Origin of the sequence: Nocardia sp. CY41 (assembly GCF_009829325.1) — a bacterium.
In the GTDB taxonomy this organism is placed as follows: Bacteria; Actinomycetota; Actinomycetes; order Mycobacteriales; family Mycobacteriaceae; genus Nocardia.
Genome location: NZ_VUOS01000009.1, coordinates 282,468 through 333,142, shown reverse-complemented (window position 1 = coordinate 333,142; position 50,675 = coordinate 282,468). Strand labels below are relative to the sequence as shown.

Sequence of the window (50,675 nt, the reverse complement as noted above, 5' to 3'; positions counted from 1 at the left end):
AACCGATCCCGGTGAACAGCACGAACAAGATCCCTTGCAACACCAGCCGGTCGTCCATCCGCGCCGGCCCCGGCGTGCCTGGTGCCCGGACCGGCAGTAGCGGTTCGATCACTGTCCACAACTCGTCGTCCACGATCCACGGGGCCGCCACGACGAAACATACTGCACCGCAACGAGAATCACCGCCACTCAACAGAACCTGCTAGGGGCTCTAAGCGGGATGGCCGCAGCCGGGGCGATCAGGGGTTCGGGACGTCAGCTCAGGCTCAAGCCGCTGCAGACGCACGTGCTGGCGCTGCTGACCCCCGGTCCGGTCGGGCAGCAGCGGCTCGGCGAGGAGACCGGGGTCGACCCGAGCGTCCTTGTCGCCGCCCTGAACGAGCTGGAGGACCGCGGCCTGGCGGAACGTCGGCGGGACCCGGAGGACCGACGTCGGCACATCGTGGAGCTGACCGGCGCGGGTCGATCGGTCGCCGGCGACATCGACGATGCCATGCGGCGCATCGACGGCGAGGTGTTCGCCAACCTGTCCGCAGACGAGATCACCACGCTGTACGGACTGCTCTCCCGGGTGCGTCCAGCATCGGGCGGAGTCGCCGGCGGGCGCGACGAGGTCTAGACGCGGTCTAGATGATCATCGCCGACTTCGATGACCGCACATCGGGGTTCCAGTAGTAACGACTTGATCCGCTATTGGGATCGAGACGTGCTGACCTGGGGAAGTGTGTGGTTTAACGGGTGGCGTCGCGGTTGGAGACCAGCCTGGCGACGGCCAGGTAGGGGTTCCGGTCTGGCAGGGGCCGGTATTCAGGTAGTCGGTATTCGAGTTGACCTCGACCCGGTAGCGGTCAGCGCCTGTGGTCTCCCGGCGCGTAGCGGCTCCAGGTGCCTCCGGCCTGCTCGCGATGCCGGTGCGCGGTGGTGTAGTGAACGCCCAATGCGTCGGCGACGACCGGCGCCGGGGCCTGCAGGACGAACTGGCGCAGTGCGGAGACGCGCCCCGGTGATGGTGGGGACGCCGTTCGTGGCGGCCTTCTGGCCGAGGGTCTCGGGGCGCAGTGGTTGGCCAGCGCGGCGGCCGGGAAAACAGCCAGCCTGACGATTCTGCTGAGTGGCTGGCCGTAGAGCAGCAGCAGGGTGAACGCGACTCGCAGCCGGAGGTCGATCTGGTTGTCGGTGAGGAGTTCCGCAGGATCTGCAGGCACTGGTGCTGGGTGAGTGGCTGCCCGGGCCGCGCTGGTGAGGCCGGGATGTCCAGTCGCGACATGCGGCCGGAGACTTCGCCCAGTCGAAGAACGGTTTGCAGCTGGCGCGCTGGTGGACCAGGTGAGTCGCATGCCAGCGGTCGAGGGTGGTCTGGTCGCAGCGACGCAACAACAGGCCGGATTCGGCGAGCCAGGACAGGAACTCCGTGGCCCGCATGATCTGGCGCCGGGCATTGCGGCGGCTGACGGGTGTCAGTGGTCCGGGTTCGGCCCTGGCTCCGGGCCCGGGCCCGGAGCCAGGGCCGAACCCTTCCAGGTGGCGAACTCTTTCACAATGCGCTGATGGTGGTGGTTGCCGATCCGGGCGAGGTGGTCGGCAGCCAGCGTTCGAAGAACAGGAGTTGCTTGTCGACAGGCGGTAGCAGCCCGCAGCTCATCAGCAGTTCGCGCAGGTGCGCGGCCGCTCGCCAAGGTTCGAGCTCGTTGAACGTATTGTGTGTCAACGGGATCGAGCCGTCGGCGAGGCCGCGAAGGAATCGCGGGACGTAGGGGTTGTAGAGGCAGGTCAGCCGGGTGAGGGGGTTCTGCTTCGCGGTCAGGGCCTCGAATAATGGCGTCAGCTCCGCCCAAACCTGCCCGGTTCCGTCATCGAGCAGATCACTGAGTCGGTGGACGAGGGCGCAGTGGCTGCAGAGCTTGCCGCGGTGCAGTTTTCCCTCGGTGCCGCAGCGGACGCAGGCAACCGAGAGCCGGAACCCGGCGCATCCGGTGCAGTTCGGGGTCCGGTCGGACGTAAGTCCTGGAAGGACTTGGTTTTCACCGCACCCCGGGCAGCAGAGATCGCCGGCGCCGCCGGTCTCCTGGCCGGCATCTGGTTCGCCCCGCTGGGCGTCGCCGCCGCGATCGGTCTGGTGCTGTACTTCGTGGGCGCAGTCGGAGCGCATCTGCGCGGCGGCGACGCCGCCCACGTCGCACCGGCGGCGGTGATCCTGATCGTCTCCGCGGTGCTGATCGGCCTGCGCATCGCGACCGCGTGAAAGCCGAGGCCTGCCCCCAGTGGATGGTCCTCACCTCGGTGCCCAGTCGACCCGAATCGGCCACTTTCCGCGGCTCGGGCCCTGGTGTCACCTCATGCCCCGGGTGTCAGCTCATGCGGTGATGCTTCCGCCGAAGGAGGTGAAAGCCCGGCCCTTCGACCGGCATGTGAAGCTGCCATGGAAGCCGACCTCGCATCTGGCTCCCGCGTGTTCGATGTAGGGGCCCCACTGGCCCGCGCCGGTCGCCACGGAATCGAGTCCGGGGTTGCCGCCGGGCAGGGTGTAGGGCGTGCCCGCGTCGAAGGTGGGGTGGGCCGGAAGCCAGGGCTGATCGATGACGATCTCGTTCACCGGAAACGAAAACGGCAGGAAGCTGTACTGCAGGCTCATCGGGGAGCCGAAGTCGCAGCCGACGCTGCCGTCACCGGCAATCGCGCAGTGGAAGCCACCCGCGTGGAAGTACACGGTTCCCGGCGCGGCCTGCGCGGCGGCGGTCACCAGAATCGGCGCCATCGCCGCCGCAGCCACGACTCCGACAACCCTACCCACGATGCGTTTCACGCAGAACTCCTCGATGAAGGTGATAACAGTGAACGAGAACTGACGACCCTATCGCCGTTCACCACGATCTCGTTTCGGCCCTGAACCAAGATCTGGGGCCCGATGTGCCTGTGAGGATTGCGCAGGGATCGAGATCGGACAGGGACCCTGAGCCCGGAGGGGTAACGGGCGAGTTCCGTCTCGGGCAGCAGCACGGCTTCTCATACGGGCTCCCGGGCGAGCGGCAGGGCATCGTCTTGTTGGCATGCGACGGGTTCGAGCAGACAAGCCCACCCCGCCGCGGCGTCCCTGGTCCTTCGACCGGGGTAGGCCCTTGATTTCCCATCGGCCACCGGCAGGTCAGGACATCAATCCGGCGTGCGGGCACTACTGGCTCGGCACCTGTGATGGATGCGCGAGGTGTACCTCGTGCGAGGACTGCCGCTCCAGTGCGGCACAAACAGGATTGACCGTGTGGTCGGTCGAGGCGATGAACTCCACCGGCGAGCAGCCGACCCTCGGCACAGCCGCGGTGGGATTCGCCCGGATCAGGCGGTGAGACCAGGGGGCGGGCAGTTGCGGTCGGCCCGGTAGGCGGGTGGGCACGGACGGCACTACACGTACCGCACGCACGCAGCTCCCGCCCGTACCCGCGTTTCGCGCGTGCACACCATCGGGCCGGTCACTGAAGAGCGATGGCCCTGAGAAGTATGGTCTCATTCGGCCGCTCGCGGTGGACGCCCTTCCAGGCGAACGAATCCTGGGCGGTGGGAAGCGATGTCGAGCCGACCGCCGGGATTCGCGATGAGAGCGTTCCCTCGCCATCCCACAGCAGACGATACCGCTGCTCGCGGTCACCGTCCCGGACGACGGCATCGATGTTGCCCATCGCCAGGTGCGGTGATGACGGCTCGCCGCCAGAAGTATCAACCTCGCCTGGACAGCGGAGTGGTACGTGCGGGAGGAGACGCTGCGGGCGGCGAATCTGGCGATCATCGGCTACCACCAGCGTCTACCGCTGACCAGTGCTTCGGTACCGGATCAATGGGCGCTTGCTGCTTCCACCGGTACAGGCTGCCTTCGGTACTCCCAGATCTCGGGCCACGTCGGCAACGCGCCGACCTTCAGGATCAGAGCGACTGCGCGCCTCCGGAATTGCGGTGAATACATCATCAGCACGGGCGGAGATCCTTCCATCCAAACGGGTAGGAATCTCACAACCCGGCGGAAAGAACCTCAGGACAGCCCAGGGGCCGTCGGTGGCGTGATCACCGTCAGGTGATCGACGCGATCCTGTGGAAACTGCGGACCGGCGCGACGTGGCGTGACCTGCCGGAGCGTTACGGGCCGTGGAAGACCGCCCACGAGCGGCTGCGAATGTGGACCGCGGACGGCATCTGGCAGCGGATCCTGGACGAGGTGATCGTCAAGGACGACTCCATCGGTGAGGTCGAATGGATCCTCAGTGTGGACTCCACCATCGTCCGGGCCCACCAGCATGCCGCCGGTGCCCGGAAGAAAGGGGGGCGCCATCTGCAGGTCCGGCGTCCAGGTCGCGGTCGAGGGCGAAGCGCTCGGCCGGTCCGCGGCGGGCCGAGCACCAAAATCCACCTTGCCTCGACGGGCGCGGCCTGTCGATACGGGTACTGCTCACCGGCGGGCAGGCTGGTGACAATCCGCAGATGCTGCCGCTGCTGGATGGCATCAGCGTGGCCCGCACCGGGCCGGGCCGCCCACGCGTGCGGCCCGGGGCGGTGGTTGCCGACAGGGCGTACTCGCACCCCTCGACCCAGCAGGCGCTGCGACGGCGTCGGGTCCGGTTCGTCATCCCCGAACGTGACGACCAGATCGCCCGCCGCGCTGTGAAGGGCTCACGCGGTGGGCGGCCACCGGTGTTCGACGCCGAGGCATACAAGCAACGCAACGTGGGCGAGCCATGCTTCAACCGACTCATGCAGTTCCGGGACCTGGCCACCCGCTACGCTTAACGCGCCGCCTACTACCAGGCCGAACTCACCATCGCCGCGATCATCCTCTGGCTCCGGTGACTTACGGGACAGAACCTAGCCTGTACCCGAGCTGGACACCAGATTGCCAACCGAGAGCGGGGAGCAACCTCCTCTCTATCACTCTGCCCTTGGCATCGACACGGCGAATACTCCAAAGCCACTTGGGCTCGTGCCGTGAAGGAGCCTGATGCAGCGTCGTGATTGGGCGTTCATGCCTACTGTTGGCCGGTCCAGTTGTTGCCGCAGTGAAGGCACCTCTGCTGGGCAAGACGGGCGGCAAGACGTGGTTCATCACGACAGCCCCCCTCCGTCGTACGACAGCAGGCATGGCAGGCGCGGCCGTCGGTACTTGGTGTCAGATCGGTTGTAGATCCGCCGCTGGGTTGCGAGTTCGCTACGGAAAGGTGTCCGTTCGAGAAGAACTACCTGCGCCACGGCGACCGGATCCGGCCCGCGCTCGCCGAGCTGGACAACGTCTGGGAGCACGCCACGCTCGGTCTGGGCGGCGACACCGGCGACGAGCGGGTGCGCGCCCGGCAGGCCGCCGCGATCACCGCGGTGGGGCGGTTGATGTACCGGTCGACGCTGGCGCGCACGGAGACGCGCGGGATGAGCAAACGCGCCGACCACCCCGATCAGGATCCGAAGCAGCATCACCACATCCTGTCCGGTGGGCTGGACGAAGTGTGGACGGCGACGGCCGCGGCCTCCGGCGCCCTGGCGGTGGCGTGATGATCGAGATCCTGCGTGCGGGCGACTGCATCGCCTGCGACAAATGCGTGGACGTGTGCCCCACGAACGTCTTCGACCGCACCGACAGCGGGATCCCGGTCATCGCACGGCAATCCGATTGCCAGACCTGCTTCATGTGCGAGGCCTACTGCCCTACGGACGCGCTGTACGTCGATCCGGAGGCGACGCCGCTGGCCGATCACGAGACGGTCCGCGACGAGCACATCGGCCGTTACCGCAAGGAACTCGGCTGGGGCCGCGGCCGCAAGCCCGGCAGCCTCGTCGCGGTGGGACCACGCCTGCCGCACGGCGCTCCGCCGCCGCGGCTGTCCGAACTCTGAACCAACGAAAGCGAATCATGCGCATTATCCGGCTGATCGTGCCCGCCGTCGTCTCGGCCCTGCTGCTGGTGCTCACCGGCTGTGGGGGCGAGGACGCGGGCTCGGCGACCCGCGCCGAGATCAAGACTCTCCGTATCGGCACCATCGGCACCGGCAACGTGCTCACCGGTCCGGTCGGTTTCGCCCATCAGCGCGGCGCCCTGCTGCCCGCGTTGAAGCCGTTGGGCGTGGACAACATCGAGGTCTACAGCTTCCCCAACGGGCCCGACCTGAATCAGGCGCTGGTCGGGGGCCGCCTCGACGTCGCCACCTACGGTGACACGCCCGCCCTGGTCGCGCGCGGCAGCGGGTTGCAGACGCGGCTGCTGGCCATCGCGGCGGTGAATTACAACGCCGGTGTGGTGGCCAAGGATCCGTCGATCCGGACGCTGAAGGATCTGGCGGGCAAGAAGATCGGCGTGCAGTCCGGTTCCTACATCGACCGTTACCTGCAGGGTGCGTTGAAGGCCGAGGGAATCCAGGCGCAGCTGGTGCATCTGCTGGCCACCGACGCGGAGGCGCCGCTCAACGGCGGTGATGTCGCGGCGGTCGCGCTGCCGGATGTGAACCCCTCGTCGTTCTTCCACGCGTTCCTGGCGAAGGGTTTCCACCAGGTCGACTCGGTTCAGGACAACCATCCCGATCTGGCGGGTACCAGCTCCTCGGTCAGCAGTCAGGACTTCCTCGACAGCCATCCGCGGTTCGGCGCCGCGTGGCAGTCGGTGATCGGTGAGGCCAACCGGTTTGCGAAGCAGCATTGGGACGACTACGTGAACTACGAGGTCGCTCAGTCGAAGTCACCGGAGGCGGTCGTGCGCGCCACCGCCCGGCAGAGCTACATCCCCGACGAGATCTTCGCGCCGTCGGGCATCCAGCTGCTGACCGGGACCAAGCAGTTCCTCGTGGAGCAGAAGAAGATCCGGGAGGATTTCGGTCTGGAGGAGTGGTTCTACCGGCCGGACCGGACCCAGCAGGGCTGAACGGGTGGACGCGTGGTCAGCCGGGCCGGGCGGTGCCGATCCGATCGAGGTGGGCGAGTACGCGGTCGCGCAGGTCCAGCGCGGGACAGTGCCATTCGCGGCAGACCTCGGCGGCCAGGCGGGTGAACGTATCGGCCATGGCACGCACCGCCGCGAGGATCTCGGCGGCGTCGTAATGCGGGAAGAAGGCCGGGGGGTCGTCGCGGAAGCGGGGATCGAGCCACTCGTGGAGATAATGGCCGTCGTGCCAGTGGTCGATGCGGCCGCCTGCGCGGGCCGTGGTGTGCCATTCGGCCATCGTCAGCAGCAGTTCGCGCAGCTCGCCGACGCGCAGCATCGCGTGCCACAGGTCGCCACGTGCGACATAGATCGGGATCTGGGTGGTCTCGAACCAGAACTCCCGCTGTGCCGCGTCGATCTCGGCGGCGCTGGGACGGGCTGGGGTGTGGCTTCCGGTCGCTGGTGGCAGTGCGGTGGTGCTGCCGTCCTTGTCCAGCAGCACCCGGTAGCCGCGCTGGTACAGCTGGTCGAGGCCGTCGGCGATCAGGCGGTCGAGGCGGCCGGGACCGGCGAGGGTGAAGTCGACTTTGCGGCCCTCGGCCAGGACCACCAGACAGGTGGGCCAGTGCGGTGCGTCGTTGTCGAGATGAATGTTCACCAGGACCGGGCCGATGGCGCGCAACCAGTCGTCGGCGCCGACGAGGGCGTCGGTGCCGGGGCCGATGAGCTCGATGTCCACATCGGAGAACGCATCCACCCTGGTTCCGCGCGCTCGTGAACCGGTCTGGATCACCGCCGAGATCCCCGGCTGCGCCGCGGCGAAGGCGACGATCCGCTCGATGACGAGACCGGGGTCCTCCATGTGTCCCCTCCGATCGAAAGCGGTGGCCCGAGTGACCGCCATCCTCGCCGCCGCGCCGCCGGGAGCGCCACTTGTTTTCCGTCGGCCGCACCGGAGAGCGGGTGGGCGACGGCAGGTCCATGGCTGCTGCCGGCGATAGCGTCGGCGGCGAACGGCTCGATCGGTGTGGCGTCTGGACAGCACGATGAGAGGAAGGGCATGGCGGATATCGCCGAGTGGGCGCGGCAGCAGGCGTGGGGCGTACGGCTGGAGTGGGGTTCGGCCGGTGCAATCGCGCTCGGGCCCGGTAGTGCGTGTGTAGTGGTGGTCGACGTCCTGTCGTTTACGACGTCGGTGTCGGTCGCTGTCGAAGCGGGGACGCGGGTGCTGCCGTATCCGTGGCGCGACGGCGGCGCCGCGGAATTCGCCGCACGGCAGGGCGCTGCGCTGGCGGTGGGGCGGCGAGCGGTGTCCGAGCAACAGCCGTGGTCGCTGTCTCCGGCGGCGTTACGCCGTGCACCGGTCGCCGAGCGGCTCGTGCTGCCCTCACCCAACGGGTCGGCCATCTCCGCCGCCGTCGGCGGCGTGCCGGTCATCGCCGCGTGTCTGCGCAACGCGAGCGCGGTCGCTGGCTGGATCGCCGGGCGAGGATGGGGCAGCGCGCGGCAGCCGGTCGCCGTGATCGCCGCCGGGGAGCAATGGCCCGGTCGCGCCGACCTGCGGCCCGCGGTGGAGGATTGGCTGGGCGCAGGGGCGGTCGCCGCGGCGCTGGCGCGTCTGGGAGCCGGACCGCTGTCGCCGGAAGCTCATGCCGCCGCCGTGGCGCACGAGGGAATCGCCGACGTCGCGGCGCTGATCCGGGACTGCTCCTCGGGCCGGGAACTCGCCGAAGGTGGGTTCGCGCAGGATGTCGCGGTGGCCACCGAAATCGAGCGCAGCCAGGTGGTGCCGGTGCTGACCGACGGAGCATTCGCCGACGCAGGCCGCTGAACCGCAGCGGTGACCATCGAGTGGGTGCTAGCGGTGCGGTCCGACCAGCGCGATCGCGGATTCGACCGCCATGTCGACGATCCCCGCGATGTCGTCGCCGTCTTCCACGGTGGTGGCGATGAGTTCCCGGAAACCGCCGAAGAGGATCGTCGCCACCTGCCGCGACGGCGGCCGCAGTCCGGCGGCGGCGAATTCCGGTGTGTCGGCCAGTTTCTGGATCAACGTCACGAACGCCTCGCCGACCTCGCGCTGCAACTGCCGGGTGTCCTCGCCGAGAGCGGGGACGACGCGGATCCAGCTGAGAGTCAAGGACGGTTCTTCGCGCGCGACCCGTATCCACGCTTCGATGGCCTGACGCACCTGGCTACGCCAGGGCATGTGCGGGTCGACCGCGGCATCGATCCGCTGGATCATCTCCTTGTGGTGCTCGCTCAGCAGGGCGATGAAGCAGTCCTGTTTGCTGGTGAAGTGCTCGTAGAACGTGCGCCGCGAGGTGCGGGCGTGGCGTACCACGTCGGCGACGGTGGTGTCCTGGTAGCCGCGTTCGCGCACCGCCATGGCCATGGCGTCGAGCAGGCGGCGGCGGAACCCCGAATCCGAGCCGTTGTCGGCGGAGGTGCGGGATGCGGGCGCGGCGCGGGTCACGAGAATCAGGTTAGTTACTCCCATCGGTTCCTCGTGCCCGGCCCGAACCCGTGGCCGGGCGCCTGTCGTGTCCCGATGCCACGGTGTGGTGAGCGTCGGACGGCGCGCCGCCCCGGGTGAAGCGGATTGTGCCGTCGTCGATGCGGCCGTAGCGGAGGGTGAGCACGTCGTGGGCGTAGCTCATGCCCAGCCGCCACGGAGCCCGCGAGCCCGCTTTGGGGAATCGGTCGATGTCGCGCAGCACGTACCCGGCCTGGAAGTCGAGCAGCGGTGCGGGCGTCACGGTGGAGTCCGGCCACGGAGTGATCTGCCGGTAGCCGCCCGCGTCCATGTGCCGCAACAGCCGGCAGACGAATTCGCTGACCAGGTCGGCCTTCAGAGTCCAGGAGGCGTTGGTGTAGCCGATGGTGAAGGCGAAGTTCGGGACTCCGCTGAGCATCATCCCCTTGTAGGCCATGGTGTGGGGCAGCGCGACCTGCTGCCCGTCCACCGTGAGCCGGATGCCGCCGAGCGCGAGCAGGCGCAGGCCGGTGGCGGTCACCACCACATCGGCCTCGAGGTCGCGCCCGGAGGCCAGGCGCAGCCCCGTCGGGGTGAACCGTTCGATGCGATCGGTGACCACCGAGGCGCGGCCGCCGCGGATCGCGCGGAACAGGTCTGCGTCCGGCACCAGGCACAGCCGCTGATCCCACGGTTGGTATACGGGCTTGAAATGGGTGTCGACGTCGTAGCCCGGCGGTAGTTGCTTGACGGTCAGGTTGCGGATGAATTTTCGCATCAATGCTGGACGTCGCCGACTCAGCTGATAGATCACCGTGCTGACCAGGACGTTCTTCCACCGGACCACGGTGTAGGCCCGTTTCGGTCCCAGTAGTGCGCGCAGCCGGTCGGCCAGGGCGTCTCGTGCGGGCACCGGCAGGATGTAGCTGGGGGAGCGTTGCAGCATCGTCACGTGCGCGGCGTGGTCGGTCAGCGCGGGCACCAGGGTCACCGCGGTGGCGCCGCTGCCGATCACGACCACCCGTTTGCCCGTGTAGTCGAGATCCTCGGGCCAGTGCTGCGGGTGCACCACTTGTCCGCGGAAGTCGCCGATTCCGGCGAACTGCGGGGTGTAGCCCTCGTCGTAGTGGTAGTAGCCGCTGCACACGAGCAGGAAGTCGCAGGTGAGTTCACGCGTGCCGCCGTCGTGTTCGGCCAGCACGGTCCAGTGCGACTCGGCGCTGGACCAGGACGCTTCGATCACCCGATGCCCGTACCGGATGTTCCGGTCGATCCCGGCGTCGGCGGCGGTCCGGCGGATGTAGCGCAGGATCGCCGGCCCGTCGGCGATGGCTTCCGCTTGCGTCCACGGGCGGAATCGGTACCCGAGGGTGTGCATGTCGGAGTCCGAGCGCACGCCGGGGTAGCGGAACAGGTCCCAGGTACCGCCGAGGGTGTCGCGCGCCTCGAGGATCGCGTAGGTGCGGTGCGGGAAGGCCGCCCGCAGGTGGTGGGCCGCGCCGATGCCGGAGAGGCCGGCGCCGACGATCAGGACGTCGAGGTGTTCGCTCATGCCCGTGCCCCTTTCGCGTCGCGGGCGCGCAGGCGGCGCTCCAGCAGCGCGACCACGCCGTAGTAGTGGGTAGGCGTCACCCGCGCCAAGGCATCGAACAAGTAGGCGTCGGGACCGACGAGGATCCGGGACTTGCCGTGTTCGACTCCGCGGCAGATGATTCGGGCTGCCTTCTCCGGTGTGGTCAGCGCCAGTGTCTCGAACTCCGCGGCCATCTGCTCGTGTGTCCGGCCCCGGCCCTCGGGGTCCTTGCGGACGCGGGCGTTGCGCGCGATGTTGGTTTTGATGCCGCCGGGGTGGACGTTCACCGCGGACACGCCGGTGCCGCGCAGCTCTTGGCGCAGGGCGTCGGTGAATCCGCGCACCGCGAATTTGGCTGCGCAGTAGGCGCTTTGATTGGGCATGCCCAGCAGCCCGAACACGCTCGAGGTGTTGACGATCACGCCGTGATCCTGCTCGACCAGGATGGGCAGGAAGGCGCGTGTGCCGTTGACGACCCCGTCGAAGTCGATCCGTCGCAGCCATTCGTCGTCGTCGGCGACGGCGTCGAGCACCGAGGAGGACATCGCGACACCGGCGTTGTTGAACACCGCCGCCAGTGGCGCGGTCAGCCAGTCGCGGACCTCGTCGGCGAAAGCGAACTGGTCGGCGGCGTCGCGCACGTCCAGGACGCGGGTGAGCACCGGGCCGGTCAGTGCGGCCGCGGTCTCCTTCAGCCCGACCGCATCGATATCGGCGATCGCGACGGGAGAGCCGGTGCCCGACAACAATCGGGCCAAACTGCGGCCGATGCCGGAGGCCGCGCCGGTGATGATGACCGGGCGGCCGGACAGCGGTCTACGGGTGCGAGGCATCGGTGCTCCTGCTTTCGCGCGTGCGGAGGGGATCGGCGAACCGTTCGCTCATGCTGTCGCCTCGACGGCACGGTCGAGTGTTCGCTCGGGACGCGGCGTGCGCCGGTGCACCACGGCGCGGCCCTTCCCGGCCGGGACGAGTGCGACACCGCGGAAGTGTGTGCGCTCGTCGCGGGCGTCGGTCGGCTCCAGCGTGAAGTCCCGCAGCAGTGTGCGCAGGACGACGTTCATCTCCATCGTGGCGAACGCGGCGCCGATGCAGCGGCGGCTGCCACCGCCGAACGGGATCCAGCTGAACGTGCCCGGACGGACGCCGACGAACCGGTCGGGGTCGAAGGCGCGGGCGTTCGGGAAGAGGTCCTCGTTGTCGTGCATCAACCGGATGTTGACCACGATCTTCTGGCCCTTGGGCAAGGTCCATCGGCCCAATTGCAGCGTGTCGGCCCGGACCTGGCGCAACGTCATGTCGATGACCGGCCGTACGCGCTGCACCTCCAGCAGCGTCGCCTCGCGCAGCTGTGACCCCCCGGCATCGGCTTCGGCGACCAAGCGGCGCAGGACCTCCGGGTGCCTGCGCAGCCGCTCGATCGTCCACGACAGCGTCGTCGCCGTCGTCTCGTGCCCGGCGGTGAGCAGGGTCAGCAGTTCGTCGGCGATCTCGCCGCGCGACATGGCCGTGCCGTCGTCGTAGCGCGCCTGCAGCATCATCGCCAGCACGTCGTCGCGCTCGTCCACCCCTTCGCGGGTGGCACGGTCGATGAGCCGGCCGACGATCTCGTCGTAGCGGCGGCGGTAGGCCGCGAAGCGAGCCCAGGGACCGAATCTGCCCAGCGCTCGCCGGGGAACCGGGACCGCGGCGAGGGCCGAGGCGATCAGGACGAGTTTGGGCAGCAGTCGGCGCAATTCCTCGAATTCCGCGCCCTCGGCGCCGAAGACCGCGCGCAGGATCACATTCAGCGTGATCCGCATCATGGAGTCCATGGTCGCGAACTCGCGGCCCGACGGCCAGTCGGCCATCTCGCGGACCGCCTCCTCTTCGACGAGCGATTCGTAGACGGCCAGCCTACGGCCGTGGAACGGCGGGGTGAGCAGTTTGCGCTGCTTGCGGTGCTCGGCGCCGGTCAGCGCGAACAGCGATCCCGGTCCGAGGAACTGACCGAGGTTGACGTCGATGTTGTCGACGAGATCGGTGCTCGTGGTGAACAGGGCTTTGATCTCGGCCGGGTCGGCGAGCACGACGCAGTCTCCGAATCGGGGCAGCTGGATGCGGAAGGCCGATCCGTAACGGTCGTGCATGCTCCGCCAGGTCCGGGTGCGGCCGGTCAGTATCCGCAGGTTCTGCACGATCGGCGGGCTGGATGGCCCGTCGGGAAGTCGCACAGCGGGCATGCGCCCACCTCCTCATGTGGTACTCCGATGTACCACTCGTACGGTACGCCCATGTACCAGGTGTGACAAGGGTTACATCGGACAATCGGGCGCACCGGCCGCAGTCGGCCGGGTCCTCACGCGACATCCCACAGTTCGGCGCTGTGGACGGCGAGCAGGGCGCCGATGCGCCGGAGCGCTTCGGGGGCAGGCAACGAGGCGATGCGGCGTCCGTCGCGCAGACGCAGCGCCACCTCGCCGGCGGCGGCCTCCTCGGCGCCGAGGATCGCCTGATACGGCACGAAGCGGTGGTCGCGGATGCGTGCACCGAGGCTGCCGCGATCCGGCGGCGACACCACCACGCGCAGCCCGAGGTCACGGCAGCGGCGCTCGAGGTGCGCGGCGGCCGGCTGCTGGGCCTCGGTCACCGGCAGCACCACCATCTGGGTCGGCGCCAGCCAGGCCGGGAAGCGGCCGCCGTGGCATTCGATCAGGTGGGCCACGGCCCGCTCGACGCTACCGATGATGCTGCGGTGCACCATGACCGGCCGGTGCACCGCGCCGTCGGCGCCGGTATAGCGCAAGTCGAACTGCTCGGGTTGATGGAAATCGACCTGCACGGTGGACAAGGTGCACTCTCGCCCCGCGCTGTCGCGGACCTGCACGTCGATCTTCGGCCCATAGAACGCCGCCTCGCCCTCCGCCGCGTCGTAGCTCAGGCCGCGATCGTCCAGAGCGGCGGTGAGCAGGCCGATCGACCGCTTCCACAAGAGCGGTGCGGCAACGTATTTGCCGCCCGGACCGGGCAGCGACAACCGGTAGCGGGCGGCACGGATGTCGAGTGCGGCGTAGGCGTCGGCGATCATCGCCAGCGCGCCGGCGACCTCGGCGGCTACTTGATCGAGGGCGCAGAAGATATGGGCGTCGTTGAGCTGGATTCCGCGTACGCGGGTCAATCCGCCCAGCACGCCGGACAATTCGGAGCGATACATGCCACCCAGCTCCGCGATCCGCAACGGCAGCTCCCGATAGCTGTGCGCGCGGGAACGGAACAGCAGCGCGTGGTGCGGGCACAGGCTCGGACGCAACACCACTTGCTCACCGCCGATGTCCATCGGCGGGAACATGTCGTCACGGTAATGCCACCAGTGCCCGGAGATTTCGTAGAGCTCGCGTTTACCGAGCACCGGCGAGTAGACGTGGCGGTAGCCCGCGCGGCGTTCGGCGGCGCGGAGGTAATCCTCCAACGCTTGGCGCACGGTCGCGCCGTCCGGCAGCCAGAACGGCAGGCCGGAGCCGATCAGGGGGTCGGTGTCGAACAGGTTCAGCGCACGGCCGAGGGTGCGATGGTCGGGCATGGTGGTGGTCTCCTCGTCGAGGAGGGCGAGTGACCACGAGACGAAGCCCCAGGGCACTCGCCCCGGGGCTCGGACAAACGTGGATCAGCGCGCCGGGACGGATTCCGGCGTCGTCGTCACAGCAGCGCGCTTCACGCGGGCGACGGTAGCAGAGGCCGCCGCGGTCACGCACGGGATTTTCCGGGAAAACGGTGAAGATCGCGAAGCGCCCACCCACGCGACGGCTTTCCCGCATAATCGGGTTCGATTGGCACGCAATGACATCGGGGGTCGATGGGGACGCGCAGAGCGGTGCTGCAAGCGGGAACGCTCCTCCCGCTGGTCGCCGCGTGCGCGCCGGACCTGCTGCTGGGCAGCTCGGACGCGGTGCGCGTCGGGGTGTCCTGGAGCGGTCAGGAACTGGCGGCCTTCCACGCCGTCCTGGACGGCTTGGACCTCGGCTTCGCGATCGAGGTGATCCCCCTCGGCGACAACACCGACACCGCGTTCACCGCGGGCGGGCGGTCCGCGCCGGACGTGGTGTTGCTTCCGCAGGCGGGACGGGTGGGTGAACTCGCTGGAGAACACAAACTGCGGCCCGTCGCCGAGACGGTGTGGACCGACGAACTCGGCAGCCGCTACGCCCAGCCCTGGCAAGTGCTGCTCCGCTCCGAGGGGCGCCTGTACGGGGTGCCGTTCAAAGCCGCCGACAAGTCGCTGCTGTGGTTCGACCGGCAGCAGTTCGACAGCTACGGCCTCGGTGGGCCGGCGGCTTGGACTCTCGAGGACTGGGTCGACCGGATGGAGGTGCTCGCCCAGAGCCCGATCCGCCTGCTCGCGCTGGCCGCCGCCGACGGATGGGCGCTGACCGACTTCTTCGAAAACGTTCTGCTCGCCGAATCCCCGCGCATCTACGACGATTTGGCGTCCAAAGGCAGCCGGGAGTGGGACAACCCCGCGGTGCGCGCCGCATTCGGGCACCTGGGCGTGCTGTGGGGGCAGCGGCACGCATTTCCCGGCGGCGTCGGCGTCGCGTTGACCAGGCAGTTCTCCGACGCCGTCCGGGAGGTGTTCCAGCACCGCCGGGCCGCGGCGGTCGTCGCCCCCGACTTCGCCGAACCGATCGTGCGCAGCGCGGTCCGCGCCTCCGGCCGCACCGTGGAGAACGCCGTGGGCGTGGTGCCCTTCCCCGCGGTGACCGCCGCGTCGGGGCGGCCGAAGATCGTCGGCGGCGACGTCATGGTGGTGACCCGGCAGGCCAACCCCCGCGCGGACGAACTGGTCGAGAAACTGGCCGGCGCACGCGCTCCGCTGCCGTGGATCGAGCGTTACGGCGGCTTCCTGGCGCCGAACCTGCGCACGCAGGCGGACTATTCGCCGTTGCTCGCACCCTCGGCACGTGAACTCGCCGCGCGCAGCACCTTCGATCTGTCCGACCGGATCGGTCCGGTGGGTGGCCGGGAAGGGCTGTGGCGGGTGCTGACGGAGTTCCTCATCGCGATCGGTGACGGCGCTCAGCGGCGGGTGGCCGAGTCCACCGATCGCGCGATCGCCGCGCTGGACGACGTCGAGCGGCGGCGTCGATGACCGGGCCTTCGGATTTCGACGTCAACGGTCTGCGCCTCGAGTTGGCCACCCGCCGTATGCGCGGGCCGTTGGTGCCCGGCGGCCGGCCGCGGCGCTGGCTGGGATGGGCGGCGGGTCTTCCCGCGACGGTGCTGACGGTCGCGCTCCTGGCGCTGCCCGCCGCGTGGACGCTCCTCATCGCCACCCGGGCACGTCCGGTCACGGTGCTCGCCTGCGCGCTCGTCGCGGCCGGTGCGCTTCTGCCCGCCGTGCTGCGCCGGCGGTTGGGTGTGCCCTGGCTACGAATCGTGGTGTGGCCGGCGGCGATCGGCGGCACGATCGGCGGGCTGTGGTTGCTGGGCGGCACGATGACCGCCGACGATCGCGGCGCCTACCTGCGCACGCTGCTGTGGGTGGCTTTCGCGATCGGGCTGCTGATCCTCGCGCTGGCGATCGCGTGGTGGGGGCGCCCGGCGCGCTGGCTGTGGTTGCCGCTGATCGTTCCGTTCGGAGTGTCGGCATTCGTGTCGGGCGTGGCGTTCCGGGTGATCTTCACCGACGGCGCGCGCCGGCTGGGCATCGAGGACGTCGGGCTCTACCGGTGGTGGCTCGCGGCGATGCTCGGGTCGGCATTCCTGTGGACCTGGCTGGGTTTCCTCACCGCGCTGTTCCGTGCCGGAATCCACGCGATAGAAGCCGATCCGGCGCGCGCGGGCTACCTCTACCGCGACGACGGCAGACCGCTGGCGGTCCGGCTGTACGAGTTGCTGCGGCCGGTGCTGCTGATCGCCGGTCTGGCCGTCGGCGTCGCGGCCGCGCGCGTGTTCGATGTGGTGCTGATCGGGGCGCCCGGGGCACTCGAGTACCAGGTCGACAGCGCGACCGTGCATTGGTGGCGGCTGTCGGCCGACGCCGAGCCCGGTGTCGCGGCCGCCTACGCGCTGCCGCTGGCGGTGCTCGTGGGCGCGGTCGCCTGGCTGCTGCAAGTCGACGTGCGCCGGCACCGCGCGAGCTGGTCGGCGGTGCGCGCGATGTCGGTGGCGGGCCGCAGGCGCGTCGGTCCCGTGCGAGCCGCGGGCATCGTGCTGGTCTCGGTGCTGGTGCTCTATCCGATCGGCGTGCTCGCCTATACCGGATTGCACGGGCACGACGGGTTCGGATTCGCGGCCATCGGTCTGCTGTGGGGCGACGACGGGCTGTGGCGTTCGCTGCAGACCACCGCCTGGGTCGCGGGGATCGTGACCGTGGTCGTGGTGGCCGCGGCCGCGCCGGTGGCCTACCGGCTGGCGGCGCTGCGCCCCAACGGCACCGCCGCCCGGGTGGCGGTCGTGGCGCTGGTCGTGCTCGCGGTGATGCCGGCGCAGACCTACCTCGGGCCGATCGACGGTCTGGTGAACGCCCACGAGCTGTCGGGCACGCGGATCCCGCTGATCCTCGTGCACGCCGCCGCCGGACTGCCGATCGCCATCCTCGTGCTGCGCGGCGCGATGCTCGCCCCGCCGGGCAGCGCCGCCGCGGACGCCCTGCACGGCTTGGCCAGTCCCGGCACGATCGCCCAGCGTGTGCTGGCCTCGTCCGGGCCTGCGCTGGGGGCGGTGGCGGTGCTCGAGTTCGTCCAGGTGTGGAACGACTTCTTCATCGGGCTCGTCGTCAGCGGAGCAGGCGCGAGCCCTTGGTCGCTGCTGTTGTGGGGCGAGGCGCGGCAATTCGGTGAGAACACCGCGCAATTGGCCGCGGGGTCGCTGGTGTCGGCCGTGCTGCCGGTGGCGCTGCTGCTGGTGACCTGGCGGCGGTGGGTGGTGCCGGGCCTGACCGGCGGAGTGCTGCGATGAGACCGGCCGCGCCGGGGTGCGGGGAGAGAGAGCGACGGTGAGTACATCGACCGAACCCACCGAACCGGTCGGGCAGACCGCGACGCCGCGATCCTCGATCTGGATCGGGTTTCTCGGCACCGCGTCGCTGGTCGCCTACACGGTGCTGTTCGAGTTGGTGCGCACCCTGGTGGTGAACTCGTTCGGCGAGAACGCCGTCGTCCAGTTCTTCAACGGGCCGCTGCGCTGGCTGTCGGTGCTGTTCATCGCCGCCGCCGCCGTCTACGCGCTGTCCCGGTTCGCCCGCGGGTACCGCACCCGAGTGCGGACCGCCCGGGAAATGGACCTGATCGCCGGTCTGGTCGAACCGGGCCCCGCGCTCGCCGACCACCGACCGCGCGCCGCCGCACCGGCCCCAGAAACGGTCGCGACGCTCGACGGGCACCTCATCGCCGCGGTGCTGCGGGACCTGCCGGTGCACGACTACGAAACCATCGCGCTGCTGGCCGTGCTCAACGCCATCCGGGACACGCCGGGACGGTTGCCGCTGGCACGCGAACCCTCCGCGCGCACCGCGGCGAAACTGCTGGAGGGTCTGTGCCGCCGGGAGATCGTCACCGAGCACGGCGCACAACGATTCCGCGTGCGTCGAGTGCCCGCACTCCCGGGTCGGGCCACGGTGACCGCAGGACCGCAGTGGGCAGCGGCGCTCACCGCGCTGCTGCAGCACTACGCCGACCGCGCGGGCCGTTGGGCGATCGCGCTGGAATCACGGCGCTTCGCCGTGGGCGCTCGCCGCTGGTTCGAGACCGAGGAACCCTACCTGCGTGCCCTGGTGGCCGCCTGCGCGAATCCCGGTCGGGAGTTTCCCCCGGCGGCGGTCGCGCACCTGATTCGCCTCGGCAATGCCCTGGACGTGTGGTACGCCCGCATCGGGTCGGGGGAAAACGAGACCGGCGTGGCCGACGATCTGTGCTCGCTCCCCGGAATCGACGAGCTGAACCGCGACCTGGTGTTGCTGCGAGCCGGACGGCTGGACGAGCGGCCGCGCGGCTACCGGCCGCGGCGGCTGTCGACGAGCTTGGCCGCCCGCTGGGAACATCAGACGGCGTTGCGGCGGCTGGCCACCGCACCGTTAGATCTGGACGAGGTCGCCGATCAATTGGAGACCGCGTGGTGGCTGCTGCCGCGCGACGACGTCGCCGGGGAAGTGTGCGCTCTGATCAATCTCGCCGTCGTGCACATCCGGCAAGGCCGCCTCGACGCCGCGCAGGACCGTCTCGAACTGGCCGAATCCCTCACCCGCACCGGTGTCGATCCCGACGGGCGAGCGCAGACCCACGAGACCATGGGCGCGCTGTGGTGGGCCCGCGGCGAACCCCGCCGCGCCCTGCGCTGCTGGCAGCTCGCGCTGAGCGCCTACCGTGTCCTGGACGACGACCCCGGCATCGGCCGCTGCCTGCAACATCTCGGGTCCGCGGTCGTCGCCGACCCCGACCACGCCACCTTGCTGTTGCCCGCCGACCCACCTCTCACCCGCGCCGAAGCCGTCCGCCAAGCCACCGGATGGCTGGCCGAAGCCCGCCGCAGGCATCCGGCCGCCCGCCACGCCGGACACTATGCGGCACAAGCCCGTTCGGATCTGCGCGCCGATCGCGGCTTGCTGGGCATCCGCCCCGCTCGCCGCCGCGGCCCGCTCGCGCGCATCGATCAATGGCCCGCGTCGGTCGAAGACCACGCCCACCGGCCGCGCTGATCGCGGGCTGATGCTCCCCGCGCCATCCACGCTCGTGCTGGTCCGCCATGCCCAGCCGTTCCTGCCGCGCCCGGGCGGACCGGGGGATCGGGAGCGCTCGCTGACCGACGAAGGCCGAGGCCAAGCGCAGCGGCTGGTCACCTTCCTGGCCGCCGCGGCACCCACCGCCATTGTCTCGAGCCCCTACCTGCGGGCGGTGCAAACCGTCGAACCCCTTGCCCGTCGCATCGGCCTGCCCGTTGTCACGGACCACGCATTGCGTGAATGGGATTCCGGATTCGGCCCGACTCCCGATTTCGCCCGCTACTACCGCGAAAGCTGGGCCGAACCGGGGGTGGGCCCGGCCGGGAGGGGAGAGCATGCGACAGCTCTCCGGGCGAGCCACCGCGATCCTGACGCAGCTGGCGCAGCGGCATCGCGGCGGGACGGTCGTGATCGGCAGCCACGGCACCTTCATCTCGCGCGCATTGATCGGGTTCGGATGTCGAGAGGTGGACTGGGCCTTCCACCGGGCGATGCCGATGCCCGCGATCTACCGGCTGGCCTTCGAGGACTCCGGCGTGCGAGCCACCGGGCCTGGTCTGGCGGAGTGAGCCGCTGCAGGCGTCGTCGAGGTAGGGCACCTCAACTCGCGATGCCTGCGTCGATCTGCTGGGCGCGGCGAAGCAGCGTGGGATCGTGTGCGTTGACCAGCAGCAGTTCAGGGGCCTGGGTGGTCCACAATTCGGTGAGCCGTTCGTGGTTGGCGCGGACTCGAGGCATGTCGTGGGCGATGAAGCGCTCCATGAGGATCAGAGAGCGGGGCACGCGGCTGGTGCCGTCGATCTGCCCGTGGTGGTAGAACGCATCGCCCGCGTGCAGGATCCATCGCTTGCCGGTATCGATGGCGATGGCGGCATGGCCGCGGCTGTGGCCGGGCAGGCCGATCATGACGAGGCCGGACGCGACGTCGGTGAGTTCATGGGCGGCGGCGAAGCCGTTCCACGGCTCGCCGTATCCGGGGAGGTGGCCGACCAGCGTCGGGTGGTGATCGCGTTGGGTAGCCAGGTAGCGGCCCTTCTCGACGAAACCGCGCGGGTGCAGTGCCGCGTCCGCTTCGGCCGCGGTGAGATGCACTCTGGCCCAGGGAAAGTCCGCCAGCCCACCGGTGTGGTCGGCGTCGAAGTGGGTGAGCACGATATCGCGGACATCACGCGGGTCGAACCCGAGACGTGCGATCTGCCGGACGGCGGCTTCGTTCTCGTCGAACCGCGGGCGGACGTAGTAGCGGCCGGGCCCGAACCGGGCCCCGGGTTCGGCGGCGTCGCGCAGCCCCAGTCCGCTGTCCACCAGCACCAGGCCGGTGGGCGTCTCCAGCAGCAGGACATGGCAGACCAGGCCCTCAGGGGTGCACAGCGGGCGCATGGTGCCGCAGTTGAGGTGGTGGACCTTCATCCCAGTGCCTCGAGCATCACCGTCATGACCGTCGGATCGCCTCCGAGGAGGCCGGCGTCGACGGCCTGGATCGGGTTGCTGCCGTCCCAATTCGCCGCGGCCGGCTTCACCAGGTCGAAGACGAACTTCTTGGCGCCCCCGACGTCGGAGATCTCGATGACGGTGCCGGGCTGGTGCTCGGTCTGCAGGTAGGCGAATCGGCCGTCGGAGCCACCGATGCGGCCTTCCTGTCCGACGGTGAATCGGGCGGCGAGGGCTCGGTCGCGGAGCTCGATGGTGGCCACCGGATCGGGGGTCGGATGCGGCTCGGTGTGCGCGTCGGCGAAGGACAAGACGATCTTGCCGGTGGCCGCTTTGTCCCGCGGTCGCTGCGCGGCGGCGCGCATTGTCACGGTCTTCTCCTGCGTTCTATCGGGTGGGAGTGGCGGTCAGTCGCCGAGGTCGGGCGGTGTGGTGGCCAGCAGGCGCGGGTCCGGTTCGTTTCCGGTCGTGGCGGCGGCTCCGGCGAGGGCGCGGGCGAGGGTGAGCAGGCCGCGGGGCCTGCGTTTGTCCAGCCCGCCCAGCAGTTGCTTCAGGACGGTGAGCTGATCGAAGTAGATCCGTTCGGTCGCCAGGTTCTCGTGCTCGTCGAAGACGAAGTAGGCCGTCATCCTGGTCCGGTGGGTCGACCCGGTCGGCGGGATCTTTCCGAGCGGCCCGGAATGTGTTCCCAGTAACCAGAATTCGACGATCACCGCGTCGTGACTGTGCCGCAGGGCGATGATCTCGTGGTCTTGGTCGGGAAAGGCGCGTCGGGTGTCGCGATAGTAGCCGCGCACGTCCTCCTCGCCGTCGTGGACGACCATCGGCGCGATCAGCTCGTAATGCGGGTGCGGGAACGTCGCCAGGGTGGCGTCCCAGTCCTGGGCCACTTCGTCGTGGAAGTGATCGAGGACGAGTTTCTCGCGAGCGCGCAGAACGGGTTCGGGGGGCAAGGTGAAACGTGGCGACATCGGTTGCTCTCTCCTCAACGCTGCGGGCCGTGGGTGATGTGGCCGTGGTGGAAGGTGGGGTGGGTGCCCGGGTTGGTCCACACGCCGGTGAGTTCGCTGGAGGGGAAGAACTGTAGGAAGCGTGCGTCGGTTTGGCTGCGGTCGGCCAGCGTCTTCTCGAGGACGACCGAGTTGTATTGATCGGCGGTGGTCTCGATCGTGTTCGCGTTGAGCACCACCTCCTGCTGCCATTGCTGTGCCCAGCGCGCCAGGCCGGGCATCCGGGAGTGTTCCGGTGTCAGCGCTTCGGTCGCGATCACGTTCTCGCTGCTGACCCAGATCCCGGTCGAGGTGTTGAGCACGAGGCTCTGGTTACCGAACACGTGGCCCGGCGTCTTGACCACGGCGACACCGGGGCCGAGGACGACCGAGCCGTCGATGGGCAGGAACGCCTCCGCGGGCACGTCACGATAGGTGGCGGGCTGGTACCACGGCTTCTGCAGCGGATGCAGCTCGGCCATGCCGACCAGCTCGTCGCGCTGGACGACGACCTTCGCGTTGGGGAAGATCGCCGCCGGTGTGGTGCCGAGGTCGTCCTGATGGGCCGTGGTGCCGATCCACCGCCGCAGATCTTGCGTGTGCAGGTGGTCGAACATCAGGTAGTCGACCTCCTCCGGCGCGATCCCCAGGCGCGACAGATGCGCTTGCACCGTGCCGTGCTCGCGGACCATGCGCCGTTCGATCACGGCCGGGGTGCGGCGGGCGAGATTGTCGAAATACGGTGTGTAACGCCCCAGTTCGACGTCCGAGGGTTCGAACAGCAGCGTGCGGCGGCGGCCGTCGGAATCATGCCAGCGGATCACCAGCATGCGGTTGGTGATCGACAGGAACGGCGTGATCGCGCGGGAGGCGCGGAACAGTCCGAATCGGGTCGGATACGGCAATGTCACCAGATCGCAGGTGGTGACGCTGTCGGGGGTGCCGGTGCTCGGGAACTCTCGGCGGAACGCCATGGCCTGGGCGCGAGCCAGTTGTAGGCGCGCGCCCGGGCCGCCGTCTGCGTGGGCGAGATCGGTGAAGGTGTCGATGTGGTCTCCGACGGTCCGAAGATCGGCGACGTCGGAGGTTCCCCAGGGGAAACGCATGTCGGACTCCGATATCCACGGTGTGGGTTTGGTGTGGCTCCGACGCTATATCCACGATGTGGATTAAATCAAGAGGGGTGCGGCAGAATGACGACATGACCAGCCGAGCTCCCTCGACGCGCCGCGGACGACCTCCGAAAGGCGCGGGACAGCTCACCCGTGCGGCGATCGTCGAGGCGACCCTCGACGTGATCGGCAGCGACGGTGTCGGGGCGGTGGGTATCCGAGCGGTCGCGCGCGCGCTCGGAGTCGATCCGAAAAGCCTGTACAACCACGTCGACGGGAAAGACGGGTTACTGGATGCGGTAGCCGAGCATCTTTTGGGCTCGATCGAGTTGCCCGCGCTCAGCGGTGACCTCCGCAGTGATCTGCGCGCCATCGCGGAGGCGTTCCGCGATCGCGCTCTGCGGCATCCCGCGGCCGCCGCGCTGGTACTCACACGGCAGCTGGGATCAGTGGAGGGCTTGTCGCCGATCCAAGCCGTCCTGGAGGTGCTGCGCGCCGCGGGGTGCGACTCGGAGGAAGCGGTTCATCTCTTGCGGACGATGTTGGCCACGCTCATCGGCACTCTGCTGCGCGAAGTCAGCGCGGGTCCCACCTACGGAACCAGCGACACCGCCGGCATCGCCGCCCGTCGGACGACCCTGGAACAATCCGGACTGCCGGCCGTGGCCGAAGCTGCTCCGTACTTGGCCCGGTTCGACAGCCAGGCGGAATTCGACTACGCGATGGATCTGGCGCTCGATGCGATCGTCGCGCGTGTCAGCGGTTCGGCACGAAACGGCTGAGCCGCCGACGCACTCACGCGCGCCCCACCACCGACGGTCGAGCTGCCGGCGTCCACGGTTCGGCATAGCCGCCTCGGGGCAGCCAGGCGCGAGCGGCGAAGGGTGGCGGCGGCGAAGAACACGGGCATGGCCCACGCTCGCCGCTGCGGTGGGCCTGGCGCTGTTGCACGCCGACGCCGGCGAAACGATGCGCGCCATTCGCGGCGCCGCCGCCGGACGAGCCGAGACCTTCCAGCGCAGGGCCACCCCTTGCACATCCACCCCGCAGTCGTCAACGGCAGCGTCGGACTGGTCAACACCCTCCACGGCAACCCGTTCTCGATCATCGGCTTCACCTTCACCACGGCCGGATCGCCGCCATCGACATCTTCTCCGGCCAGGAACGGCTCACCAACCTCGATCTGACCGCGATCGTCGGATGAGGCGACCCCGGAAACCGGACTCGACGACGCCGGTGTCCGGGATGCGCCGGCTCAGCTCGCGGTGCGGATCCGGGTGAGGAAGTCGAGGTTGGTCCCGGTCTGTCCGAGGCCGGTCACCAGCAGTTCGAGCGCTTGCTGGGGGTCGCGGCCCGCGAGGGTCTTGCGCAGGGATCGAGTGGCGGCCAGTTCGTCGGTGGACAGCAGCAGTTCCTCCTTGCGCGTGCTCGAACGATCGATGTCGATCGCCGGGAACAGACGGCGGTCGGCGAGATGCCGATCGAGTTTCAGCTCGGCGTTTCCGGTTCCCTTGTACTCCTCGAAGATGACGGTGTCTGCCAGCGAGCCGGTCTCGACCAATGCGGTGGCGATGATGGTGAGGGAACCGCCGTCCTCGATATTGCGTGCGGCGCCGAGGAATCTCTTCGGTGGCGCGAGCGCGCCCGCGTCCACGCCACCGGAGAGGATGCGGCCGGACCCGGGGGCCGCCGAGTTGTAGGAACGGGCCAGCCGGGTCAGCGAGTCCAGCAGTACGACGACGTCGCGGCCCATCTCGACAAGGCGTTTGGCGCGTTCGATGGCCAACTCGGCGAGCGCGATGTGTTCGTGCGCGGGCTGGTCGAAGGTCGCGGCGGCGACCTCGGCAGGCACCGTGCGGGACAGGTCGGTCACCTCTTCCGGGCGTTCCCCGACCAATACCAGCATCAGCTGGCATTCGGGATGATTCTTGGCGATGCCGTGCGCAATGGACTGCAGCACAGTGGTTTTGCCCGCCTTCGGTGGTGCGACGACCAAGGCGCGCTGGCCCTTGCCGATCGGCATGACCAGATCGGTGGCGCGAGTGGTCAGCTCATGCGGCTCGGTTTCCAGACGGAGGCGGTCCTGCGGATAGATGGGCACCAGGTCGGGGAAGTGTGGTCGCGCCGCGGCGTTGCCGGGTGGCAGGCCGTTGATGCCCTCGATCCGAACCAGCGGTGCTCGTCTGGCGCCGTCACGCTTGGGGCCGATCGCGCCGGTGACGGTGTCGCCGCGGCGCAGTCCGTATTCGCGGACCGTACGCGCCGGTACATGAGCGTCGTGTGGTCCGGGCAGGTAACCGTCGACGTGCAAGGAGGCGTGGTTGTGGGTGATCTCGAGGATGCCGGTGACCGCTGTCGGCCGGTCCTCCCCGGATTCACCGTCTCGTGTGTGAACAGCATTGTCTTGCATGAGTATTTCTCCTGAGAGTGGAATGGATGTCGGCGGGTCGCCGTGAATGCCGCCTACGGGGAATGGCGCTCGCAGCGCGCACCGATGTGACGTGTCGCAGGAATCCGTACAAGTCCGAACACGCTGTCCGAGTGCACGGCAGTCGAGAACGCCGTGGCGATTGTGGACTCTTGTGGGAGGGAGTTGTCACCTACGTCCACAAGATGAAGACCGCACCTACGGTAGCGGCATCACGCGCAACACGCAATGGTGGGGGTTTATTCCGGTGTTCGATTCGAAGCCCGTAGCGCCGTGCCACGGCGCTGTCCGTGCGGCACTGGACGGTGGCAGCCAATGATGTCGCGAAACCCGTCGCGCCGTGGGCGAACCCGGCATCCGCGGTGATGCGTGGGCGGCTGTCGAGTGCGACGGAGTCTCGCCGACCGCCGTCGCACGCCGTTCTCGCTACAGCACCACGGTCTGACCGCGGGGAGTTCGACGATGCGGTCTCCCCATCCGCGCCGCCGCATGTTCGCGTGAAAATCGCTCAGTGCGGAAGGGCCGCCTCCGAGCCCGGCCCGAGGTCAGGCTGCGGTGATCTCGATGCCGATGGTGTCGCTGCGGCCGCGCCGCAACGCGTTGCTGAGGACGGCGATCCAGCCATGGGTCCCGTAGCGTCGCCGGATCAGTTGGCGTGCTGTGTTGCTGCCGGCTTCGTCGAGCACGACGGCGGTGGCGTTGACGATCTCGCCGTGGGCCTTGCCTCGCAGGCTGCAGGGTTGCAGGGTTGCGGCGGATGCGTTCGATCTTCCAGGAGTCGGCGTTCCAACCACCCTCGTTTCTGGTAATCGCCCTTCAGAATGTCCTGCAGTTCGGCGGAAGGTCTGCTGGCATGTCCGGGGCAACGCGGCCTGCGGCGGTTCCGAAGACCCACCTGCGAGGACCCGATCGGCGCGGCAGTGACGCCCGGTCCCGAGAAGATGGGTTCCGTTACCTATGAGCGACTAGGTCGAGTTTCCCATCAGAGTCAGCCCAAGGCGGTAGGTCGACGCTCGACCCGGTGGACGAACAGTCACGACCGCAAGACCTCTACCAGCGACGATATGGCGATCAACGCGCAATACAGTGTTGCATCCCATGCTATTGCGGCAATTTCACCTCGTGCGGCGTCTTGTCCGGACGCAAGCCGCGCCAGCTGGGGTGGCGCAGGCCCTCGGGGGTGGCTTCGCGATATTCGATGTCGGCGACCAAAACGGGCTCCACCCAGTGCGCGGAAGCGGCGATAGCGCGCGGGGGCGGGGTATCGAAGGGAGTGTCCGGCCGGGACAGCTCGTTCAGGCGGGCTTGCAAGGAGCGGCGATCGGGCATGGTCCATCCGGTGCCGACATTGCCGATATGCACCAGCTGGTCACGGTCGTCGTACGCGCCGAGTGCGAGCGAACCGAACGTCGCGGAAAACCGCCCCGTACCGGGCAGCCAGCCCGCGACGACGACCTCCGTCGTCTTACGCAGCGGTGTCTTGATCCACACCGGCGAGCGGCGGCCCGGGTAGTACGCGGAATCGAGACGCTTGGCGACGATCCCTTCCAGACCGTGCTCGCGGGCGACGTCCATCAGAACCATGGGGTCGATGTCGGTGTAGTAGGGCGGGGTGCGGGCGAGGGGGCGATCGAGCGCGAGTTCCGCCAAGCGCTCACGTCGTTCGGTGTAGGGCAGCGACAGGAGGGAGGCTTCGCCGACGGCCAGCAAATCGAAGGCCAAGTATTGCGCCGGGAATGCGCGCAGCAATTCCGCGCTCGGCGAGACCACATGCATCCGTCGCTGCAGGCGGCCGAACGACGGCGCCCCCGTCCGGGGATCCGGGGCGACGATCTCCCCGTCGAGAATCAGCCCGCCGCGCTCGCCCAGATCCGCGAGCACTGCGGTGAGCTCGGGAAATGAGCCACTGAGATCGCGATTGTTGCGACTGTAGAGCCGGCAGTCCCCGTCGCGGCACCGTGCGATGGCGCGAATGCCGTCCCATTTCATCTCGAAGGCCCACCGGCCACGGTCTCGCGGCGGCCGTCCGGAGACGGCCAGCATCGGCGCCGGCGCTGACAGCACATCATCAGCATATCTTCAGCAAACGGGCGGGTCGGGCAGGCCCGACGGCGGCCCGGAGTCATAATCCGAGCTTGGTGACCGCGTTGTCTTCCAGCGGGTTGGCGGTGCGAATGTAGCCGTGGACGGTGCGCGGGTTGGTCCAGCGGCCCTGGCGCATGATCTCGCGGTCGCTGGCGCCGCCGAGCGCGGCCTGGGTGGCGAACCCGGCGCGCAGCGAATGTCCGGAGAACAGGTCGGGGTCGAGCCCGGCCCGGGCGGCATAACGCTTGACCAGTTCGGCGACGGCCCGGCCGGACATAGCGCGGTCGCCGATTCCGCCGTGCCGGTTGATAGTGGGGAAGACCGGCAGGTCCGCGTCGGTGAGCGTAGTGCCGGTGAAGCCATGACACCGGTGGATGTCGGCCGACTTCGCGGGACTGTCGGCCAGCCAGGCGCGCACGCCGGAAGTCCCTGCGGCGTCGTGTATTTCGCGCAGTCGCAGCCAATCGGCGAAGGCGCATACCGGACAGGTCGCGGGGCGGCGGCCGCGGGGGAGGGCCACGCGTTGTTCGGCCGCGCCGGTGGGGTCGGTCTTCGTCGCGGGCAGCCGGATCAACAGGAGCGGCTCGCCGGTCGTGTGGTCGATCCCGACCTCGACGTCGCCGATACGCAGCCCGGCCAGTTCACTGCGGCGCAGAGCACCCGCGAAACCGATGAGCAGTGCGAGCGCATCGCGCCGCCGGGCGGGTTCGGCCGGCCAGCCCGGCTCGGGCAGCCCGCCGAGCAGTTGGTCGAGAGTGTGCAGCAGGACGGGCCGTTTGCGTTTGGGTTGTGTCCGCCGGGTGCGGCGGATGCCGCGCAGCGTCAGCCGCACCACGTCCGACCGAGTCGGTGACGGCAGGCCATTCGCCGCGTGCACCGCCGCGATGGCTGCCGACTTACGCTCCAAAGTTGCCGGGCTGAACGCCCATTCGCCGCCGTCGCGCCGCGCGTCGGCGGCCGCGGCGAGATAGACCGCCACGTCCAGCGCGTCGGCGGGCAAAGCCTGGCGCCCCTCGGTGGCGCACCACGCCGACCACGCCACCCAATCCGCCCGGTAGGCGCGCAGTGTGTTCGCCGATTGCGACGCCTCGAGATACCGGCGCAGCGAACCGGCTTGATCGTCGTCGAAGCGGTCGCGCACCAACCGCAGTGCCGCCGCATCGACCAGCACGCTACGCACACCACGGCGCAACTCGGTACGCACCGCGTCCGGGACCACCACAACGCTGGATCGATCGTCCACGACTCGGCTCCCGCGTTCTCATCAGTGACTGGCTGTTCGCACTTCGGCATTCGGCGCAGGAAGTCAGCCTACGGCACTGGGGTGCGGCCCTGGCGCGGGTCCGTTCGGCGTGAGCCTCTCCGAATGCGATTGGCACCGCTACGTGCTCGCCAGCCGCGTCAAAGCGATGAGAACGACCCTCGACTCGCGGGGAGGGGTACCCAGTTTTACGTCCTTTTCGTTGATATTTCGTTTCGTCACGACAAACGCTACGAAACAGAATTAATCCCATTGATCAACCGGCCAACTCGGGAACCTGACCGCCGATAAGGTTCACTTATCGGCGGTCAGTGTGGGAGTCCTGACTCCGTCGTAATCGCCGCTGGGTTCTGGGCCCGGAATCCTGAAGGGTGGTGATCGGGCGGGATCTACCAGTTCGCTGCAGGGCGTCGGTGATTCGGCGCTGCGCAGTGGCGAGATCGCGGCTGGTGGGAAGTCCGGCAACGCGTGAGGCTGCGCTGGGCGCTCGGCGCTCGGCACCCTGGCATCTCTGGGTGATCGGCATAGTGTTCTTCCCGCTGAACCTCGGCGGCGTGTATGACTACGTCATGGCGCTCAGCGAGAACGCCGATTACTTCCGATCCCAGAACTACAACAGCGAGCAGATCGGGTACTTCACCGACTATGCCCTCGTACCGGCGGCCTTCTGGACCCTGGGCATCTGCGGTGGACTGCTTGCCGCGATCCTGCTGCTTATGCGCATCCGCTGGGCCGTGCCGGTTGCCGTCACCGGACTGGCCGGCCAGGTGATCCTCGACATCCTCACCTTCGGTTTTCGTGACCGTTGGCAGATCCTCGGACCGCGGCTGGCCCAGTTCGATCTCGGGGTGCTCCTGCTGACAACAGGATTTGTAATCTACTGCCGGACGCAGGTGTTCCGGGGGACTCTGCGCTGAGGGTGATCGTGGACTGCGGCCGGGGTTTCGGGCTTCGGCTCGGCGGCCGGCGCCGGACTCGTGCGCAGCAGGGCGAGAGTCAGCACGGTGCCTGTCGCGGCCAACGTGGCGGCGAACGCGAATGCGATGTTCAGTCCGGTCCGGTAGGCATCGGCTGCTGTGGATTGCCGAGCCACCACATCGGCGAGTAGCAGTACGGCCGTGACTCCGATCCCTGACCCGACGCGCTGTGCGGTGTTGACGATGCCCGCCGCGATCCCTGCGTCGGCCTTGTCGACAGAGGTGACTGCGGGGACGGTGACGCCGACGAATGCGGCGGGCAGGCCGATGCCGAGCAGTACCGCGCCCGGCAGCACGTCGATCAGGTAGTTGCCGTGTTCGGGCAGGCGGGCGAACCAGGCCATGGCCAGGGCCTGCAGCCCGAGGCCTGCGGCCAGTACCCGCCAGGCGCCCAGGCGATCCAGCGCATACGGGATCAGCGTGCGGGAGACGACGACGTTCACCACGGCCACCGGCAGCACCGCGAGGCCGGACGCGGTCGGACCGTAGTGCTGGGTGTTCTGCAAGTACAGAGCCAGCAGGGCGAAGGTGGGCACGTGCGCCGCGCCGACCAGCGCGTTGACCACGGCCGACCCACTCACCTGGCGAATGGTGAACAGGCGCAACGGCATCAGTGGATGTGAGCTGCGCGCCTCGAGGAGCACGAAGCAGGCGAGCAGCGCGAGCCCGGTCACCAGCAGGCCCGACGCCAGGGTACGAGTCGACTCGTCGCCGAGCGCGCCGATGGCATAACCGGTGGTCAACAGCGCCGCGGTGCCGATGATCGCCCCCGGCGCGTCGAGTCGGCGCACAGCCAGGACCGATGGCGCCGGATCCGGCGGGAGCACTCGGACGAAGGCCAGCGCCAGCACGCCCACGGGCAGGTTGATCAGGAATATCGACGGCCAGCCGGCCAGATCGGTGAGTGGTCCGCCGACCGCGGTGCCGATTGCCGCGCCCGCCGCTCCCATCGCACTCCACACCCCGAAGGCGCGATTTCGCACGGCAGGCTGGGTGAATGTCGTGGTGAGCAGTGCCAGTTGCGCGGGGATGACCACGGCCGCGCCGAGACCCTGCAATGCCCGCGCGGCGACAAGGACCGCCGGGGCCGGCGCGAATCCCGCCAGCGCGGACGCCACCGTGAACACGGTGAGTCCGCCCGCGAACACGCCGACTTCGCCGACCAACACCGACTCACCCGCGAATACGCGGTACCCGTCCGCACCTATCTGAGATTGGATTCCCGGCTTGCCACCGCCGGGCTGGCGGCACTCACCTGGGCGCCGGCACTGCAGGCGCTGGTTCCACGGCGAATGCCCGGCAGCGACAGATGGGTGGTCCTGGCCCGGCCCGCCGACGGACCGATACGGTGGGCCACCGGCCGTGGACAATCCCTGGCCACAGCCGCGGTCGCCGCCACAGCCGTCCAGGAGATAACACACCACCGAATCACCGCACCGACATGGATCCACGAACTTCTCGAGATCGACACACTGCGACACGATCTATCGGCAGCAGGTATCAGGCTCTGACATCCGACTCGACCGGCAACCGGCGAACTCCTCACCACCGCTTTACGACCACGCGCCTGTCCGGCTCACGGGCCACGAGTCGGCCCACAACCTCACGCTGGACGAAACCCGGAGCCGCCGAAGCTACCTCGCACTTCCTGACAGCTTCAGGAATCCGGAGGTCGAGCCGCGGTGTTCGCCGAACGGTGCGACGGGATCAATGGACGAACGTGAGATCGAATGCGGGCCGGTGGGTCACCACGATTCGATCAGTGGGACATCATGCTCCTGCCGCTGCCATTGGGCGGTGAGGCGACGGAGTCGGTCCGGGGCGGCGATGCCGCGCACGCATGCGATCTTGTCGTCGCGGATCTCCAGGATCGCGACCCCACGGACCTGGTCGTCGAGGATGGCGAGCATGGCCGGGCAGCCGTTGACCACGGCGGCATGGATCGAGGGCGAGCCGCCGGCGAGTCTGCGCTTGGTCGGCGAAGGTTTGAAGCCGGCCCGCACCGCGCCGGCGATCCGCTCCGGCGTCGAGTACCTGACCAGCTTCTCGGCCAGTCCCAGCCCGGCGCCGTCGGAAATGCCGGTCGCGTCGCCGGTCAGCAGCGCGACCAGCCGTTCGGTCCGGCCCGAAGACGCGGCATCGACGAACGCCTCGACGATTCGACGCGCGGAAGCGTGGTCGATGTCGGTGCCGTTACCGGCGGCGGCGAGTCGACGCCGGGCTCGGTGCGCGTGTTGCTGGCTGCCGGACTCGCTGATGCCGAGAATCTCGGCTATCTCGGCGTGGCTGTACGCGAAAGCCTCGCGCAGCACGTAAACGGCCCGTTCGACCGGCGACAGGCGCTCCATGAGCGTCAGCACCGCCAAGGTCACCGATTCCCGCTGCTCGACGGTGTCTGCCGGACCCAGCATCGGGTCGCCGTCGAGGAGCGGTTCGGGCATCCAGGCGCCGACCGCGCGTTCACGCCGCACCTTCGCCGAACGGAGCCGGTCGAGCGCCAGGTTGGTGACGATCTTCGTCAGCCATGCTTCGGGCACCTCGACGTGCTCCTGGTCGGCGGCCTGCCACCGCAGAAACGCGTCCTGCACCGTGTCCTCGGCATCGGCGGCCGAGCCGAGCAGACGGTAGGCGAGCGAGGCCAGCCGATTCCGGCTGGCCTCGAAACGCGCCACGGTGGCAGTGTCCATGAGCACGACTCTATCCAGCGACCGGATGGGTCGAGGGCTCCCGGATGGCCAAACGGTACTGGTGACTCGGCTTTCCGAAAGTCGGGCGGCTGATGGCCCAGGCGGCGGTATTGATGATCGCCGACTTGATGCGTGCGGCCGCCCAGCCGCGCAGGGCTCCCGGCTTCGCCCGCGCGTCACCGTCGACCAGCTGGAACAGCCCGTCGTTACGGCCGAGACTGATGTGGTTGCCGATATAGGAGAATGTGGTCGGCGCGACTTTGCGGCCGGTCAGATCCCCGATTATCGCAGCCGTCGCCGCCTTACTGGTGGGTCCCGCCGAAGCACACGACATCGGGTACGGCAGGCCGTTGTCGCCGATGACGAAGACGCTGTCACCGGCGGCGTAGACGTTCGGGTGGGAGACCGACCGCATCTGACGGTCGACCGTGATCTGGCCGTTGGGTTCCACCGCGAGGCCGCTGGCGGCGGCAATCGAATGGACTGCGAAACCGGCGGCCCACACGGTCGCGTCGGAGCCGAAAACGGTGCCGTCGGCGGCGATCGCCGCAGCCTCCTCGACGCGCACGATGGCGGAGTGCTCGTGGACCGTGATACCGAACCGGTCGAAGGCGCGCCGCATGTGACGGTGGGCCTTGGCGCCCAGCCAGCCGCCGAGTTCGCCGCGGGTGACGAGGCTGACCCGAAGCCCTGGCCGGGATTCGGCGAGCTCGGTGGCGGCCTCGATCGCGGTCAAGTTGCCGCCGACAACCAGCACCTTCCCGCCCTCGTCCAGCTCGTCCAGGCGTGCGCGCAGCCGCAGCGCCGCCGGCCGCGCCGCCACATGGTAGGCGTGCTCATCGACGCCAGGAACGCCGTGGTCGGCGATGGTGCTGCCGAGCGCGTAGAGGAGGGTGTCGTATTCGAGCCGGTCGACGCCGTTGCCGTCGGCGACCGTGACAGTCCGATGCTCGGGGTCGAGGTCGGTGACCCGAGCCAGTCGTAACCGGATGTCGGTGCCCGCGAACACCTCCGCCAGCGGCCGGTGGCGCAGCTCCTGCCCGGCGGCGAGCTGATGCAGGCGCAACCGCTCGATGAAGTCGGGTTCGGCGTTGACAACGGTGATCTCGAAATCGTCGGAGTGGAGCTGGCGGGCCAGGAATGTGGCGGAGAATGCTCCAGCGTATCCGGCCCCGAGGACGACGATGCGGTGCTTCATGGTTCGCTCCTGTCTGGTTCGCGTGCTTCCTGAACGAGACAGCCCCCGAATTCCTGACAGCATCAACGAGTGACGTGGGCTACACCGGGGCGTGGTCGGCAGACGACCGCCACGCTCTCGGGCGTCCTCGATTCCGGTGAACTTGCCCCCGTGACCCGGGGACGGATCGGGTAACTGCCTGGCTGCTCCTGCCCGCCGGAGAGGCCGCCCGCGCGGAACGCCACGCGGTTCTTCGATGCGTACGCCGCCGCCGAGGACGCCCTGATTCGGCGAGCCCGCGCGTGGCGCTGTGCAGCCCGGTGGGCAACCTCTATGGGGACGGGCAGGCCGAGCTCGGCTGGCCCGACGAGACAGACGCTACGATCTGGCCGTGTCGAAGGTGTGCAACTATCCGGGCTGCTCCCGTCCCATCACGAGTGCAGCGGGGCCCGGCCGTCCCTCCGAGTACTGTGACCGGCCGGATCACACGCGATGGCGCGCGTGGCGGGAACGGCAACGGCAGCAACAGGAGTCCGAGGCCGCGGCTGCTCCCGTCACTGTGACGAAACCAGGGCCGGTGACTGTCGCGCGGTTGCGCGCCGATGAACTGCTCACACAATTCCGCGGACTCGCCGAGCAGCTCAACACCACGCTCAGCGCCGCCGTCGCAGAGTTGTCCACGCTCGCAGACCCGGCGATCGCCGAAGCCCAGGTGCAAGCGGTACAGGTCGATGCCGCACGGCGGATCGCCGAGGCGGAGGGCGCAGCGGTAGCGGCCGAGCAGGCCCGGCGGGAGGCGCAGGAGGCCAGGGAACTCGCCGAGTCCGCCGCCGACGACGCGGCGAGCGCTGCCGAGCAGGCCGAAGCACTGATCGCCCAGGCCGATGCGGCGCGTGACGACGCGCTACGGGAAGTCGAACGGGTCACCAAGCAGGCGGCGGACGAGGTGTTCGCGGCCCGCAGCGCCGCGGAAGCCGAGATCCGCACTGTGCGCCGCGAGTCCGCCGAGCAGGCCGAACGCCTCGAACAGCAAGCCGCGGAACAGGTTCAGCGAGCCGAACGCCGCGCCGAGACCGACATCGCGCAGGCCCGGCGGGAAGCGGCGGCACAGGTCGCGGCGGCCCATTCCGAACGCGATCTCGCCGCCCAACGCGCAGCCGACGCCGAACGAGCGGCCGAGCGAGCCGAACGCACCGCCGCCGAACGTGCCGAAGCCGCCGACGAGGCGCGAGCCGAATGGCGGCGAGTACGCGCAGAACTCGAAGCCACCCGCACCGAGCTCGCCGACGCCCGTCGCGCCGCGGCGGCCGAACTCGCCTCTGTCCGCGCCGAAGCCGCAGCCGCCGTCGAAAAGGCGCGTGCAGAAGCCGCGCAACGTCTCGAAGCGCTGGACGAAGCCCGCGCCCAGACCCTCGCGCGCGCCGAACGCGCCGAGGCCCAACTGGACGAACTCCTCGCCGAAGCTCGCCGCAAGCTGTCCGCTGCCGAACCCGAACGGCGTGGCGACGCGTGATCGGCCGATCCTGTGCCGACCATATTCTCGGGACAGCAGTGTGGACCAAGAGAAAGGATCCGGCATGTCCGTCATTCACCGGACCACCATGGTGTCCACGAAGATAGAACTGCTTGCCTCATGGTTGCCCAGTCCTGCCTGGTATCGCGGTGCGAGCCAGGCGGATCTACGGAAAGCCGGTGGGTTCCGGCTCGACGACCCGGAGCGGAAGTCGGGATCGAATTCCTGGCGGTCACAGATCACTCCGGAGCGCGTCCGTGCACCTATCACGTTCCGCTGACTTACCGGGGCTCGCCGCTACCGCATGCCGCCGATGCGCTCGTGGGGACCTCCGAACACGGTGTCCTCAGCACCCGGTGGGTGTACGACGCCACCCGTGACCCGGTGGCGGTGGCCCAGATCGTCGCCTTGCTCACCGGAAAGGCGCGCCCGCAGGCCAAGAGCGAAAGCAACGCGCCGGATTCCTCGATCACCGTCCGCAGTGCCGACATGCTCTCGCTCGCACAAGGATTCGGTATCGCCCGAGACGAATCGGTGTGCACCGATATCCCGGTGGGCGACCGGACCGTACGAGTCCATCGCCTTCTGCAGGTATCGGAACCGGCCGCTACCGGTCATGTCACCGCCCCTTGGCGGCTAGCTGACGGCACTGGCGTCACCGGCGTATTCTTAGAGTTGGCCGCGTAATTCGGGGATGACCGGCGGACGCGCCAAGCCCTCGCCCGTGGATGACGGTGCCGTCGTGAGGCAAACGAGCCGCTAACCGTACCTTCGGTCATATCATGTAGCTATGCCCGAAACCGAAGTCGAAGGGCGTACGGAACCACTGGCCGGCGCAGTCCGGCAGACGGTACTGGTGGCCGGTGCCTGCTCGATGATCATGGGTGTGGCCTTAGCGGTGTGGCCGCACAAGTCGCTGCCGACAGCCGAACTGCTGTCCGGCTGCTATTTGCTGCTCAACAGCGTCTTGCAATTGGTCGTGGCGGTCGGTGCCCGCTTCGCCCCACCGTTGCGAGTGCTGGTCCTGGTCAGTGGCATAGTGTCGTCTCTACTGGCGGCGCTGTGCTTCGCGGGCGGGAACTCCACTCCGCTGCTGTCGTTCTGGATCGGATTGGCCTGGGCGATCCGTGGGATCTGCCACGCCACCGTCGCGGTCTGGGTCGACGACTTGCCCCGGCACGGATGGCACGAGCTCTTCGGACTGGTCACGCTGGCGTTCGGCGTGCTGGTGAGCGCGGTGCTGTTCGAATCGCCGGACGCACTCGGCTGGGTGGCAGGGCCGTGCTTGGTCGCGATCGGGACGATGGAAGCGTTGTTCGCCACGGGTTCCCGGCGCGACGTGGTCACCATGCCGGGCGTGGTGCCGAGCTTGCGCTTGGATGGCTGACCACGAGAACGCATCCGGTGGCGAGCCGTGTGCTGTCGAGGTTGACTGGGCGCCATGGCATCCCAGTACGCCCCGCTCCGGTCACCAGCGGAGCTGATCGTGATCACCCATGGCGCCGACACCGCGATCACACCGATCGCGCTGAACGACAGTCGCAGCGCACAATCACGTCTGGAGGAACTGCTCCCACCCGGCGGTGAACTCGTGCGCATCTTCGGACCGGCCAACCGTGTGGAGCGCAGGCTCACCGGCACCCCGCATCTGGAGACCGGTGCGGAATACCTCAACTACTTCTTCGTCCGCGGCGTCACCGACGGCCTCGACGAGTTGGCCGCTCGCCTGCGGGCCGCCGACGACGTCGCCGCGGCATATGTGAAACCGCCCGCCGAACCGCCTCTCGCGCCGGAAGGCGCGCGAGCGATCACCGGCCGCTCCGCTGCCGAGGCGCCGCCGGTGACCCCGGATCTCGCGGTGCGGCAGGGCTACCTGGACGCGGCCCCGCAAGGCATCGACGCCCGGTGGGCCTGGACGGTACCCGGGGGCCGCGGGACCGGCGTACGCGTGGTGGACATCGAGGGCGCATGGCGGTTCACCCACGAGGACTTGCAGGTCAACCAAGGCGGGGTGATCGGAGGCAACCCCTCACCGCAACAGGGCTGGCGCGACCACGGCACCGCGGTCGCCGGCGTGATCAGCGGCGACGTGAATGCCTACGGGATCACCGGGATCGTTCCCGAGGCATACATCCAGGCGGTGTCGATCTTCGGATCCGGTTCGGCCGCCGCGATCCGTTCCGCCGCGGACGCGCTGAACACCGGCGATGTGATGCTGCTCGAATTGCACCGTCCCGGCCCCCGATTCGCTTACGCCAACCGGCCGGATCAGCGTGGCTACATCGCGATCGAATGGTGGCCCGATGACGTCGCGGCGATCCGCTATGCGGTCGGCAAGGGCGTCATCGTGGTGGAGGCGGGCGGGAACGGCGGCGAGGATCTCGACGACGCGATCTACGACACCCGGCCGGCGGAGTTCCCGGACAGTTGGCGCAATCCGTTCCGCGGCGGTGCGGCCGACTCCGGCGCGATCCTGGTCGGAGCCGGTGCACCCCCACCTGGCTTCCACGGCCGTGACTATGGCCCGGCCCGATCCCGCCTGTCCTTCTCCAATTACGGGGAACGGGTCGACGTGCAGGGCTGGGGACTGGAAGTCACCACCACCGGATACGGCGACTTGCAAGGCGGACCCGACGAGGACCTCTGGTACACCGACGTATTCAGCGGAACGTCCAGCGCGGCGCCGATCGTGGTCGGCGCGGTCACGAGCTTCCAGGGAATGAGCGCGGCCGCGGCCGGACGCAAGACGCCCGCGGAGGTGCGTGCGCGGCTGCGGGACACCGGCTCGCCGCAGACCGATGCGCCGGAACGGCCCGCGATCCAGCGTATCGGCAATCTGCCGGATCTGAAGTCGATGATCCTGCCGCGATAGGCCGCCGAGGCGGCGATCCCACCGGGGATGAAGTACTCGGAATCAGTCCAGCGACCAGCGCCGGCCCCTCCGATTCCGCGAAGTGAAATCCGGTCGGTGATTAGTTGACCGGAGTGGAATCCAGTCCGCGTCGGCTAGCAGCTCATGGCCTACCGGCAGCAACTCGCCCGGCAACGGTGTTGGATCGCGTCGGCGGGGACGAGCTCAACGCTCAGGCCCCGGTCGGCGCGCTTCGACAATGGTCGACCGGGCCGTGCCCGCCCGGTCACGATGATCATTCCACGCGGGCGGCCATCAGCAAGTCGAGCAGCGCCTGTGCGAATTCGGCGGGTGCGTCGGTGAATCCACTGTGTCCACCAGGAAACTCGGTGAGCGGAATGCTCAGCTGTGCGGCGAGTGTCTGCGCGGGACGATACGGGAGTTTGCCCTTGCTTTCCCGGCCCGCACCCAATACGAGGCGATCGGTGACCAGTGCCAAGGCTGCCACATCGGGCAGATGCGAAGTGATCGTGCGCAATTCGTGTTCCATGTTGCGCGGTGCGTTGGCGTGCAGACGTTCGATCATCGCCGCGGCGCGCGGCGAGAGCTGGGCGGGGTCGGGCATGCTGACGCCTCCGCCTATGCCTTCGAGAAAACGGGCGCCCGCTGCGGCGAGACCGTCGGTGACGAACAGTGCGTACACCTCGTCGACGAACGCCTTGTGTTCGGCGGCGTCGGGCAGCACGCCGAAAGAAGGCGGCTCGTGTGCGATGACCAGCCGCAACCGCTGGGGATGGCGGGCGAGCAGATCGAGCGCGACCACCGCGCCGCCGCTGCCGCCGAACACGTAGGCGTCTTCCCCTGCGGGCGTGAGGTGTTCCAGCAGGAGGTGGGCATCCTCGCTCTGCACGTGGACCTCGATATCGGCCGGTGGGCCGGGGTCGAGCACACTGCGGGAGTAGCCGCGCGGGTCGATGGTGACCACGGTGAAGTGCCGCGCGAGCGGCTCGAGGATGGGGTCGAAGACTGCCGCGTCGCCTCCGCTGCCCGGTAGCAACAGCAGGACCGGCCCGGCGCCGCTCACCTCGTAATACAGCGTGGCTCCCGGGACGCTCAGAGTGCCGGATCTCATGGTTTCTCCTTGTTCTCGGTCGGCCACTGCTCGAGCGTGACGTGCAGGGCATCGATGATGCGTTCCCAGGAGTCGGCCGTGGAGCGTGTGTGTCCGAATCCGCCGGTCGCCTCGAGAACGCTGTAGCCGTGAAAGGTGCTGCGGAGCAATCGCACGGCGTCCGTCTGGTCGGGTTCGGCCAAACCGTAGGCGCGCAGCATGCTGTAGGTCAGTTCGACGGCGCGCAACGCGCCGGGCGCGGTGCGCGCGATTTCCGGATCGAACGGAAGCTGGCTCGCGGCATACCGGCCGGGGTAGCGCAGGGCGTAGTCCCGCCAAGCGTGGGCGTAAGCGGCGAGAGCGTCGCGTCCGGCGCGCCCGGCCACCGCGGCCGCGATCAGCTCGGTCTTCTCCGTGGCCGCCAGCACGGCGACGCGCGCGCGGAGTTCTCGCAGATTCTTGACATGCGAGTACAGGCTCGCGTCCTGCACGCCGAACTGCTTGGCCACCGCCGACATGGTGACGTTGTCCAGTCCGATCTCGTCGGCGAGATCGGCCGCGGCGCGGGTGATTCGCTCCGCGGTCAGCCCGGCCCGAGCCATCATGCGCACACCTCCCTTCCTAGTTCTAGTAGTTTATAACCTAGGATGCCTAGGTTAGCAAAGGGGGGTGCTTCGGCAGGCGCACCGGTATTCGGGCTACGAACCCCCGTCTTCGTCCCGCCGGATCTTCGGGATCGTCCGTCACCGGGGCGTGGCAACCGATCAGCTGGTCCGGCGAACCGTCGTAACCTGTTCCGCGAAGTAAGATTCGGTCCGACGTGCGCCCACGGAGCGCCGCGAGGATCGAGCGTTCGCCAACCGCATGGCCGACCCATGCCACGAGTCGGCCTTCCGTCGGCGAGGCCATCCGGGCAACCTCGGCGCCCTGAGCCACCCGGATCGGCTCACAAAGTGAATCGCCGTCCCTTCGCGGCCCATTCGCCTCGCCCCCGCGGAGTGATGGCCCAGCGGCCGCGGTGCTGGCAGTCCATGATCAGGCCGCGCGACTGCAGGCGCAGCAACGCGCTGCGCACCGTCCATGAGGTCAGTCGCGCCTGCTGAGCCAGTTGCTCGACGGTGAGCAATCCGCCTGGCGCAAGCACACCCAGCACCGCGAAATCGGCGGCAGTCCTGGGTCGTCTCATCATGTCGCAGCCTTTCCCTCGGGAGAAGGCAACCCAGGAATCGACTGAGGCTCGGCGGCCGGAGTTGCCGAATCGACGGTAGAAGCCACACCGATACCCCCGCCACGACTTTGCGCGACTTTGCGAAGTGCGTTGACCGGCAGCGCCTCCGGTGGGGACGATTGCACGACATCGTCCGCCAGCTCTCGCAAAGGATCAGCTATGAACCTGCGACTTCTCGGATCCGGATCCGATCATGGAGCTTGTCCCGCCGTGTACGCCACCGACACCGGCGTGCTGGTGGTGCAGGGCGATGCCACCGACCGCACCGGAACGGTCCTCGTGCCACACCAATTGCTGGACTGGCTGGAACCGGGCATGTGGCTACGGGTGGAGGCGAGTGGAACCTGCGGTTCGGTGCTGGTGGCCGGTGAACCGGTCACCGACCCGGAATTGCTCGCCCAACTGACCCTCGACTGTCACGAAACCGCCGTGGTGGTGCGCTGATGTTGCACGTCGTCGGTGACCGCTGTTTCGAGCCGCTCTTTCGGGCGGCTCGATTCCGTGCCTTCCATCTGGAGGTTCGCGACCACTACGCGCTGGAGGACGAGCAGGAAGCGTTGCGCCGCTTCGATGCCGGAGTAGCGTACGAGCGAGAGGAACAGCCCGAGTCCTGGAAAGCCTGGGATGCCCTGATGGTCGAGTCAGCCACGCGCGGCGTCACGCTCGAGCGGCTGCGCGTCGTGACCGTTCCGCACACCGGCTACACCCGATGGCTGATGTCGGCGACCGACGACAACATCGCCACCGGCGAGACCGTGCGCTGGCTGCCGCGGCATCTGATCGACCCCGGCGATCTGCCCTCCGACGATTACTGGCTGTTCGACAAGAACACCCTCGCCTTCAACACCTTCGCGGAGAACGGGGCGTTCATGGGGTTGTCGATCACCACCGACCCGGCGCTGATCGCCCGCTACCTACAGGTGCGGGAACGACTGTGGCCCAGGGGCATCGATCATCAACGATATTCCGAGAGTGAGCACGTACCCGAGTGAACGGTGTGTCGGACGCACGTGAGGTGCTGGGCGCGCGCCTGCGTGAACTACGTCGTGCCGCCCACCTGACCGGCCTGGAACTGGCCGCGAGATGCGGCTGGCATTCCAGCAAGGTGTCCCGGATCGAGGGCGGCAAGCAGACGCCCTCGGAGGCGGATCTGGCCGCGTGGTGCGAAGCGTGCGGCAATACCGCCGTGCTGGACGATCTGGTCGCCAATGCGCGCAATCTGCAGTCGATGTACCTGGAATGGCAGCGCACCGTCGCCTCCGGGCATGCGCGCAGGCAACGGCAGTCGATCGATCTGGAGGCGCAGACCACGCAGATCCGCTGGTACGCGCCCGACACCTTGCCGGGACTGCTGCAAACCGAAGGCTACGCGCGCGCGATCCTGACCGCCTGCATCGCGGTCACCGGTGGACGCGACGACCTGGAGGACGCGGTGGCCGCGCGCATGGCTCGCAAGCAAGTGTTGTTCCGGGCCAAGCACCGGTTCCATTTCGTGGTCAACCAGGCCGCGCTGTGGCGCACGGTCGGCGACGCCGCCACCATGGCCGAGCAACTCGCCCACCTGCTGGCGGTGATGGCCAACCCCAGGGTGCGGCTGGGCATCATCCCGATCTGCGCCGAGTACCGTGCCCCCGCGACGAATTTCGTCATCTACGACCGCGCGCAGGTGCTCACCGAGACGGTTTCGGCCGAACTCACCATCACTCGTCCGTCGGAGATCGCCCTGCACGAGCGGACGTTCGCGATCCTCGCCGACCAAGCCGAGTACGGTGATCGGGCCCGCGCGCTGATCGCGAACGCGCTGGAACGCCGGCGCGGCAGCTGAGTGCCCGCGACAGTGCGACGGCGAGGCCGCCACTGTCGTCCAGCGGCGGCATCGCCGGGTCGGGTCAGCGCACGAAGGTCGCCGCCTGGCCGGCGAGGTCGAGCAGCGGCTGCGGGAAGACGCCGAGCGCGAAGGTGATCGCCGCGGTGATCGCCACGATCGTCGTCGTCAGCGGCGGGGACACCAGCACCGGAGCGTCGGCCGGCGGGTCGGTGAAGAACATCAGCACGATGACCCGCAGGTAGAAGAACGCCGCGATGGCGCTGCAGATCACGCCGATGACGACCAGCGGTGTCGCACCGCCCGAGGCGGCGGCCTCGAAGACGGCGAACTTGCTGACGAAGCCGCTGGTGAGCGGCAGCCCGGCGAAGGAGAGCAGGAACAGCGCGAAGATCGTGGCCAGCCAGGGTGAGCGGCGGCCGAGCCCGGCCCATCGCGGCAGGCCGGTCGCTTCGTCGCCGTCCGGTTCGCGGACCAGGCTGACCACCGCGAACGCGCCGAGTGTGCCGATACCGTAGGCGGCCAGGTAGAACAGCACCGCCGCGACACCGCGGTCGTTGGCCGCGACCGGTCCGGTGAGCAGGAAACCGGCATGCGCCACCGAGGAATACGCGAGCATTCGTTTGACGTCGGTCTGCGTGATCGCCATGACCGCGCCGACGGCCATGGTAGCGATCGCGACGGCCGCGAGGATGGGGCGCCAGTCATCGCGCAGGCCGGGCACCGCGACCTGCAGCACGCGCACCAGCGCGCCGACCGCCGCGATCTTGGTGGCGGCGGCCATGAAGCCGGTGATCGCGGTGGGAGCGCCCTGGTAGACGTCGGGCACCCAGGACTGGAACGGCACCGCGCCGATCTTGAACAGCAGGCCGACGGCGAGCATCGCGATGCCGAGCACCGCCAGCGTCGCGTTGTCCGGATGCTGCGCGATCGCGTCGGCGATGCCGCCCAGCCGCACCGTACCCGCCTGGCCGTACAGCAGCGCGACGCCGTAGAGGAAGAACGCCGAGGAGAACGCGCCGAGCAGGAAGTACTTCAGCGCCGCTTCCTGGGAGAGCAACCGCTTGCGCCGGGCCAGCCCGCACAGCAGATACAGCGGAAGCGACAGCACCTCGAGGGCGACGAACATGGTCAGCAGGTCGTTGGACGCCGGGAACAGCAGCAGGCCGCCGACGGCGAGCAGCGTCAGCGGGAACACCTCGGTGGTCGCCACGCCCGCGCGCAGCGCCGCCGCTTCCGCCGCGCTGCCTGGTACTGCCGAAGCCTGCGGCGTGAACGCGTCCACACCCCGTTCCCGAACGGCCGCGGCGCGGCTCCAGGTTCCCGGACCCGACCGCGCCTGTATACGGGGTTCGGCTCCGCGCTCGGCGATGAACAACACCCCGAGGATCGACACGACCAGGATGGTGCCCTGCAGGAACAGCGTCACACCATCGATCGCGACCGCACCGGCGACGGCGACGGTCTCGGTGCCCGCCAGTGCCACGACGGCGATCAACGCCGCCGTCAGGCCGGCCACGCCCAGCACCGAATGGGTGGCATAGCGGTAGCGCCGGGCGACGAACGCTTCGGCCAGGACGCCGAGGACGGCGGCGCCGAACACGATGAGCATCGGGGACAGGGCGCCGTATTCGATGCTCGGCGCGGGGACGCTCGCGGCGAGCGTGGTAGCGGAGGCGGGGACGTTCACTTGTGGGCACCTCCGGACTGGTGGGCCGATCCCGCTTCCGGCAAGGGTGGTGTCGAGGGTGCGGGGTCGTTGCGGCCGATGGTGGTGAGCGTCTGGCTCACCGCGGGATTGATGAAGTCGGTCAGAACCTTCGGATAGATGCCGAGGAACAGCAGCGCGACGATCAACGGGACCACCACGGCGACTTCGCGCGGTGCGAGATCATAGATGCGCTCGTTGCCTTTCTTCACCGGCCCGGTCATCATCCGCTGGTAGAGCCACAGAATGTAGAGGGCCGCGAGAACCAGGGCGCTGGCGGCGATCACGGCGGCGAACTGGTAGCGGGTGAATGTCCCGATCAGCACGAGGAATTCACTGACGAAGGGGGCGAGCCCCGGCAGCGACAGCGTCGCCAGACCGGCGATGAAGAAGGTGCCGGCCAACACGGGAGCCACCTTCTGCACGCCGCCGTACTCGGCGATGAGCCGGGTACCTCGTCGTGAGACCAGGAATCCGGCCACCAAGAACAGCGCCGCGGTGGAGATACCGTGGTTGACCATGTACAGCGTCGCGCCGGTTTGGCCCTGGCTGGTCATGGCGAAGACGCCGAGGATGATGAAGCCGAAGTGGGAGATCGAGGTGTAGGCGATCAGGCGCATCACGTCGGTCTGACCGATGGCCAGCAGAGCGCCGTACACGATGCCGATCACCGCCAGCGTGATCACCAGCGGCGCATAGGTGTCCGACGCGCCGGGGAACAGGAGCAGGCAGTAGCGCAGCATGCCGAAGGTGCCCACTTTGTCGACCACCGCCATCATCAGCACAGCGCTGGACGGGGTGGCCGCGACGGCGGCGTCGGGCAGCCAGGTGTGCAGCGGCCAGAGCGGAGCCTTGACCGCGAAGGCGAACATGAAGCCGAGGAACAGGGCATTGAGCACCGCGGGACCGGCGCCGAGCTGCCCGGCGTTGGCGGCGGCGACCACCGTGCGGAAATCGAACGTGCCCGCGGATCCCTGGCCGAGGCCCTCGCGGGCGGTGAGGACGTACAACCCGATCACAGCGGCCAGCATGATCAGCCCGCCGAACAGGTTGTACAGCAGGAATTTCACCGCCGCGCGGGAGCGCTGCCTGCGCAGCAGCGCATCCCCGGTGCGCGGCCCGAACCCGCCGATGAGGAAGTACATCGGGATGAGCATCGCCTCGAAGAACACGTAGAACAGCAAGATGTCCAGGGCGACGAAGGAGACCAACACCATCGCCTCGACGAGCAGGGTGAGTGCGACGTAGGTGTGGGCCACTCGTTTGCCGCTGCCGACCTCGCGTTCGTCGTGCCAGCCCGCCAGTATCAGCAGGGGCACCAGCGCCGCGGTCAGCAGCACCAGGACCAGCGCGATGCCGTCGAGGCCGAGGGTGTAGCCGGCGCCGAACGCCGGAATCCATTGATGGGATTCGACGAACTGGTATTGGGCGCCCGCGGTGTCGAACCGCACGGCCAGCCCGATGCCGAGACCCAGCACGAGCACCGAGAAGCCCAGCGCCACGGCTCGAGCGAGGGTGCGCTGCGCGGCAGGCAGCGTCAGCACGATCGCCGCACCGACGACCGGGGCCAGCCACAGCGTCGTCAACCAGGGGAACTCGTTCACCACAACCTCACCGCCAGCAGGGCGGCGGCCACCAGGGCCGCGCCGGTGAACATGGACAGAGCGTAGGAGCGCACGAATCCGGACTGCACGCGCCGGGCCCGTGCGGACAACCCGCCGATCAGTGCCGCGGTGCCGTTGACGACGCCGTCGATGCCGCGGTTGTCGAGGAAGACCAGCGCTCGGGTCAGATGCCGGCCGGGTCGCATGAACGCGGCTTCGTTGACGGCGTCGCCGTAGAGATCGCGCCGGGCGGCCACGGTCAGTGCGGACACGGTTTCGGGTGCGGTCTCGGGGACCTCGCGCTGTGCGTACTGCGAGTAGGCGACCGCGACGCCGACGGCGACCACGCCGAGCACCAGTGTCGTGACCAGCGCCGCGGGGACGGTCTCGGTGCCGTGCTGGGCGCCGACGACCGGTTCGAGCCAGTTCTGCAGCGAGGAGCCGAAAGCGAACACCGCTCCGGCCCCGATCGAGCCGAGGGCGAGCAGGATCATCGGGCCGGTCATCACCGCGGGTGATTCGTGCGGGTGGGTGTCCGGTTTCCAGCGGCGCTCGCCGAAGAACGTCATCAGCATCACCCGCGTCATGTAGAACGCGGTCAGGCCCGCGCCGAGCAACGCCGCCAGGCCGAGCGCGATCCCGCTCATCCCGCCTTGGTTGAACGCCGCCTCGATGATCCGGTCCTTGGAGAAGAATCCGGCGAACGGCGGCACGCCGATGATGGCCAGGTAGCCGATACCGAAGGTGACGTAGGTGATCGGCAGCAGGGTGCGCAGTCCGCCGTAGCGGCGCATGTCGGTTTCGTCGTCCATCGCGTGCATGACCGAACCGGCGCCGAGGAACAGCCCGGCCTTGAAGAACCCGTGGGTGAGCAGGTGCATGATGGCGAAGGCGTATCCGGCCGGGCCGAGTCCGGCGGCCAGCACCATATAGCCGATCTGGCTCATCGTGGAGGCGGCCAGCGCCTTCTTGATGTCGTCCTTGGCGCAGCCGATGATCGCGCCGAACAGCAGGGTGACCGCGCCTACCAGCACCACGCCGAGGCGCGCGTTCGGTGCGAGGTCGAAGATCGCGTGGGAGCGCGCGATCAGGTACACGCCCGCGGTGACCATGGTGGCGGCGTGGATGAGCGCCGACACGGGGGTGGGGCCTTCCATCGCGTCACCGAGCCAGGACTGCAGCGGCACCTGGGCGGACTTGCCACACGCGGCCAGCAGCAGCAACAGGCCGATCGCGGTGAGCGTGCCCTCGTTCGCGGAGGGCGCGGCGCCGAACACGACGCCGAAGTCGATCGACCCGAACGTCGCGAACATCACCATCATCGCGATCGCCAAGCCCATGTCACCGACTCGGTTGACCACGAACGCCTTCTTCGCCGCCGTTGCCGCCGATGGCTTCTCGTGCCAGAACCCGATGAGCAGGTAGGAAGCCAGGCCGACGCCCTCCCAGCCGAGGTAGAGAACGAGATAGTTGTTCGCCAGGACCAGCAACAGCATCGCCGCGAGGAACAGATTCAGGTAGGCGAAGAACCTTCGTCGCGCCGGATCGCGGCTCATGTAGCCGATCGAGTAGACGTGGATGAGTGAACCCACACCGGTGATCAGCAGCGCGAAGCACATCGACAGCTGGTCCACCTGCAGCGCGAAGTCGACCTGCAGGCCGGCCACCGGGACCCAGCTGAACAGGTTCTGGTGCATCGCGCGGTCGGCGGTGTCGCGGCCGAGCATGTCGGCGAACCCCAGCACGGCGACGACGAACGAGGCCAGCGCGATCGCGGTGCCGAGCAGATGACCCCACTTGTCGGCGTAGCGTCCGGTCAGCAGCAGGACGACAGCGCCCGCCAGGGGGAGGGCGGGCAGCAGCCACAGCGTTGCGGTGTCCACGTCAGAACTTCAGCAGGTTGGCGTCGTCGACCGAGGTCGAGCGGCGGGCGCGGAATATGGTCATGATGATGGCCAGGCCGACGACCACCTCGGCCGCGGCGACCACCATCGTGAAGAACGCGAACACCTGCCCGTCGAGGTCGTCGTGCATCCGGGCGAAGGTGACGAACGCGAGGTTCACCGCGTTGAGCATCAGCTCGATGCACATGAACACCACGATGGCGTTGCGCCGCAGCAGCACTCCGGCCGCGCCGATGGTGAACAGCAGAGCGGACAGGAACAGGTAGTTCTCGGGATTCACCGGTTGCCTTCCTCGTCGCTGGGGTTGTCGGTCCCGTCCGATGCGGGCGTGGTGCCGACCGAGATGACGGCCGCTTCGGTGAGCGCCCTGGTGCGGCGGTGCCGCAGGATGGTGCTGACCGACAGTTCCTCGAACGACCCGTCGGGCAGCCGCGCGGGGATGTCCACCGCGTTGTGCCTGGCGTAGACGCCGGGGGTGGGCAGGGGGGTCGCGCGGTGTCCCTTCTCGCGGAACCGGCGGCGCGACAGTTCACGCTGATCGGTGCGTGGCCCGAAGTGCTCGCGGTGGGCCAGCACCATGGCGCCGATGGTGGCGGTGATCAGCAGGGCGCCGGTGAGTTCGAAGGCCCACACGTAGCGCAGGAAGATCAGCTCGGCCAGTTCGGCGATCACGTCGCGACCAGGGAAACCGGTGGCGGGGAACGTGATCGCGGACTCCCGCACGCCGTGGGCGATGCCGCCGCTGAGCAGCAGCCCGAAGCCGAGGCCCACCGCGGCCGCGGCGAGCCGCTGGCCGCGGATGGTCTCCTTCAGCGATTCGGCGGAGTCGACGCCGACGAGCATCAGCACGAACAGGAACAGCATCATCACCGCGCCGGTGTAGACCACGATCTGCACCACGCCGAGGAACAGCGCGTCCTGGGCGATGTAGAACGCGGCCAGCGCGATCATCGTGGCGGCCAGGCACAGCGCGGAATGCACCGCCTTGGGGGCGAACACCATGCCGAGCGCGCCGAGCACGGCCAGCGGGGCGAGGATCCAGAATTGGACGGTTTCGCCGGTGTAGGCGCGGGTCAACGGCTCCGCGGCGAGGATGAGTTCGGTCACCGTGTCGCTCCTTCCACGCCCGCGGGGGCGGGTTGCCGGGGCGCATCGGTCGCCGTGGCTCCGGCGGTGGCCGGCGCGGCGCCGGGCACCCGGCCGAGGTAGTAGTCCGCCTCGTCGGCGCCGGGGTGCATGGCGTGCGGCGGCGCGGTCATCCCGGGCTGCAGCGGGGCGAGCAACCGGTCCTTCTCGTAGATGAGATCGGCGCGGTTGTCGTCGGTCATCTCGTAGTCGTTGGTCATCGTCAACGCCCGGGTGGGGCAGGCCTCGATGCACAGTCCACAGCCGATGCAGCGCAGGTAGTTGATCTGGTAGACCCGCCCGTACCGTTCACCGGGGGAGAACCGTTCGGTCTCGGTGTTGTCGGCGCCTTCGACGTAGATCGCGTCCGCCGGGCAGGCCCACGCGCACAGTTCGCAGCCGATGCACTTCTCCAGGCCGTCGGGATGACGGTTGAGCTGGTGCCTGCCGTGGTAGCGCGGCGCGGTCGGCGTCTTCTGTTCGGGATAGAACTCGGTGTTGGGCTTCTTGAACATGGTCGTCGCGGTGACCGCGAACCCGGACAGCGGCTCGAACAGGCCCGCTTTGGCGCGGGTGGCGTCGCGGGCGTGCGCGTCGGCGGGCAGCGGCGGCACCGGGAAGCCGAGGAAGACCGTCGAATCGGTGGCATCCGCGGCGGCGGGTTCCTCGACCGGTGGCGGGGTCGCCCCGGCCCGGCCGGCCCGCAGGAACTGCAGCACCAACAGGCCGGTGACCAGCACGCCGCCGATCACGAGGATCGGAGTCTGCACCGGATAGCCCTCGGCTTGCAGCACCCGCGCGGTGGCCACCACCATGACCCACGCCAGCGAGGTCGGAATCAGCAGCTTCCAGCCCAGATTCATGAATTGGTCGTAGCGCAGCCGGGGCAGAGTGCCGCGCAGCCAGATGAACACGAACAGGAACGTCCATACCTTGGCGGTGAACCACAGCACCGGCCACCACCCGGAGTTCGCGCCGTCCCACATGTTCAGCGGCCACGGCGCCCGCCAGCCACCCAGGAACAAGGTGGTGGCCAGCGCGGACACGGTGCCCATGTTGACGTATTCGGCCAGCATGAACATGGCGAACTTGAGTGAGGAGTACTCGGTGTGGAAGCCGCCGACCAGCTCGCCCTCGGCCTCGGGCAAATCGAACGGCGCTCGGTTGGTCTCGCCGACCATCGAGACGCAGTAGATCAGGAACGAGGGCAGCAGCAGGAACACATACCAGGTGCCTTCCTGCGCGGACACGATGCCGGAGGTGGCCATGGTGCCTCCGAGCAGGAACACCGTCGCGAAGCACAGTGCCATGGCGATCTCGTAGGAGATGACCTGCGCGGTCGAGCGCAACCCGCCCAGCAGCGGATAGGTGGATCCCGACGACCAGCCGGCCAGCACGATGCCGTAGACGCCGATGGAGGTGATCGCGAGGATGTACAGCACCGCCACCGGCAGATCGGTGAGCTGCAGCGGGGTCGTGACGCCGAAAACCGACACCTGCGGCCCGAGGGGGATCACCGCGAACGCCATGAAGGCGGGCACCACCGAGATGACCGGCGCCAGGATGTAGATCGGCTTGTCCACGATCGCCGGGACGATGTCCTCCTTGAGGGCCATCTTCACGCCGTCGGCGATGCTCTGCAGGGAGCCGAACGGCCCGGTCCGGTTCGGGCCGATCCGCATCTGCATGCGTGCCACGATCTTTCGTTCCGCGAGCACGGCGATCAGCGGGATCAGCATCAGATAGACGAAAACGGCCACGGCTTTGGCGATCACCAGCCACAGCGGGTCGCTTCCGAAGCCCGCGGGAGTGTACGGATCCGAGGCCGCGGCGTGCGCCACCGCGGACGCCGCGACGAGTGTGGCGAGATCACTCATGACGGTGCTCCTTCATCCTCTCGTCGGCGTGCCGCAGATGCACGATCGCGCCGGGCTGGACGGCGAGCTGCTCGGCGATGGAGCAGCCGGGCGAGTGCTGTGGCAGCCACACCACCCGATCGGGCAGGTCACTGATCATCAGCGGCAGCGTGACC

The 50,675-nt window shown here is 68.7% G+C and carries 50 protein-coding genes and 5 pseudogenes (1 of these 55 only partly in view); 23 read left to right on the top strand and 32 right to left on the bottom strand.

What is annotated here, in order from left to right:
• A partial coding sequence (locus GVY64_RS12500; protein WP_159840783.1) for a transposase occupies nt 1–151 on the bottom strand: 151 nt, incomplete at its 3' end.
• A gap of 69 nt (nt 152–220) precedes the next feature.
• Here GVY64_RS12500 and GVY64_RS12495 point away from each other — a divergent pair.
• Nucleotides 221–619 carry a MarR family winged helix-turn-helix transcriptional regulator gene (locus GVY64_RS12495; protein ID WP_159840781.1) on the top strand — a complete coding sequence of 133 codons (399 nt, stop codon included), beginning with the start codon at nt 221–223 and terminating at the stop codon, nt 617–619.
• Nucleotides 620–848: 229 nt separating this feature from the next.
• Here the strand turns inward: GVY64_RS12495 and GVY64_RS37240 are convergent, their stop codons facing one another.
• Both GVY64_RS37240 and GVY64_RS12485 read right to left on the bottom strand, forming a co-directional pair.
• Nucleotides 849–1,205, bottom strand: coding sequence for a hypothetical protein (locus GVY64_RS37240; protein ID WP_201297992.1), 357 nt, complete (start codon nt 1,203–1,205; stop codon nt 849–851).
• 329 nt (nt 1,206–1,534) lie between these two features.
• Complete coding sequence (locus GVY64_RS12485; protein WP_159840779.1) at nt 1,535–1,708, bottom strand: hypothetical protein; 174 nt, start codon at nt 1,706–1,708, stop codon at nt 1,535–1,537.
• 306 nt (nt 1,709–2,014) lie between these two features.
• Here GVY64_RS12485 and GVY64_RS12480 point away from each other — a divergent pair, with 306 nt between their 5' ends.
• Nucleotides 2,015–2,242 (top strand): DoxX family protein, encoded by a 228-nt coding sequence (locus tag GVY64_RS12480; protein WP_236566780.1) that lies wholly within the window; start codon nt 2,015–2,017, stop codon nt 2,240–2,242.
• A gap of 111 nt (nt 2,243–2,353) precedes the next feature.
• Here the strand turns inward: GVY64_RS12480 and GVY64_RS12475 are convergent, their stop codons facing one another.
• Together GVY64_RS12475 and GVY64_RS12470 are read right to left on the bottom strand one after the other, a co-directional pair.
• Entirely contained in the window at nt 2,354–2,803 is a 450-nt protein-coding gene (locus GVY64_RS12475) for a hypothetical protein (protein WP_159840775.1), read from the bottom strand.
• A gap of 661 nt (nt 2,804–3,464) precedes the next feature.
• Entirely contained in the window at nt 3,465–3,671 is a 207-nt protein-coding gene (locus GVY64_RS12470; protein ID WP_159840773.1) for a hypothetical protein, read from the bottom strand.
• 350 nt (nt 3,672–4,021) lie between these two features.
• Between GVY64_RS12470 and GVY64_RS39100 the strand changes: the two are divergent.
• From GVY64_RS39100 to GVY64_RS12450, 5 genes and pseudogenes are all read left to right on the top strand, one after another.
• Nucleotides 4,022–4,393 (top strand): annotated as a pseudogene (locus GVY64_RS39100) (IS5 family transposase); the annotation flags it as partial.
• A 20-nt stretch (nt 4,394–4,413) separates the two neighbouring features.
• Complete coding sequence (locus tag GVY64_RS12465; RefSeq protein ID WP_442939567.1) at nt 4,414–4,770, top strand: transposase; 357 nt, start codon at nt 4,414–4,416, stop codon at nt 4,768–4,770.
• 420 nt (nt 4,771–5,190) lie between these two features.
• Nucleotides 5,191–5,523, top strand: a pseudogene (locus GVY64_RS12460) (pyridine nucleotide-disulfide oxidoreductase); the annotation flags it as partial.
• Nucleotides 5,523–5,864, top strand: coding sequence for a 4Fe-4S dicluster domain-containing protein (locus tag GVY64_RS12455; protein WP_159840769.1), 342 nt, complete (start codon nt 5,523–5,525; stop codon nt 5,862–5,864). The pseudogene GVY64_RS12460 and the gene GVY64_RS12455, both read left to right, overlap by 1 nt.
• Before the next feature lie 17 nt (nt 5,865–5,881).
• The gene (locus GVY64_RS12450) at nt 5,882–6,883 is read left to right on the top strand and encodes an ABC transporter substrate-binding protein (RefSeq protein WP_159840767.1); all 1,002 of its coding nucleotides are present in this window, start codon (nt 5,882–5,884) and stop codon (nt 6,881–6,883) included.
• A 16-nt stretch (nt 6,884–6,899) separates the two neighbouring features.
• Here the strand turns inward: GVY64_RS12450 and GVY64_RS12445 are convergent, their stop codons facing one another.
• Complete coding sequence (locus GVY64_RS12445) at nt 6,900–7,745, bottom strand: aminoglycoside 6-adenylyltransferase (protein ID WP_159840765.1); 846 nt, start codon at nt 7,743–7,745, stop codon at nt 6,900–6,902.
• A 198-nt stretch (nt 7,746–7,943) separates the two neighbouring features.
• On the opposite strand from GVY64_RS12445, the gene GVY64_RS12440 reads away from it, so the two are divergent.
• Complete coding sequence (locus GVY64_RS12440; protein ID WP_159840763.1) at nt 7,944–8,714, top strand: 2-phosphosulfolactate phosphatase; 771 nt, start codon at nt 7,944–7,946, stop codon at nt 8,712–8,714.
• A 27-nt stretch (nt 8,715–8,741) separates the two neighbouring features.
• Here the strand turns inward: GVY64_RS12440 and GVY64_RS12435 are convergent, their stop codons facing one another.
• The 5 genes from GVY64_RS12435 to thrS all read right to left on the bottom strand — a co-directional run bounded on the left by GVY64_RS12435 (nt 8,742) and on the right by thrS (nt 14,548).
• Nucleotides 8,742–9,383: a TetR/AcrR family transcriptional regulator gene (locus GVY64_RS12435; RefSeq protein ID WP_159840761.1), complete on the bottom strand. Its 642-nt coding sequence runs from the start codon at nt 9,381–9,383 to the stop codon at nt 8,742–8,744.
• Complete coding sequence (locus GVY64_RS12430; RefSeq protein ID WP_159840759.1) at nt 9,370–10,911, bottom strand: flavin-containing monooxygenase; 1,542 nt, start codon at nt 10,909–10,911, stop codon at nt 9,370–9,372. The genes GVY64_RS12435 and GVY64_RS12430 overlap by 14 nt, the downstream gene beginning before the upstream one ends.
• Nucleotides 10,908–11,765, bottom strand: a complete 858-nt coding sequence (locus GVY64_RS12425) for an SDR family NAD(P)-dependent oxidoreductase (RefSeq protein ID WP_159840757.1) — start codon at nt 11,763–11,765, stop codon at nt 10,908–10,910. Before GVY64_RS12425 ends, GVY64_RS12430 begins: the two co-directional genes overlap by 4 nt.
• Before the next feature lie 48 nt (nt 11,766–11,813).
• Nucleotides 11,814–13,154, bottom strand: a complete 1,341-nt coding sequence (locus GVY64_RS12420) for a cytochrome P450 (RefSeq protein WP_159840755.1) — start codon at nt 13,152–13,154, stop codon at nt 11,814–11,816.
• Between the two features lie 116 nt (nt 13,155–13,270).
• Nucleotides 13,271–14,548 carry a threonine--tRNA ligase gene (gene thrS / locus GVY64_RS12415; protein WP_328820909.1) on the bottom strand — a complete coding sequence of 426 codons (1,278 nt, stop codon included), beginning with the start codon at nt 14,546–14,548 and terminating at the stop codon, nt 13,271–13,273.
• Between the two features lie 216 nt (nt 14,549–14,764).
• On the opposite strand from thrS, the gene GVY64_RS12410 reads away from it, so the two are divergent.
• The 5 genes and pseudogenes from GVY64_RS12410 to GVY64_RS38715 all read left to right on the top strand — a co-directional run bounded on the left by GVY64_RS12410 (nt 14,765) and on the right by GVY64_RS38715 (nt 20,196).
• Nucleotides 14,765–16,057, top strand: a complete 1,293-nt coding sequence (locus GVY64_RS12410) for an ABC transporter substrate-binding protein (RefSeq protein WP_159840751.1) — start codon at nt 14,765–14,767, stop codon at nt 16,055–16,057.
• Entirely contained in the window at nt 16,054–17,868 is a 1,815-nt protein-coding gene (locus GVY64_RS12405) for a hypothetical protein (RefSeq protein WP_159840749.1), read from the top strand. The genes GVY64_RS12410 and GVY64_RS12405 overlap by 4 nt, the downstream gene beginning before the upstream one ends.
• Nucleotides 17,869–17,905: 37 nt before the next feature.
• Nucleotides 17,906–19,603 carry a tetratricopeptide repeat protein gene (locus GVY64_RS37815; RefSeq protein WP_236566778.1) on the top strand — a complete coding sequence of 566 codons (1,698 nt, stop codon included), beginning with the start codon at nt 17,906–17,908 and terminating at the stop codon, nt 19,601–19,603.
• 10 nt (nt 19,604–19,613) lie between these two features.
• Nucleotides 19,614–19,868, top strand: a pseudogene (locus GVY64_RS39095) (histidine phosphatase family protein); the annotation flags it as partial.
• Nucleotides 19,864–20,196 (top strand): histidine phosphatase family protein, encoded by a 333-nt coding sequence (locus GVY64_RS38715; RefSeq protein WP_268895618.1) that lies wholly within the window; start codon nt 19,864–19,866, stop codon nt 20,194–20,196. The pseudogene GVY64_RS39095 and the gene GVY64_RS38715, both read left to right, overlap by 5 nt.
• A 31-nt stretch (nt 20,197–20,227) precedes the next feature.
• Here the strand turns inward: GVY64_RS38715 and GVY64_RS12390 are convergent, their stop codons facing one another.
• Genes GVY64_RS12390 through GVY64_RS12375 form a run of 4 tightly spaced genes read right to left on the bottom strand, consistent with a single transcriptional unit; the run spans nt 20,228 to nt 23,153 of the window.
• Nucleotides 20,228–21,037, bottom strand: a complete 810-nt coding sequence (locus GVY64_RS12390) for an MBL fold metallo-hydrolase (RefSeq protein WP_159840745.1) — start codon at nt 21,035–21,037, stop codon at nt 20,228–20,230.
• The gene (locus GVY64_RS12385; RefSeq protein WP_159840743.1) at nt 21,034–21,429 is read right to left on the bottom strand and encodes a hypothetical protein; all 396 of its coding nucleotides are present in this window, start codon (nt 21,427–21,429) and stop codon (nt 21,034–21,036) included. The genes GVY64_RS12390 and GVY64_RS12385 overlap by 4 nt, the downstream gene beginning before the upstream one ends.
• A 36-nt stretch (nt 21,430–21,465) precedes the next feature.
• Nucleotides 21,466–22,029, bottom strand: a complete 564-nt coding sequence (locus GVY64_RS12380; RefSeq protein WP_159840741.1) for an ester cyclase — start codon at nt 22,027–22,029, stop codon at nt 21,466–21,468.
• A 14-nt stretch (nt 22,030–22,043) separates the two neighbouring features.
• A complete protein-coding gene (locus tag GVY64_RS12375) occupies nt 22,044–23,153 on the bottom strand; it encodes a hypothetical protein (protein WP_159840739.1) in 1,110 nt (369 codons plus the stop codon).
• A gap of 95 nt (nt 23,154–23,248) precedes the next feature.
• Between GVY64_RS12375 and GVY64_RS12370 the strand changes: the two genes are divergently transcribed.
• Nucleotides 23,249–23,941: a TetR/AcrR family transcriptional regulator gene (locus GVY64_RS12370; protein WP_159840737.1), complete on the top strand. Its 693-nt coding sequence runs from the start codon at nt 23,249–23,251 to the stop codon at nt 23,939–23,941.
• A 473-nt stretch (nt 23,942–24,414) separates the two neighbouring features.
• Here the strand turns inward: GVY64_RS12370 and GVY64_RS12365 are convergent.
• From GVY64_RS12365 to GVY64_RS12350, 4 genes and pseudogenes are all read right to left on the bottom strand, one after another.
• Nucleotides 24,415–25,545: pseudogene (locus tag GVY64_RS12365) on the bottom strand (transcription termination factor Rho, short form); the annotation flags it as partial.
• Between the two features lie 587 nt (nt 25,546–26,132).
• Nucleotides 26,133–26,381, bottom strand: coding sequence for a hypothetical protein (locus GVY64_RS12360; RefSeq protein WP_159840734.1), 249 nt, complete (start codon nt 26,379–26,381; stop codon nt 26,133–26,135).
• Nucleotides 26,382–26,688: 307 nt separating this feature from the next.
• Complete coding sequence (gene ligD / locus GVY64_RS12355) at nt 26,689–27,630, bottom strand: non-homologous end-joining DNA ligase (protein WP_159840845.1); 942 nt, start codon at nt 27,628–27,630, stop codon at nt 26,689–26,691.
• A 79-nt stretch (nt 27,631–27,709) separates the two neighbouring features.
• On the bottom strand, nt 27,710–28,915 hold the full coding sequence (locus GVY64_RS12350) for a site-specific integrase (protein WP_159840732.1): 1,206 nt from the start codon (nt 28,913–28,915) through the stop codon (nt 27,710–27,712).
• A gap of 545 nt (nt 28,916–29,460) precedes the next feature.
• Between GVY64_RS12350 and GVY64_RS12345 the strand changes: the two genes are divergently transcribed.
• Nucleotides 29,461–29,850, top strand: coding sequence for a hypothetical protein (locus tag GVY64_RS12345; RefSeq protein ID WP_159840730.1), 390 nt, complete (start codon nt 29,461–29,463; stop codon nt 29,848–29,850).
• Here GVY64_RS12345 and GVY64_RS12340 read toward each other — a convergent pair.
• From GVY64_RS12340 to GVY64_RS12330, 3 genes are all read right to left on the bottom strand, one after another.
• Complete coding sequence (locus GVY64_RS12340) at nt 29,811–31,079, bottom strand: MFS transporter (protein WP_236566777.1); 1,269 nt, start codon at nt 31,077–31,079, stop codon at nt 29,811–29,813. The genes GVY64_RS12345 and GVY64_RS12340 overlap by 40 nt on opposite strands.
• A 576-nt stretch (nt 31,080–31,655) precedes the next feature.
• Nucleotides 31,656–32,597, bottom strand: a complete 942-nt coding sequence (locus GVY64_RS12335) for a sigma-70 family RNA polymerase sigma factor (RefSeq protein WP_159840728.1) — start codon at nt 32,595–32,597, stop codon at nt 31,656–31,658.
• Nucleotides 32,598–32,607: 10 nt separating this feature from the next.
• Nucleotides 32,608–33,795 carry an NAD(P)/FAD-dependent oxidoreductase gene (locus GVY64_RS12330; RefSeq protein WP_159840726.1) on the bottom strand — a complete coding sequence of 396 codons (1,188 nt, stop codon included), beginning with the start codon at nt 33,793–33,795 and terminating at the stop codon, nt 32,608–32,610.
• 556 nt (nt 33,796–34,351) lie between these two features.
• Between GVY64_RS12330 and GVY64_RS12325 the strand changes: the two genes are divergently transcribed.
• From GVY64_RS12325 to GVY64_RS12310, 5 genes and pseudogenes are all read left to right on the top strand, one after another.
• Nucleotides 34,352–35,287 carry a hypothetical protein gene (locus GVY64_RS12325; RefSeq protein WP_236566776.1) on the top strand — a complete coding sequence of 312 codons (936 nt, stop codon included), beginning with the start codon at nt 34,352–34,354 and terminating at the stop codon, nt 35,285–35,287.
• 120 nt (nt 35,288–35,407) lie between these two features.
• Nucleotides 35,408–35,608 (top strand): annotated as a pseudogene (locus GVY64_RS39090) (maltokinase N-terminal cap-like domain-containing protein); the annotation flags it as partial.
• 39 nt (nt 35,609–35,647) lie between these two features.
• Nucleotides 35,648–35,974 carry a hypothetical protein gene (locus tag GVY64_RS37805; protein WP_236566775.1) on the top strand — a complete coding sequence of 109 codons (327 nt, stop codon included), beginning with the start codon at nt 35,648–35,650 and terminating at the stop codon, nt 35,972–35,974.
• 103 nt (nt 35,975–36,077) lie between these two features.
• A complete protein-coding gene (locus GVY64_RS12315; protein ID WP_159840722.1) occupies nt 36,078–36,674 on the top strand; it encodes an HdeD family acid-resistance protein in 597 nt (198 codons plus the stop codon).
• 54 nt (nt 36,675–36,728) lie between these two features.
• Nucleotides 36,729–38,159: a S8 family serine peptidase gene (locus GVY64_RS12310; protein ID WP_159840720.1), complete on the top strand. Its 1,431-nt coding sequence runs from the start codon at nt 36,729–36,731 to the stop codon at nt 38,157–38,159.
• A 274-nt stretch (nt 38,160–38,433) separates the two neighbouring features.
• Here GVY64_RS12310 and GVY64_RS12305 read toward each other — a convergent pair whose 3' ends face one another.
• From GVY64_RS12305 to GVY64_RS12295, 3 genes are all read right to left on the bottom strand, one after another.
• Entirely contained in the window at nt 38,434–39,270 is an 837-nt protein-coding gene (locus GVY64_RS12305; RefSeq protein ID WP_159840718.1) for an alpha/beta fold hydrolase, read from the bottom strand.
• Nucleotides 39,267–39,854 (bottom strand): TetR/AcrR family transcriptional regulator, encoded by a 588-nt coding sequence (locus GVY64_RS12300; protein WP_328820907.1) that lies wholly within the window; start codon nt 39,852–39,854, stop codon nt 39,267–39,269. The genes GVY64_RS12305 and GVY64_RS12300 overlap by 4 nt, the downstream gene beginning before the upstream one ends.
• A gap of 341 nt (nt 39,855–40,195) precedes the next feature.
• On the bottom strand, nt 40,196–40,438 hold the full coding sequence (locus GVY64_RS12295) for a GntR family transcriptional regulator (protein ID WP_159840716.1): 243 nt from the start codon (nt 40,436–40,438) through the stop codon (nt 40,196–40,198).
• Between the two features lie 198 nt (nt 40,439–40,636).
• Between GVY64_RS12295 and GVY64_RS12290 the strand changes: the two genes are divergently transcribed.
• Genes GVY64_RS12290 through GVY64_RS12280 form a run of 3 tightly spaced genes read left to right on the top strand, consistent with a single transcriptional unit; the run spans nt 40,637 to nt 42,302 of the window.
• Nucleotides 40,637–40,921 carry a hypothetical protein gene (locus tag GVY64_RS12290; RefSeq protein ID WP_159840714.1) on the top strand — a complete coding sequence of 95 codons (285 nt, stop codon included), beginning with the start codon at nt 40,637–40,639 and terminating at the stop codon, nt 40,919–40,921.
• On the top strand, nt 40,921–41,469 hold the full coding sequence (locus GVY64_RS12285) for a DUF6879 family protein (RefSeq protein ID WP_159840712.1): 549 nt from the start codon (nt 40,921–40,923) through the stop codon (nt 41,467–41,469). The genes GVY64_RS12290 and GVY64_RS12285 overlap by 1 nt, the downstream gene beginning before the upstream one ends.
• A gap of 5 nt (nt 41,470–41,474) precedes the next feature.
• Nucleotides 41,475–42,302, top strand: a complete 828-nt coding sequence (locus tag GVY64_RS12280; protein WP_236566774.1) for a helix-turn-helix domain-containing protein — start codon at nt 41,475–41,477, stop codon at nt 42,300–42,302.
• Between the two features lie 64 nt (nt 42,303–42,366).
• Here the strand turns inward: GVY64_RS12280 and nuoN are convergent, their stop codons facing one another.
• The 7 genes in view from nuoN to GVY64_RS12245 are tightly spaced (at most 1 nt apart) and all read right to left on the bottom strand, a layout consistent with a single transcriptional unit that may run on beyond the window.
• The gene (gene nuoN, locus GVY64_RS12275) at nt 42,367–43,992 is read right to left on the bottom strand and encodes an NADH-quinone oxidoreductase subunit NuoN (RefSeq protein ID WP_159840708.1); all 1,626 of its coding nucleotides are present in this window, start codon (nt 43,990–43,992) and stop codon (nt 42,367–42,369) included.
• Nucleotides 43,989–45,614, bottom strand: coding sequence for an NADH-quinone oxidoreductase subunit M (locus GVY64_RS12270; protein ID WP_159840706.1), 1,626 nt, complete (start codon nt 45,612–45,614; stop codon nt 43,989–43,991). Before GVY64_RS12270 ends, nuoN begins: the two co-directional genes overlap by 4 nt.
• Nucleotides 45,611–47,497 carry an NADH-quinone oxidoreductase subunit L gene (gene nuoL, locus GVY64_RS12265; RefSeq protein WP_159840704.1) on the bottom strand — a complete coding sequence of 629 codons (1,887 nt, stop codon included), beginning with the start codon at nt 47,495–47,497 and terminating at the stop codon, nt 45,611–45,613. The genes GVY64_RS12270 and nuoL overlap by 4 nt, the downstream gene beginning before the upstream one ends.
• A gap of 1 nt (nt 47,498) precedes the next feature.
• The gene (gene nuoK, locus GVY64_RS12260; RefSeq protein ID WP_159840702.1) at nt 47,499–47,798 is read right to left on the bottom strand and encodes an NADH-quinone oxidoreductase subunit NuoK; all 300 of its coding nucleotides are present in this window, start codon (nt 47,796–47,798) and stop codon (nt 47,499–47,501) included.
• Nucleotides 47,795–48,625 carry an NADH-quinone oxidoreductase subunit J gene (locus GVY64_RS12255; RefSeq protein WP_159840700.1) on the bottom strand — a complete coding sequence of 277 codons (831 nt, stop codon included), beginning with the start codon at nt 48,623–48,625 and terminating at the stop codon, nt 47,795–47,797. Before GVY64_RS12255 ends, nuoK begins: the two co-directional genes overlap by 4 nt.
• On the bottom strand, nt 48,622–50,520 hold the full coding sequence (gene nuoH, locus GVY64_RS12250) for an NADH-quinone oxidoreductase subunit NuoH (RefSeq protein WP_159840698.1): 1,899 nt from the start codon (nt 50,518–50,520) through the stop codon (nt 48,622–48,624). Before nuoH ends, GVY64_RS12255 begins: the two co-directional genes overlap by 4 nt.
• A protein-coding gene (locus tag GVY64_RS12245) for an NADH-quinone oxidoreductase subunit G (protein WP_159840696.1) crosses the window boundary here: on the bottom strand, nt 50,513–50,675 show its 3' portion. Its footprint extends 2,375 nt past the window's final position; the window shows 163 of its 2,538 coding nt (coding positions 2,376–2,538); its start codon lies beyond the right edge, outside the window — the gene reads right to left on this strand; the stop codon is at nt 50,513–50,515. The genes nuoH and GVY64_RS12245 overlap by 8 nt, the downstream gene beginning before the upstream one ends.

Excerpts from the sequence above, each read along its gene's own strand:
- nuoH (WP_159840698.1), bottom strand. The coding sequence starts at position 50,520 with ATGAGTGATCTCGCCACACTCGTCGCGGCGTCCGCGGTGGCGCACGCC.
- GVY64_RS12300 (WP_328820907.1), bottom strand. The coding sequence starts at position 39,854 with ATGATGGCTCGGGCCGGGCTGACCGCGGAGCGAATCACCCGCGCCGCG.
- ligD (WP_159840845.1), bottom strand. The coding sequence starts at position 27,630 with ATGCTGGCCGTCTCCGGACGGCCGCCGCGAGACCGTGGCCGGTGGGCC.
- GVY64_RS12290 (WP_159840714.1), top strand. The coding sequence starts at position 40,637 with ATGAACCTGCGACTTCTCGGATCCGGATCCGATCATGGAGCTTGTCCC.
- GVY64_RS12425 (WP_159840757.1), bottom strand. The coding sequence starts at position 11,765 with ATGCCTCGCACCCGTAGACCGCTGTCCGGCCGCCCGGTCATCATCACC.
- GVY64_RS12450 (WP_159840767.1), top strand. The coding sequence starts at position 5,882 with ATGCGCATTATCCGGCTGATCGTGCCCGCCGTCGTCTCGGCCCTGCTG.
- GVY64_RS12380 (WP_159840741.1), bottom strand. The coding sequence starts at position 22,029 with ATGTCGCCACGTTTCACCTTGCCCCCCGAACCCGTTCTGCGCGCTCGC.
- GVY64_RS12390 (WP_159840745.1), bottom strand. The coding sequence starts at position 21,037 with ATGAAGGTCCACCACCTCAACTGCGGCACCATGCGCCCGCTGTGCACC.
- GVY64_RS12455 (WP_159840769.1), top strand. The coding sequence starts at position 5,523 with ATGATCGAGATCCTGCGTGCGGGCGACTGCATCGCCTGCGACAAATGC.
- GVY64_RS12370 (WP_159840737.1), top strand. The coding sequence starts at position 23,249 with ATGACCAGCCGAGCTCCCTCGACGCGCCGCGGACGACCTCCGAAAGGC.
- GVY64_RS12305 (WP_159840718.1), bottom strand. The coding sequence starts at position 39,270 with ATGAGATCCGGCACTCTGAGCGTCCCGGGAGCCACGCTGTATTACGAG.
- GVY64_RS12420 (WP_159840755.1), bottom strand. The coding sequence starts at position 13,154 with ATGCCCGCTGTGCGACTTCCCGACGGGCCATCCAGCCCGCCGATCGTG.
- GVY64_RS12310 (WP_159840720.1), top strand. The coding sequence starts at position 36,729 with ATGGCATCCCAGTACGCCCCGCTCCGGTCACCAGCGGAGCTGATCGTG.
- GVY64_RS12435 (WP_159840761.1), bottom strand. The coding sequence starts at position 9,383 with ATGGGAGTAACTAACCTGATTCTCGTGACCCGCGCCGCGCCCGCATCC.
- GVY64_RS12410 (WP_159840751.1), top strand. The coding sequence starts at position 14,765 with ATGGGGACGCGCAGAGCGGTGCTGCAAGCGGGAACGCTCCTCCCGCTG.
- GVY64_RS12405 (WP_159840749.1), top strand. The coding sequence starts at position 16,054 with ATGACCGGGCCTTCGGATTTCGACGTCAACGGTCTGCGCCTCGAGTTG.
- GVY64_RS12330 (WP_159840726.1), bottom strand. The coding sequence starts at position 33,795 with ATGAAGCACCGCATCGTCGTCCTCGGGGCCGGATACGCTGGAGCATTC.
- GVY64_RS12440 (WP_159840763.1), top strand. The coding sequence starts at position 7,944 with ATGGCGGATATCGCCGAGTGGGCGCGGCAGCAGGCGTGGGGCGTACGG.
- GVY64_RS12335 (WP_159840728.1), bottom strand. The coding sequence starts at position 32,597 with ATGGACACTGCCACCGTGGCGCGTTTCGAGGCCAGCCGGAATCGGCTG.
- GVY64_RS12470 (WP_159840773.1), bottom strand. The coding sequence starts at position 3,671 with ATGGGCAACATCGATGCCGTCGTCCGGGACGGTGACCGCGAGCAGCGG.
- GVY64_RS12375 (WP_159840739.1), bottom strand. The coding sequence starts at position 23,153 with ATGCGTTTCCCCTGGGGAACCTCCGACGTCGCCGATCTTCGGACCGTC.
- GVY64_RS12285 (WP_159840712.1), top strand. The coding sequence starts at position 40,921 with ATGTTGCACGTCGTCGGTGACCGCTGTTTCGAGCCGCTCTTTCGGGCG.
- GVY64_RS12315 (WP_159840722.1), top strand. The coding sequence starts at position 36,078 with ATGCCCGAAACCGAAGTCGAAGGGCGTACGGAACCACTGGCCGGCGCA.
- GVY64_RS12295 (WP_159840716.1), bottom strand. The coding sequence starts at position 40,438 with ATGATGAGACGACCCAGGACTGCCGCCGATTTCGCGGTGCTGGGTGTG.
- GVY64_RS12430 (WP_159840759.1), bottom strand. The coding sequence starts at position 10,911 with ATGAGCGAACACCTCGACGTCCTGATCGTCGGCGCCGGCCTCTCCGGC.
- GVY64_RS12445 (WP_159840765.1), bottom strand. The coding sequence starts at position 7,745 with ATGGAGGACCCCGGTCTCGTCATCGAGCGGATCGTCGCCTTCGCCGCG.
- GVY64_RS12495 (WP_159840781.1), top strand. The coding sequence starts at position 221 with ATGGCCGCAGCCGGGGCGATCAGGGGTTCGGGACGTCAGCTCAGGCTC.